The 57671-nt window shown below is 35.3% G+C and carries 48 protein-coding genes and 4 pseudogenes; 16 read left to right on the top strand and 36 right to left on the bottom strand.

Annotated features, from left to right (window positions below; translation table 11 throughout):
* Positions 1–470: 470 nt before the first annotated feature.
* The 4 genes from MKX49_RS27725 to MKX49_RS27710 are packed head-to-tail and all read right to left on the bottom strand — an operon-like array spanning position 471 to position 3517.
* The gene (locus tag MKX49_RS27725) at positions 471–1229 is read right to left on the bottom strand and encodes a hypothetical protein (protein WP_340878394.1); all 759 of its coding nucleotides are present in this window, start codon (positions 1227–1229) and stop codon (positions 471–473) included.
* Entirely contained in the window at positions 1223–2023 is an 801-nt protein-coding gene (locus tag MKX49_RS27720; RefSeq protein ID WP_340878393.1) for a YndJ family protein, read from the bottom strand. The genes MKX49_RS27725 and MKX49_RS27720 overlap by 7 nt, the downstream gene beginning before the upstream one ends.
* Entirely contained in the window at positions 1992–2603 is a 612-nt protein-coding gene (locus tag MKX49_RS27715) for a DUF4166 domain-containing protein (protein ID WP_340878391.1), read from the bottom strand. Before MKX49_RS27715 ends, MKX49_RS27720 begins: the two co-directional genes overlap by 32 nt.
* Positions 2603–3517: a DoxX-like family protein gene (locus MKX49_RS27710; RefSeq protein WP_340878390.1), complete on the bottom strand. Its 915-nt coding sequence runs from the start codon at positions 3515–3517 to the stop codon at positions 2603–2605. Before MKX49_RS27710 ends, MKX49_RS27715 begins: the two co-directional genes overlap by 1 nt.
* Positions 3518–3982: 465 nt before the next feature.
* On the opposite strand from MKX49_RS27710, the gene MKX49_RS27705 reads away from it, so the two are divergent.
* Together MKX49_RS27705 and MKX49_RS27700 are read left to right on the top strand one after the other, a co-directional pair.
* Positions 3983–4930 (top strand): IS110 family transposase, encoded by a 948-nt coding sequence (locus tag MKX49_RS27705; RefSeq protein WP_231892157.1) that lies wholly within the window; start codon positions 3983–3985, stop codon positions 4928–4930.
* Positions 4931–5022: 92 nt separating this feature from the next.
* Complete coding sequence (locus MKX49_RS27700) at positions 5023–5214, top strand: hypothetical protein (protein WP_101226107.1); 192 nt, start codon at positions 5023–5025, stop codon at positions 5212–5214.
* Positions 5215–5543: 329 nt separating this feature from the next.
* Here the strand turns inward: MKX49_RS27700 and MKX49_RS27695 are convergent, their stop codons facing one another.
* The 4 genes from MKX49_RS27695 to MKX49_RS27680 form a co-directional block, all read right to left on the bottom strand.
* Positions 5544–5984 (bottom strand): CoxG family protein, encoded by a 441-nt coding sequence (locus MKX49_RS27695; RefSeq protein ID WP_048687801.1) that lies wholly within the window; start codon positions 5982–5984, stop codon positions 5544–5546.
* A gap of 291 nt (positions 5985–6275) precedes the next feature.
* Positions 6276–6818 carry a GNAT family N-acetyltransferase gene (locus MKX49_RS27690; RefSeq protein ID WP_340878388.1) on the bottom strand — a complete coding sequence of 181 codons (543 nt, stop codon included), beginning with the start codon at positions 6816–6818 and terminating at the stop codon, positions 6276–6278.
* Positions 6819–7599: 781 nt separating this feature from the next.
* Entirely contained in the window at positions 7600–8097 is a 498-nt protein-coding gene (locus MKX49_RS27685) for an LURP-one-related/scramblase family protein (protein WP_340878387.1), read from the bottom strand.
* 260 nt (positions 8098–8357) lie between these two features.
* Positions 8358–8804, bottom strand: coding sequence for a GyrI-like domain-containing protein (locus MKX49_RS27680; RefSeq protein ID WP_323599170.1), 447 nt, complete (start codon positions 8802–8804; stop codon positions 8358–8360).
* A 583-nt stretch (positions 8805–9387) separates the two neighbouring features.
* Between MKX49_RS27680 and MKX49_RS27675 the strand changes: the two are divergent.
* From MKX49_RS27675 to MKX49_RS27660, 4 genes and pseudogenes are all read left to right on the top strand, one after another.
* Positions 9388–9477: pseudogene (locus MKX49_RS27675) on the top strand (carboxypeptidase); the annotation flags it as partial.
* A gap of 88 nt (positions 9478–9565) precedes the next feature.
* Complete coding sequence (locus tag MKX49_RS27670) at positions 9566–10105, top strand: VanZ family protein (RefSeq protein ID WP_340878386.1); 540 nt, start codon at positions 9566–9568, stop codon at positions 10103–10105.
* A gap of 502 nt (positions 10106–10607) precedes the next feature.
* Positions 10608–11555 carry an IS110 family transposase gene (locus tag MKX49_RS27665; protein ID WP_231892157.1) on the top strand — a complete coding sequence of 316 codons (948 nt, stop codon included), beginning with the start codon at positions 10608–10610 and terminating at the stop codon, positions 11553–11555.
* A gap of 92 nt (positions 11556–11647) precedes the next feature.
* Positions 11648–11839, top strand: coding sequence for a hypothetical protein (locus tag MKX49_RS27660; RefSeq protein ID WP_101226107.1), 192 nt, complete (start codon positions 11648–11650; stop codon positions 11837–11839).
* Between the two features lie 131 nt (positions 11840–11970).
* Here MKX49_RS27660 and MKX49_RS27655 read toward each other — a convergent pair whose 3' ends face one another.
* The 7 genes from MKX49_RS27655 to nikA form a co-directional block, all read right to left on the bottom strand.
* Positions 11971–12195, bottom strand: a complete 225-nt coding sequence (locus tag MKX49_RS27655) for a helix-turn-helix domain-containing protein (protein ID WP_340878385.1) — start codon at positions 12193–12195, stop codon at positions 11971–11973.
* A gap of 10 nt (positions 12196–12205) precedes the next feature.
* Positions 12206–12697 carry a DUF2975 domain-containing protein gene (locus MKX49_RS27650; RefSeq protein ID WP_323599168.1) on the bottom strand — a complete coding sequence of 164 codons (492 nt, stop codon included), beginning with the start codon at positions 12695–12697 and terminating at the stop codon, positions 12206–12208.
* Positions 12698–13062: 365 nt separating this feature from the next.
* Positions 13063–13884, bottom strand: coding sequence for a nickel import ATP-binding protein NikE (gene nikE, locus MKX49_RS27645; protein WP_340878384.1), 822 nt, complete (start codon positions 13882–13884; stop codon positions 13063–13065).
* A gap of 33 nt (positions 13885–13917) precedes the next feature.
* Complete coding sequence (gene nikD / locus MKX49_RS27640) at positions 13918–14745, bottom strand: nickel import ATP-binding protein NikD (RefSeq protein WP_323599167.1); 828 nt, start codon at positions 14743–14745, stop codon at positions 13918–13920.
* Positions 14746–14763: 18 nt separating this feature from the next.
* Positions 14764–15594 carry a nickel ABC transporter permease subunit NikC gene (nikC, locus tag MKX49_RS27635; protein ID WP_340878383.1) on the bottom strand — a complete coding sequence of 277 codons (831 nt, stop codon included), beginning with the start codon at positions 15592–15594 and terminating at the stop codon, positions 14764–14766.
* Positions 15591–16535 carry a nickel ABC transporter permease subunit NikB gene (gene nikB, locus MKX49_RS27630; RefSeq protein ID WP_340878382.1) on the bottom strand — a complete coding sequence of 315 codons (945 nt, stop codon included), beginning with the start codon at positions 16533–16535 and terminating at the stop codon, positions 15591–15593. The genes nikC and nikB overlap by 4 nt, the downstream gene beginning before the upstream one ends.
* A 17-nt stretch (positions 16536–16552) precedes the next feature.
* The gene (gene nikA / locus MKX49_RS27625; RefSeq protein WP_340878381.1) at positions 16553–18178 is read right to left on the bottom strand and encodes a nickel ABC transporter substrate-binding protein; all 1626 of its coding nucleotides are present in this window, start codon (positions 18176–18178) and stop codon (positions 16553–16555) included.
* Positions 18179–19122: 944 nt separating this feature from the next.
* On the opposite strand from nikA, the gene MKX49_RS27620 reads away from it, so the two are divergent.
* Positions 19123–19722 carry a polysaccharide pyruvyl transferase family protein gene (locus MKX49_RS27620; RefSeq protein WP_340878623.1) on the top strand — a complete coding sequence of 200 codons (600 nt, stop codon included), beginning with the start codon at positions 19123–19125 and terminating at the stop codon, positions 19720–19722.
* Between the two features lie 2824 nt (positions 19723–22546).
* On the opposite strand, the gene MKX49_RS27615 is transcribed toward MKX49_RS27620, so the two are convergent.
* From MKX49_RS27615 to MKX49_RS27590, 6 genes are all read right to left on the bottom strand, one after another.
* Positions 22547–23254 carry a hypothetical protein gene (locus MKX49_RS27615; RefSeq protein WP_323599163.1) on the bottom strand — a complete coding sequence of 236 codons (708 nt, stop codon included), beginning with the start codon at positions 23252–23254 and terminating at the stop codon, positions 22547–22549.
* A gap of 75 nt (positions 23255–23329) precedes the next feature.
* On the bottom strand, positions 23330–23482 hold the full coding sequence (locus tag MKX49_RS27610; protein ID WP_340878380.1) for a hypothetical protein: 153 nt from the start codon (positions 23480–23482) through the stop codon (positions 23330–23332).
* A 581-nt stretch (positions 23483–24063) separates the two neighbouring features.
* Positions 24064–25395 (bottom strand): peptide MFS transporter, encoded by a 1332-nt coding sequence (locus MKX49_RS27605; protein WP_340878379.1) that lies wholly within the window; start codon positions 25393–25395, stop codon positions 24064–24066.
* A 386-nt stretch (positions 25396–25781) separates the two neighbouring features.
* On the bottom strand, positions 25782–26417 hold the full coding sequence (locus tag MKX49_RS27600) for a response regulator (protein ID WP_048680388.1): 636 nt from the start codon (positions 26415–26417) through the stop codon (positions 25782–25784).
* A complete protein-coding gene (locus tag MKX49_RS27595; RefSeq protein WP_082162812.1) occupies positions 26414–27754 on the bottom strand; it encodes a sensor histidine kinase in 1341 nt (446 codons plus the stop codon). Before MKX49_RS27595 ends, MKX49_RS27600 begins: the two co-directional genes overlap by 4 nt.
* Positions 27755–28129: 375 nt before the next feature.
* A complete protein-coding gene (locus tag MKX49_RS27590) occupies positions 28130–28504 on the bottom strand; it encodes a DUF1878 family protein (protein WP_340878376.1) in 375 nt (124 codons plus the stop codon).
* Positions 28505–29990: 1486 nt separating this feature from the next.
* Between MKX49_RS27590 and MKX49_RS27585 the strand changes: the two genes are divergently transcribed.
* Entirely contained in the window at positions 29991–30137 is a 147-nt protein-coding gene (locus tag MKX49_RS27585) for a BH0509 family protein (protein ID WP_127777491.1), read from the top strand.
* Here the strand turns inward: MKX49_RS27585 and MKX49_RS27580 are convergent.
* The 5 genes and pseudogenes from MKX49_RS27580 to MKX49_RS27560 all read right to left on the bottom strand — a co-directional run bounded on the left by MKX49_RS27580 (position 30128) and on the right by MKX49_RS27560 (position 38133).
* Entirely contained in the window at positions 30128–30505 is a 378-nt protein-coding gene (locus tag MKX49_RS27580) for a hypothetical protein (RefSeq protein WP_340878372.1), read from the bottom strand. The two genes, MKX49_RS27585 and MKX49_RS27580, sit on opposite strands and share 10 nt — an antisense overlap.
* A 393-nt stretch (positions 30506–30898) precedes the next feature.
* A pseudogene (locus MKX49_RS27575) lies at positions 30899–31500 on the bottom strand (cation:proton antiporter domain-containing protein); the annotation flags it as partial.
* Between the two features lie 407 nt (positions 31501–31907).
* A complete protein-coding gene (locus MKX49_RS27570) occupies positions 31908–34019 on the bottom strand; it encodes a DUF6270 domain-containing protein (protein ID WP_340878371.1) in 2112 nt (703 codons plus the stop codon).
* Between the two features lie 36 nt (positions 34020–34055).
* Entirely contained in the window at positions 34056–35249 is a 1194-nt protein-coding gene (locus MKX49_RS27565; protein ID WP_340878370.1) for a glycosyltransferase family 4 protein, read from the bottom strand.
* Positions 35250–35265: 16 nt separating this feature from the next.
* Positions 35266–38133, bottom strand: a complete 2868-nt coding sequence (locus MKX49_RS27560; RefSeq protein ID WP_340878369.1) for a CDP-glycerol glycerophosphotransferase family protein — start codon at positions 38131–38133, stop codon at positions 35266–35268.
* A gap of 538 nt (positions 38134–38671) precedes the next feature.
* Here MKX49_RS27560 and MKX49_RS27555 point away from each other — a divergent pair.
* A complete protein-coding gene (locus MKX49_RS27555) occupies positions 38672–40219 on the top strand; it encodes a right-handed parallel beta-helix repeat-containing protein (protein WP_340878368.1) in 1548 nt (515 codons plus the stop codon).
* Between the two features lie 427 nt (positions 40220–40646).
* Positions 40647–41531: a UTP--glucose-1-phosphate uridylyltransferase GalU gene (gene galU / locus MKX49_RS27550; RefSeq protein ID WP_340878366.1), complete on the top strand. Its 885-nt coding sequence runs from the start codon at positions 40647–40649 to the stop codon at positions 41529–41531.
* Between the two features lie 15 nt (positions 41532–41546).
* Here galU and MKX49_RS27545 read toward each other — a convergent pair.
* Positions 41547–42061 (bottom strand): annotated as a pseudogene (locus MKX49_RS27545) (transposase); the annotation flags it as partial.
* On the opposite strand from MKX49_RS27545, the pseudogene MKX49_RS28515 reads away from it, so the two are divergent.
* From MKX49_RS28515 to MKX49_RS27525, 5 genes and pseudogenes are all read left to right on the top strand, one after another.
* A pseudogene (locus MKX49_RS28515) lies at positions 42055–42168 on the top strand (integrase); the annotation flags it as partial. The pseudogenes MKX49_RS27545 and MKX49_RS28515 sit on opposite strands and share 7 nt — an antisense overlap.
* A 350-nt stretch (positions 42169–42518) precedes the next feature.
* The gene (locus MKX49_RS27540; RefSeq protein ID WP_201249566.1) at positions 42519–42698 is read left to right on the top strand and encodes a hypothetical protein; all 180 of its coding nucleotides are present in this window, start codon (positions 42519–42521) and stop codon (positions 42696–42698) included.
* A gap of 22 nt (positions 42699–42720) precedes the next feature.
* Complete coding sequence (locus tag MKX49_RS27535; RefSeq protein WP_340878364.1) at positions 42721–43143, top strand: hypothetical protein; 423 nt, start codon at positions 42721–42723, stop codon at positions 43141–43143.
* Between the two features lie 19 nt (positions 43144–43162).
* Complete coding sequence (locus tag MKX49_RS27530) at positions 43163–45043, top strand: pLS20_p028 family conjugation system transmembrane protein (RefSeq protein WP_340878363.1); 1881 nt, start codon at positions 43163–43165, stop codon at positions 45041–45043.
* Between the two features lie 356 nt (positions 45044–45399).
* The gene (locus MKX49_RS27525; protein ID WP_340878362.1) at positions 45400–45648 is read left to right on the top strand and encodes a hypothetical protein; all 249 of its coding nucleotides are present in this window, start codon (positions 45400–45402) and stop codon (positions 45646–45648) included.
* Positions 45649–45966: 318 nt separating this feature from the next.
* On the opposite strand, the gene MKX49_RS27520 is transcribed toward MKX49_RS27525, so the two are convergent.
* From MKX49_RS27520 to MKX49_RS27510, 3 genes are all read right to left on the bottom strand, one after another.
* Positions 45967–46527, bottom strand: a complete 561-nt coding sequence (locus MKX49_RS27520; protein WP_340878361.1) for a hypothetical protein — start codon at positions 46525–46527, stop codon at positions 45967–45969.
* A 138-nt stretch (positions 46528–46665) separates the two neighbouring features.
* Positions 46666–46932, bottom strand: coding sequence for a hypothetical protein (locus tag MKX49_RS27515; protein ID WP_230162310.1), 267 nt, complete (start codon positions 46930–46932; stop codon positions 46666–46668).
* A gap of 56 nt (positions 46933–46988) precedes the next feature.
* Entirely contained in the window at positions 46989–47333 is a 345-nt protein-coding gene (locus MKX49_RS27510; RefSeq protein ID WP_230162308.1) for a YolD-like family protein, read from the bottom strand.
* A gap of 663 nt (positions 47334–47996) precedes the next feature.
* On the opposite strand from MKX49_RS27510, the gene MKX49_RS27505 reads away from it, so the two are divergent.
* Positions 47997–49232, top strand: a complete 1236-nt coding sequence (locus MKX49_RS27505; RefSeq protein WP_098866719.1) for an IS110 family transposase — start codon at positions 47997–47999, stop codon at positions 49230–49232.
* Between the two features lie 245 nt (positions 49233–49477).
* Here the strand turns inward: MKX49_RS27505 and MKX49_RS27500 are convergent, their stop codons facing one another.
* From MKX49_RS27500 to MKX49_RS27475, 6 genes are all read right to left on the bottom strand, one after another.
* Positions 49478–51697: an MMPL family transporter gene (locus MKX49_RS27500; protein WP_340878360.1), complete on the bottom strand. Its 2220-nt coding sequence runs from the start codon at positions 51695–51697 to the stop codon at positions 49478–49480.
* Positions 51698–51830: 133 nt separating this feature from the next.
* Positions 51831–52475 carry a response regulator transcription factor gene (locus tag MKX49_RS27495; protein WP_340878358.1) on the bottom strand — a complete coding sequence of 215 codons (645 nt, stop codon included), beginning with the start codon at positions 52473–52475 and terminating at the stop codon, positions 51831–51833.
* On the bottom strand, positions 52472–53569 hold the full coding sequence (locus tag MKX49_RS27490; protein WP_340878357.1) for a sensor histidine kinase: 1098 nt from the start codon (positions 53567–53569) through the stop codon (positions 52472–52474). The genes MKX49_RS27495 and MKX49_RS27490 overlap by 4 nt, the downstream gene beginning before the upstream one ends.
* Positions 53570–54350: 781 nt before the next feature.
* Positions 54351–55664, bottom strand: coding sequence for a hypothetical protein (locus MKX49_RS27485; RefSeq protein ID WP_340878356.1), 1314 nt, complete (start codon positions 55662–55664; stop codon positions 54351–54353).
* 264 nt (positions 55665–55928) lie between these two features.
* Positions 55929–56498: a recombinase family protein gene (locus tag MKX49_RS27480; RefSeq protein WP_230162292.1), complete on the bottom strand. Its 570-nt coding sequence runs from the start codon at positions 56496–56498 to the stop codon at positions 55929–55931.
* 208 nt (positions 56499–56706) lie between these two features.
* Positions 56707–57300 carry a hypothetical protein gene (locus tag MKX49_RS27475; RefSeq protein ID WP_230162290.1) on the bottom strand — a complete coding sequence of 198 codons (594 nt, stop codon included), beginning with the start codon at positions 57298–57300 and terminating at the stop codon, positions 56707–56709.
* Positions 57301–57671: the final 371 nt, after the last annotated feature.

The raw sequence follows: 57671 nt of genomic DNA, 5'->3' as shown, positions 1-57671 counted from the left end.
TTGCTTTTCCTTTGCTAGAATAAAGTAAATCCCAAGAATAAAAGTAATTATTAAAATGACACAAATTACCCAATACATCAAAGGATATTGATATAGTACTGTTGCTGTTGTAACTCCTGAATTCATATCTGTTGTTGTTATTTTATTCTCAACAGGATCATAAAGCATGTCCACAATTAAGTATGTAAAGAAGAAAGAGTAAGAAATATTCCTATCGCACGTTTCATCATTTTCACCTCCTAAAACCGTTAAACTGTATACAGTTTAACGTAAAAACAAAATCCTTCTTCAACTAGCCTGCCCTGTTAGTTCATTAAAAAAAGCGATCCTTTTTAAAGAATCGCGCCCTTTAATGGAATAAGTCGTATCAATGATTGTATAAATAATTAGAAAAACTATTATCCTCCAATTCATCTTATTGAATTTTCCCTCTTTAAATCCCTCCAAATAAGCATTAATACCCTACACCATCATTTTTGATTAATGGTGTAATCAATATGTAAGAAAGGAATGCCAAAGATTCGCATTTTATGATGTGCTGTGAGTATTCCTGCAATTGTTTCATTAATTAAAAAGTGCTCGGATAATGGAAGCTTGAAAAGCACTTTGCCAGCTGCTAAATAAATACCAGAGTCACTTTCTCCCTCGCTCGAAAGAATAAGAGAGCCATCGATAGCGTCAAGCTGTAAAATACCAATCATTGACGAATAAGGAAGAGGAAGTGCTATATTCATATACGTCCTGGCCTCCGTTTTATGCTGAGAATAAATGGCCACAAATACTGTATTCTCCTTCACCTGGCGAATCCATGCGCGTGGATTTTCCCTCCCATCTAGCGTTTGATCAACAGCACGTATTTTATATGTCATTTCAGTACGTTTACTTGAGATGGGCAGGTTCAATTGCTGTAGTTTTGTACTTATCAATTTATAGCACACCGCAAACGGTTTAAACCAAGTTGCCCATTTTACAGAAGCAAATAACCGATACTGATCGGTGTTCTCATAAAAATGGACGATTGTTTTTGGTAAAGTTTTGGTATCAACAAAATCACTTAGTTCATCCACTAGTCCTGGGTGTTGCTTGCCTGCTCCTTTTAACGCACCTCGAATTCGGCTCACTGGGAAATTCCAGACATCCTGCTTCGTTTCAGGAGGCACAAGCACCCAACCGAGTACGCCTAACATGCCAAAAATTAAACAGTTAAATAAGCCATGAAATTTTAGCATAAAATCAATACTAACAAACCAAAGTCCAAACGAATATTTGTCGCATAAAGCACTGAAAATAAGATTGTGATGCCTAGTGCACTGAATGAAAGCCGTATCAATATCGTCTGCAAGTTGGAAAGGAAGCGTGTTCGGTATGCAAGTACGATTAAGGTGTAAATGGCAAATATGTAAAGCAACACAGAGATGAATTCCAGTAACGGCGAAAATGAAATGCCAATGGCGACGAGCATGGGACCTGCTAATATAATTGGCACAATTAATCGATACCATGTTGAATCGTGTAAGCGTCCAAAAAAACCAAGAGATATGGACAATAAAAAGGCAGAGTAATGAAAATGAATAGCTGTTAACCATGTGATTAGTGGACTAAACCCTGTATCAATTCCCGCAATATAAGCAAAGAACCATAGTCCGCCTACAAATAAATACATCATCCCGATATCAATCGATATTTCTGCCCAATTTGTAAAACCACGCTGAAAAAACCGCTTTAGCCCATAACACGCCACAAAAAAGGTTAAAATCATATAAATGAAAGCGAGTACCATCTGTCCTGTACTTGATGGGACAACTTGCAATAATAAGATGGAGAGCATAGCAATCCAATTGAAAATAATATGTTTCACCTTTGTTTCTAATAGTAGCTGGAGCATAAGTGGCACGAAAATCAACTGTGCAGCTGTCAGCATTAACAAATAGGGTTCAGATGTCAAAATGCTGCTTACTATGAAAAAGAACACACCTGCAATGGTGATTGAACTAAACAGTCTGCTCCTTAAATTCGCCTTCATAAGCCATCAACCTTCCTACGATTCGGTTTCGTATATCGACTTGAATCGTAAATACTTCTCGGGTATCATCGTACCCTTCCTCAACGTTCACAACTCCTTCCAATAACCGAAGAATTGGAAACTCTAGGTTACCTATAACGATACGTTGAGGACCAGAGCGAATGTGAATGCGCCCTTCAGGTGTCACCGCAAATTTTAAATCCGAATAAAATAAGCTCGGCTCCCCTAAATAATCCTTCACAACTCTACGCTTTGCATCAACCGTCATAAACGCATTAAAATGCCGAGTAATCTCTTCAAAATAAAAAGTACGCTCCCAATATATTTCTGCCTCACCAGTCGGCAATGATCTACAGGTATTTTTGATCGAAAACGGTACATCCTTCCCGTTTTCGGGAAAAAGAAATTTCCAGCGTGTTGCTAATTTTAAAAAGGGTTTTAGCCAGAAAGCCCCCGTTTCAATCTTTGACATCGTTCCGCCCCCATTAAACGGTTTATCAATTGGTAGGGCATAACGCTCTTGTAGCTTAGGATGAAGTCTTTGAAAATCCTCACCTAAGAGGTCTTGGTAGATTGTCATTATGATTCACCCTTTCTCGTACGCTTGCAACTTGTTGCCGATGGCAAATCAGTTGCGAGTAAGAAGCTAATAATGGAAAGAACCCACAGACTAGCATTAAATGTAATAGGGTTAAACGGGTGTAATGAGAATGAAGGACTGGCGATCAAGGCACTAATGGTCAATACCGGAAAAGCAATCATCTGCAGAACAAGTAAATGTCTTTTCTTACGATAAAGAAGCCAAACCACTGCAAATAAAATCTCGAGAACGCCTATTATCCCTACACCCTTTATAGCAGCAGTCCCCTCCAAGGAAGTTAAACTAGATAGCATCGATACTTCCTCAGGATGTTTGGCAATCATCTTCGGTATTAGCCCATGATAAAGCCAAACAAAGAAAAAGAGCATTGTTACTATAGCGTTAATAATGAAACGTACATACTGTGATCGTGGCGATTCCCCCTTTTCAATCCAGCGTTTTAGCACATCAAAGCTTAGAGCTGTTGCCCACCCCATGATTGGCCGAAAAAAGAGGTCTAAAAACCGTCCAAATAAACCATAACGTACATCATAGTCATATTGGGTGAGAAATGTGGTTCCGTTATCTTTCGGTATATATTGCCAATATCCTTTTCCTTCACAAATTGGCGAAATTTTTTGATCGGTACCAAAGTGAAGAGAAGATGTTTTTGGACCATCCTTCTTATTATGCGTACCGATACTTTTACCCCAGCCAGCGACTTTTACACCACATCCCAATTTCGTTTCATATAAGAAAGATTGCGGATCATCTTCTGATTTTTTCGGTAAATAGGTAATAGAAGAAAAACGCAAATCCCATTGTTCATGTAGTTCAGGCTTTTGAGTCATACGCCATACCTCGTCTATAGTTGCCTGAATTGGAATTTCCACATAGATTGGTTTGTTTTTCATAAATGTCACCTCCATTAATAAAGTAACATAAGTTTCAATACATAATGTTAGAATTTATGAAATCGCTGTAAGAGTGATAGAGTTTGAAAGACAATCTAATAACTTATTTTATTGCTCATTATCTGGCCCATTTGCTGAACAGAGGTCAAACAGCACTCTTCAACTATCCTGCCCCTTTAATTCCATAAGAAACTCCTATGGCGGCGCTCCTCGCCGCCACCATCTACTACGAAAATCTAAACTCAAAATAGAGTCTAACCCATTAACCCCTTGACAATAATGGAAAATAACAATACAACCAGGCTGAACTTTTTTTGGTGGATCTTAAGGAAGATACCCTGTATAAGAAACTGGTTGTGACAGTATGGAAGAACCATTTAGTGTACTACTAGTACGTATACAAAAATTTTTGTAACAAATCTCCTGTCATATGTATTGTTAATTTTTTTTGAGGTGATTTCTCCTATGGAAGCAATGATTGAACGGTGTGCTGGCCTAGATGTACACCAAGAAACAGTAGTAGCCTGTGTATTATTTGGTCCATTAGATAAAAAGCCAAAGACCTCTATTGAAACTTTTTCAACTACAACAACGGGACTCTTGGCTTTAAGTGATTGGCTCGCTACCCTGCAGGTATCCGATGTTGTGATGGAAAGTACCGGAGTCTACTGGAAACCAATATGGAATATACTCGAAGGTTCTTTTCACCTTGTTCTTGCCAATGCCAGACATGTCAAAAATGTTCCAGGGCGTAAAACTGATGTGAAAGATGCCGAATGGCTTGCCAAGCTTCTAAGATGCGGACTTATTGAAAACAATTTTGTCCCACCAGAGGATATTCGTGATTTACGAGATCTTACTCGTTATCGAAAAAAATTGATTCATCATCGCACATCAGAGCAGAATCGCATTCACAAAATCCTTCAAGATGCTAATATCAAGCTAACATCCGTTCTATCAGACATTTTTGGTTTATCGGGACGTCGTATCCTTGAAGCGATTCTAAATGGTGAAAAAATAGAGACCGATGGTCTTCGAAAAATGGTGGATTGGCGAACAAAAGCAAGTATAACTGACATTGCAAGTGCAATTAATGGTCGTATTCGCCGTCATCATCGTGATATGTTGCGTTACCATTGGGATCATATGGGTTATTTAGAACAAACCATAGAAGAATTGGAAAAACAAATCGATCAACTCCTGTCCCCCTATCGTAAGGAAGTAGAATTATTGGATGGTATACCTGGTGTGAACAAAGCTGCCGCAGCCACTTTTATTGCGGAGATGGGTGTTGATATGTCCGTATTTAAGTCAGCTAAACATCTTGCCTCTTGGGCTGGTGTGAGTCCTGGAAATTACGAAAGTGCTGGTAAAAAAAAACGAGTAAAACCACACAAGGAAATAAAGCTTTAAAAACAATGGCCGTAGAATGTGTATTAGCAACATCAAGGCAAAATAATAGAATTGCTTCACATCGAAAAAGGATTACTAAACGACAGGGGAAAATGAAGGGACGAATCGCTTCTGCCCATTTACTATTAACGATTACTTACAACATCTTAAAAACAGGAGAACCTTATCATGAACTAGGCTCAAATTACCTTGAAGAAAAACAAAATAACAAAGAATTAAAAATGATCGAATACCTAAAAAAGAAAGGCTATACAATCGCTCCATCTGAACAACAAACTGCATAACCAGTTAAATAACGACATAGTACATTTACCCCCATCAAAAAAATGAGAATATGGAGGGTTTATTTTAGCATGGCTTTTTACTATTGTGTTTTCATACAAAAAAGCTGCCTTAAAGACAGCTCCGTTCTTCAGCTAACGCATCCGTTAGCTCATTAAGAAAAGCGATTCTGGAATATTAAAAAAGAGGCCATCCTTTTGGACAGCCCCCTTTCCGCTATTATAAAATTTCTAGTAGCGCTCGATATCATTATATTGGTTACTTCGGAATGTTACCATCCATAATTCAGAGAAGGCATCTCCAAAATGAATTGGCTTTCAATCTTTGAAAACTATGAGAATACTGCAATTTTACGTGCGATAGATTCTGTTAAACGAGATGCTACTTTTGGAACAGCCCATTTAATAATTGGTGTTAACACCGCACCAGATAATCCGCCTGCATGGATTTCCACCGTACAAGTCATTATTGTTTTACCATTAACATCTTCTGCAGTAAAGTGACCGCTTCCTGTAAAATTATCTGATAAACCTTTTAGTTCAAACTTAATATTTGAAGGTTCATTCCATTCGGTAATATCTACCTGAGCTTGGATTGTTTTCTTTATACCTTTCACACTACCTTCAAATGTCCAAATAGATTGCTTGTCATTTATGATTTCATGTTCTTTATAGGCTGGTACTGTCGTTGCCCATTTTTCGAGATCACTGACATAATCCCAAACTGCCTGTACATCTGCTGGAACTACTACAGTATGCGTTCCCGTTGCCATTATGATCCCCACCTTCACTATGTATGAATTGCAACTTTACATTTCTACAAAATAATTATTACATAAAAAGCATGAACTTACATCTATTTGTAGAATTAAAATTTTCCAATCCTCCTCAATCCGGCCCTTTAATGGAATAACAGGACTGACGCTTTTAACCGACTATAATGTCACTTAATAGTATTCCTTATGGAATTGTCCTGCCCCGATAGTTGCATAAAGAAAAAGCTGCCTTATAGACGGCTCCGATCTTCAGCTAACGCACCCATTAGTTCTTTAAGGTATGAATTACTACTTATTCCAATCCTTAGCTAACATACCGTAAACAATATGGTCAACATAATGGTCATACAACCATTCTGCTTGTCTAATACAACCTTCATTAACAAAACCCAATCTTTCAGGAATTCCTCTACTTTTCTTATTCTCCACAGCAACCCTAATTTCAACTTTATCTAGTTTCAATTCATTAAATGCATAATCAGTCAATGCCTTAGCTACTCTTGTCATAACTCCATTTCCTTGATATTTTTCTCCGAGCCAATAACCAATATATGCAGTTTTATTTGACCAATTTATTTGGTTATAACCTGCTACACCAACAATTTGTCCCTTATACATAATAACTGTATTGACACTCTTGTTTTCAGCAATACCTTTTAAAGACATATTAATGAACCCTTTTGTATCTTCAAGTGTTGTTGTATTATCCAGCCAAGGAAGCCATTCTCGTAGATATTCTCTGGATTGATTTGTTATTTCGAAAACTCTTTCTGCATCCTTTAATTCTAACAGTTTCAATGATAACTCCTCATCAATCTTATGTAAGAACATACTCATCCCCCTAATTTTTCTATTGGTTTATTTTGTATATTAACATATATGATTAATGGATAAATCACTTGTTTATTATGGAGCTAATCTGCCCCGTCTCTTCAATAAGCCCCTGCTACAGAATTAACTGTAAACAGGGGCTTGTCGGTACTGATCCTGAAATTGCATCTATATAAATCGCATCTGACCTACCAGGGCAGACTTATGTTTATTTAACTATGTATTACATTACCCATGGCTTTGCCATTGTCTTTACTACGTTTGACAACAATCTTTAAAACATGTCATATGTTATATGCAATAAACTGATGCGAAAAATTTTTAGTCCTTCCAGAACCATTTACGAATCCATTTGGCAGGAATGGCAACCAATACAGCAATTACAATAAGAACTACTTTAAGTATAAAGAATCGTTCATCTAAAGGTATCAAAATATTTCTTCCACATGTATGACGTATTTTTTATTTTGTGCAGAATGTAATTCAGTTTGCATTTCGTATATTTCCAACCCTCCCATAGTCATCCCCCTCATTATCCTTTTCCTATTAATTTTACCATAAAAAACCATTGTCTTTATTCAACTATCCTGCCCCCTAGTGCCATAAGAAAAGAGCTGCCTTAAAGACAGCTCCGATCTTCAGCTAACGCACCTGTTCGTTCAACAAGATTTTACCTTTATCCACCACATGGTCTAGTCATTTAATTAGGATACAATTCACCGTACCAGTTCAAGCTGTGATTTTACAAAAACTGTCAGCCTTTTAATTTTACACTTCTATTTTAAATCGACGCTGATGAGGAAGCAGCTGCTTGATCAGCCTTCACACAATCAATTGCAACAACAAGTGCAATAATAATCGTTTCCATCTCTTCATCAATTATTTGAACCTTGTAGCTATCGCCCCAAGTGAACCACTCCTTGCCCACTTTACCTACGATTTTACCATGCTGTAAAACTTGAAAATCCATATCCCACCAATTACCATGTACTTCAATGCCTGCCGCATCAATTGTATATCGTGCTTTTAAGAAGGAAAATTCCTTCTTTATTGTTAATACCTCTCGACCATTCACCTCAACCAAAAACTTTGGTAAAAAGCTGAACACCTTTTTCGTTATGAGTGCTACTTCATCTCTTGCTGTATTCATAATGGAGAAGGTCTTCGGAACTTGCATAAAACTTCCCTCCACGTAATATATATCCTTCTCCTGCTGATCCTTTACTGTAAATTTCCCGCTTAGACTGAATACCTTCTGTTTAATATAAAGCTGCCTCATACTAATGCCTCCCAACCTTAAGTCTTTACATTACTTACGTTTTAAATGGGCATTGGTTCCAATCTTATTCATTAAATTCCAAATAATAACTCCACTCAAAAGTGCCTTCTTTTCGGTTCACCACTATTTATCCTTACCTAATTTACCTTTTGTAAAGGCAGCAATCCTTCCTTCGCAATCTGACCCAATTGTTCAATAACTCCTTATGTACTCTTGAACTATCCTGCCCCGTTTGTTGAAGAAGATTTTTGATTTGTCTTTTAAGCCTGAATTGGTAAATAAATCTGTACTTCTTCATTGCATTCCCCCATAAGGTGATATGTCTCGATAATATAAGAATCGAGATCTCTTTGATAACCTTGTTCTTCTGCCCAATTCAATAAATTCAAATGAAGTTCTCCCAAATTAGATATATTCCCTCTTGTAGTTATGAAACTTTTATTTATTTCAATATAATCCATACCTGTTGGTACTTCATATAATTTCTCACTCACAATTAACCCTACATAATAATGACCTATCCTATGCTCCTCATCCTTTTTAGGCTCAAATAATGCAATTTCGTTCTCTGTTGGATTTAGTATTTCGTTTAAGCGACTTAATAGTTGCTTTGCACGCAAGGGTACTTCATTACCAAAGTTAACAAACTCCCCACTACCCTTTAATCCAACCAGCTTAAATTCTTTTTTAACCATCATAAACGACATATTACCCTCTCCTATTCACACGAAAATTCCATAATATTCTATTTTTATTTATTCAACAAAAAAATCCTTACATCCTGCATTGAAGTAAGGATTTCATACTGAGTTCTGCAACTGTTATTCAACTAACCTGCCCCGTTCGTTCATTAAGAAAAGCGATTCTTATCGGAACAACTTTATCGACTTGATTACAATTTCTCTGCAGGTATGTCAAAATCCATCAATTATTGGTGTTGGTTTTGAATAAAGTTTGATTAAAAGTTTTCTGTAAACCCCAAGCAATAAAAGGAATCAAAATGGTTTCCTTTCTTTTTGAATGTACTCTCCGTTTTCAAAAAGTTTAGCCAAAACTCATTTAGAAATCTTTGATTGAAAAGATAAAGTATCACAACTTTATACAAAACTTCTCATCTATCTTCAAACATCGCAATTTTATTTTAAATACACAATTACCAATGGCGAATTCCTAAGAAGATTAATAATAAAATCCAAGTAAAAATTTAAGAAAAATTTAATGTTTACCCCACTATTTATTTTAAAAGTTTTTCCTATCCTAAAACATGTTACTTCATGGAGGAGACTAGAAATGAAAAAGTGGGAATTTTATTGGTTTTTTGCATTAGCTTTTATTTTTAAGATATTACCGATATCCCAAGATAAAGTAGAGGATCAAATCTGAAAAATTTTCGGAGATGATAGCATAGTGTAAAGTAGGATAAAGCATAGATTATAAATTTGAAAAGAATTAGGAAATGAGGATTTATATGGAAAACTCAAAAAACAATCAAAAAAAAATAACTGCTGGCTTGTTGGCCGTATATTTATTTGCATTAACATGGATTATAGTCTTTAAAATGCAATTTTCATTCCAAAGCTTGCCGGATTTTAGGGAAATCAACTTAATCCCTTTTGCTGGTTCAGCTAATGTTAATAATCAAATAGATTTTAATGAAATAATCTATAATGTACTTGCATTTATCCCATTGGGAATTTATATTAGTATGCTAAAACCAAATTGGTCTTTCTTGAGAAAGATCGCAGTAATAGCAGGAGTTAGTTTGTTATTTGAAGGATTGCAATTCATCTTTGCTATAGGTGCAAGCGATATAACTGACTTTATGGGGAATACATTAGGTGGAATTACTGGAGTTGGAGTTAATATTGTATTTTGTAAGCTGTTCAGTACAAAATCAAATAAAATCCTTAATGTTTTAGCTTCAATCGGAACGATATGCATTGTTGCGCTATTACTGTTATTAATATACCCCAGGATTAGTGGTGTTATTATTTATAAAGTTTCCTAAGTAATTGGAGAATTGCTGTTCATGAAAATTACCAGAGGGTATGCCAGCAGATTCTTTATTTATAAAACAAGAATGACAAATATCACAAGCCACCTATTTTGAGGATGGCTTATTTAAATTCTATTTCTCTAAAAACAGAAAATATCCTTCTTCAACAAACTGGCCCAATAGTTGAAGAAAAGCCAAAGAGCACTTTTCAACTATCCCACCCCGTCTGTTCCATAAGAAACTCCTATGGCGGCGCTCCTCGCCGCCACCATCTACTACGAAAATCTAAACTCAAAATAGAGTCTAACCCATTAACCCCTTGACAATAATGGAAAATAACAATACAACCAGGCTGAACTTTTTTTGGTGGATCTTAAGGAAGATACCCTGTATAAGAAACTGGTTGTGACAGTATGGAAGAACCATTTAGTGTACTACTAGTACGTATACAAAAATTTTTGTAACAAATCTCCTGTCATATGTATTGTTAATTTTTTTTGAGGTGATTTCTCCTATGGAAGCAATGATTGAACGGTGTGCTGGCCTAGATGTACACCAAGAAACAGTAGTAGCCTGTGTATTATTTGGTCCATTAGATAAAAAGCCAAAGACCTCTATTGAAACTTTTTCAACTACAACAACGGGACTCTTGGCTTTAAGTGATTGGCTCGCTACCCTGCAGGTATCCGATGTTGTGATGGAAAGTACCGGAGTCTACTGGAAACCAATATGGAATATACTCGAAGGTTCTTTTCACCTTGTTCTTGCCAATGCCAGACATGTCAAAAATGTTCCAGGGCGTAAAACTGATGTGAAAGATGCCGAATGGCTTGCCAAGCTTCTAAGATGCGGACTTATTGAAAACAATTTTGTCCCACCAGAGGATATTCGTGATTTACGAGATCTTACTCGTTATCGAAAAAAATTGATTCATCATCGCACATCAGAGCAGAATCGCATTCACAAAATCCTTCAAGATGCTAATATCAAGCTAACATCCGTTCTATCAGACATTTTTGGTTTATCGGGACGTCGTATCCTTGAAGCGATTCTAAATGGTGAAAAAATAGAGACCGATGGTCTTCGAAAAATGGTGGATTGGCGAACAAAAGCAAGTATAACTGACATTGCAAGTGCAATTAATGGTCGTATTCGCCGTCATCATCGTGATATGTTGCGTTACCATTGGGATCATATGGGTTATTTAGAACAAACCATAGAAGAATTGGAAAAACAAATCGATCAACTCCTGTCCCCCTATCGTAAGGAAGTAGAATTATTGGATGGTATACCTGGTGTGAACAAAGCTGCCGCAGCCACTTTTATTGCGGAGATGGGTGTTGATATGTCCGTATTTAAGTCAGCTAAACATCTTGCCTCTTGGGCTGGTGTGAGTCCTGGAAATTACGAAAGTGCTGGTAAAAAAAAACGAGTAAAACCACACAAGGAAATAAAGCTTTAAAAACAATGGCCGTAGAATGTGTATTAGCAACATCAAGGCAAAATAATAGAATTGCTTCACATCGAAAAAGGATTACTAAACGACAGGGGAAAATGAAGGGACGAATCGCTTCTGCCCATTTACTATTAACGATTACTTACAACATCTTAAAAACAGGAGAACCTTATCATGAACTAGGCTCAAATTACCTTGAAGAAAAACAAAATAACAAAGAATTAAAAATGATCGAATACCTAAAAAAGAAAGGCTATACAATCGCTCCATCTGAACAACAAACTGCATAACCAGTTAAATAACGACATAGTACATTTACCCCCATCAAAAAAATGAGAATATGGAGGGTTTATTTTAGCATGGCTTTTTACTATTGTGTTTTCATACAAAAAAAGCTGCCGCAGCAGCCTACCTAAATGATCTATTGTCCTTGAGTGCCCTCTTCACTTTTGTATTCCAAAAGATCCCCCGGCTGACAGTCCAAAGCCTTACAAATCGCTTCTAACGTGGATAGTCGAATCGCTTTTGCTTTTCCATTTTTCAATATAGAAAGGTTAGCCATCGTTATTCCAATCCTTTCCGAAAGTTCTGTTACGCTCATTTTCCTTTTAGCCAGCATTACATCAATATTGATTATTATTGCCATGTTATTCACCTCAGACTATTAAGTCATTCTCTGATTTTATATCGATGGCTTCTTGTAAAAGTCTTTGAAGGACAGCCGCAAAGACAGCAATCACCATGGGGGCAAAAACCATGACCATTCCGATTAGTACGAGACCCGGTGCGTCATCTACTTCCGCCATGATATAGACGAATGGCAGGGCCACCACATACAAGCCAGTGATAATGATGGCACATTTTTTGATTTTCTTTAGAGCTCTTACTGATAATTCCGAGAAAGCTTTATTCTTGTCAATATAGCTTAATAGGTTAAACGATTGATACAAAGCGAAGTAAAATGGGATTGCCGACACATACATAACCATTAATAGGCCATATACCACATAAGCCAAATCTGAACCTCTTTCTGCTGCTTCATTTGCTTCATTCGCTATCTGAGGCAACAAAAATAGACACAAAGCAAGAACCGGAATGCCGATAAAAATAACAGCTACCTTTAAAAAGAGTGTTGAACTTCGTTTCATGAAAAGCACCTCATTTAATTATTGTCAATTTGAATTTAACACGTATTTTATTGTTTTACAATAAAATATTATTGAATTTAATTACATTATTACTGTTTATGCATTTATAAGACAAAAATAAAAAGCATTCCCCCTTACAGCGAAACGCTCGATAGCTTGTGAAACCAACTTCCCCTTTAGTTGCAAAAACAAAAGAAGCTGCCAGATGGCTGCCGGATATTCAACATAAAAACGAAAGCCCGCATCGCTAAATCATAAAAAACGATAACGGGTATAAAGTATGCTATTGCAACTCCTCAAATATGAGATAAACAAGGGCCTCGATTTTCAAACGGAAATCGAGGCCTTCAAATATATATTCTAAACTAGGGCTTGTTAATCTTCATTGGAAGAGAACGAAAACGCGGATGCTCAGCGAGTATAGAACTTCTCATCTGTTTAACGACAGGATGTTCTGACGAAAAAAACTGATCTTTAGAATTGTAATGCTCGATTAATTCTCCTTTTTCCAGTACACCCAAAGTATCAGAGATTGAATAAGCCGCTTTAATATCATGTGTAATAAAAAGATAAGATAAGCCGAAGTCTTTTTTCAACTCACTTAATAATTCTAAAATCAATGTTTGATTAACCATATCCAGACTGCTTACGGATTCATCCAAGACGATTAACAGTGGCTTAAGAGAGATTGCTCTAGCAATATTAATTCTTTGCAATTGTCCACCGCTAAATTGGTGTGGGTATTTTTTTAAATCCTTTTCACTTAGGCCCACTCTTTCCAATAACTCAATAACCGTTCTTTTTTGTTCGGCTACGGTTAGTTTTTCATAGTTTTCCAATGGCTCGCCTATAATACCTTCGGCGGTCATTCGTGGATTGACAGCTGAATATGAATCCTGAAAGACGACTTGTAGATCCCGGCGTATCTTTTGTCGGGTAAGCTTATCAGCGGTATAGATATCATGCCCTTGAAACAGAACCTGTCCTTGCTGTGGACGTTCTAAACCAAGGATCACTTTTCCTAATGTACTTTTTCCAGCTCCACTCGTGCCAAGCAGCCCTAAACATGTTCCTTCGTCAATGGAGAGGGAAATGTCAGTGAGTACTTTTTTAGAAGGCTCTTTCCATTTTAAAAACGTATGAGAATTATAGCTATGAGTTACTGCTTTTACTTGTAATAAACTCATTTGTTCACCCCTCCAAAAAATGCAGTCCATATATCACGACATATGGGTGATAGGCTCTTCATGTTTAATGCTAAGGCGGGCATTTAGCAGTTTCTTTGTGTATTCATGCTGCGGATTATCAAATAGTTCAAACACATTTGCTGTTTCTACAATTCTGCCATGTTGCATAACGACTACATCATCTGCCATTTCAGAAATGACGCCAAGATCATGAGAAATGAGTAAAATGGATGTTCCATATTCAGAACGGATTTTATCCAAGTGGCGAAGTACCTGTAATTGGTTATGTACGTCGAGTGCAGTCGTCGGCTCATCAGCAATAATAACGGAAGGCTGTAAACATGCGGCCATCGCAATCATCACCCGTTGAAGCATACCTCCACTCAGTTGAAAAGGATAGCTTTTTAATAGTTTCGCGGGATTTGGCAGGTTTACATTTTGCATCGCCTCGATGGCAAGCTCTTTTGCTTGTTTTTTATTCAATGCGGTATGAGACCTAATCGTTTCGACAAATTGATTGCCAATTGTAAAAACAGGCGTAAATGAATTCATCGGATTTTGCATAATAAAGGCAATATCCTTGCCGCGAATACCACGTATTTCTTTATCGTCCAAACCATTTAATTCTCGTCCTTGAAGGGTAATGCTCCCTTTAATTGTCGTTGTTTTCCGATCAAGAAGCTGTAGAATGGACATACTCGTAACGGTTTTACCACTCCCACTTTCCCCAACAAGACCCAATACCTTCCCTTTTTCCAGTTCAAAATTAATATCCTGAACGAGGGTGGAAGCACCATCCTTTGTTTGTACTTGTACATGTAGATCGCTCACTGTTAATACATTCGACCGTTCTGTTCTCAATCTTCTCATTCCTTTTTATTAACGACGTTTGACTCCAAAACGTTCTGATAGCGCTTCGCCTAATAAATTGAAGGTGACGACAACAAGCATAATCATCAAACCTGGATATAGCATTAATTCTGGATTCGTCCGAATATAGGATTTCCCTTCATGAATCATTGCTCCCCATTCTGGTGTAGGGGGTTGCACGCCCAAACCTAGAAACGACATGGCCGATATATCCATGATGGCCCAACCCATTTCTAATGTACCCATAACAGCGAGCGGAGGAAGAACATTTGGAACAATATGTTTCTTTATTATCTTCCATTGAGAAGAACCGCTTATTTTAGCCGCCGCTATATAGTTTTGTTCTTTTAGACTAAGTACCATTCCTCGGAAAATTCTCGCATAATATACCCATTGTACAAGCATCAATGCTATGATGACCTGTTTAAGGCCAGGTCCCAATATACCAACAAGTCCAAGAATGAGCAAAAGGTTCGGAAATGCCATAACACCATCACACAGTCTCATTAGCACCTGGTCCACCCATCCACCTTTATAACCAGCAAGGGTTCCGACAATCAAACCGATGCCTAAAGATGAAATAAAGATTAATGTAGCAAATCCTAACGAAATGCGAGCTCCATATAAGATGCGTGATAACGTACATCTTCCTAAATGATCCGTTCCCATTGGATACTCAAAAGAAGATGGCTGTAGTTTATTAGCTAAATTGACAGCAATAGGATCATTAGGTGCAATCCAAGGAGCCAAGATGGTGATGATAAATAGGAAGCTTAATATTATTGAACAAAGGACAATCACTTTCTGACTTCTCATCATAATACGAAGACTTGTTATCATTGACGTTGCCCTCCTTTTCTGGAGATGCGTGGGTCGATACACATTTGGATTAGGTCAACAATCAAGTTGCTAAAAATGAAAAGTCCCGCAGCTAAAAGCACATAGCATTGAATGACAGGAACATCCCGATTAAAAATAGCTTCAATGAAATAACGACCGAATCCTGGCCAGGAAAAAACCGCTTCGACGATAATGGTTCCAGTCAGCAGCTTTCCTAAATTCATCCCCAGTCCAGTAATCATGGGGGATATGGCTATTCTCAATACATGTTTTCCCATAATGACTTTTTCATGAATCCCTCTTGTGCGAGCAAAAAGGACATAAGGTTCCTGTATATTTTCAAGAACGCTAGCACGTAATAGTCGAGTATACAAAGCTATTAATGGCAAAGCTAAAGTAACGGAAGGAAGAACCAGATGTTGCCAAGTCCCGATTCCTTCGACAGGAAATAGGTCGAGTTTAACAGAAAAGAAAAAAATTAATAAATAACCAAGCCAAAAAGAAGGGATGGACGCCCCGAAAAAAGAGAGAAGGCGACTAAAATGGTCAATACCACTGTTTTTCTTAATGCCTGCCAAAAATCCTAGAGGGACACTGACCAGGATAGCTAATAGGATGCTACCTAAAGCTAACTGAATGGTCGCTGGCATTCGATAGGTAACCTCTTCCCAAACAGGTTTATTCGAAAGATAAGATATGCCAAAATCAAATTGGCATATCTTAATAATAGAATTTACATATTGAACATGGAGGGGTTGATCTAAGCCAAACTCATGTCTTTTCTGAGCCAATATCTCATCTGTAGATTGGATATGTGCTGCAGATAAATATGCCTCAGCTGGGTCCACAGGTGAAAGGTGAATCATTCCAAACGTTAGAAGAGTGGCCAAAAGAAAGATGGGAATAATGGCCATAATTCGTTTCAAGATATATGTGCCCATGATAACCCTCCTGTAACTTACTTCTCGATGCTAATTCCTGTGAATGGATGTTCATCCCGGTTAGCAGGGAATGTAAAATTAGATACATCTTTTTGGTAAACAGCTATTTTCTTAATATAAGAAATAGGCACAATCGCTCCTTGGTCTTGCAGTGATTCCAAAATGGTTGAGTAAAGTTCTTGACGTTCTTTTTCATCTGTTGTTCCAGGAACATCTGCAATTTGTTTTAACAACTCAGCTCTGTTCGGATAAGATGAAATGGCTTCGTTAAAACCAAATCCTTCCGAACCAACGACATTTACGAAAGTATGTGGATCATATGGAGCGCCATAGTTACTAAAGAAATTCAATTCAAAATCATTAGCTTTGAATCTTTCAATTTGTACCGTAAGCTCAACTCCAACGATATTCAATTTAACACCCAGTGCCGCCCACTCGGATTGTAATGTTTCGGCCATTGCTTTTTGAATCGATTCTGCAGAGTCGTACATTAACTCGATTTCAAGCGGCTTTCCGTCTTTCTCACGAACGTTTTTTCCTTTTGGAAGCTTCCATCCTGCTTCATCTAATAAAGCTTTTGCTTTTTCGACATTATAATCAATCGCTGTTACATCAATGTCTGAAGTATACGGGAAGTTTGTCGGTAAAATGAAATCTGCCTTCTCTTCCAACCCAGAAGTAACTCCGTCAACCATTGCTTTTTTATTAAATCCATATTGTAACGCTTGACGAACACGTAAATCAGAAAGTTGTTCTTTCTTCGTATTCATAACTAGTTGTCTTGTCGCAACCGGATCAGAAATACTAGTCTCATAGTTACCTGTTGTTTCTAATTGTTTAAAAGCATCCAGACTGATAGCACCTTCACCATAAATTAGGTCCAGGTCACCTTTTTCGAAAGCAAGAACACGGGTTTCCGCATCAGGAATGATCTTGACTTTGATTTTCTTAACTTTAGGGAGTTCACCCCAATAATTTTCATTGCGTTTGAAAATAGCATATTCATCTGCTTTATGTTCTTCCAAAATCCACGGCCCTGTACCGACTGGTTTTGTAACACCTTTAGAAGTGTCACCATCTTTAGGGAATCCAGCATCACCTAAGAATCGGACTGGACGAACAACGGCTAACTCTTGAATAGTAGGATAATATGGCTCCTTTAATGTTAGTTTAAATGTGTTTTGGTCGATTACTTCCGTTCGATCCACTTTCGTAATAAAGCCCAACCAACTATGTAAATCAACATTTTTCAATATAGTATCAAAGTTCTTTTTCACAATTTCAGCATTAAAGCTCGTACCGTCAGAAAATTTCACATCTTGACGGAGGTTGAACGTATATTCCTTCCCATCCTTGGAAATTTCCCAAGATTCAGCTAAATGCGGTTTCAGCTTACCTCCATCTTGGTAGCTGACCAAAGGTTCATATATCATTGATGTAGCGAATAATTGAGAAGGATTATAGACATGCGGATTCATTTCACCTATATCCCTCGGCCAAGCCAAAGTAAGCATGTCCTTACTGTCTTTGTTTGAAGTTGAATTTTCTTTTGATTCATTTGTACATCCAAGTAAAAGCGTTGATAAAATTAAAACGATTGCCGATATTAATAACACTTGTTTGCTGTTTCTTCGTTTTGACATCACATTGGTGCCCCCTGTATCATATTGAGAATTATTTTCAATTGTAATGAGTAACTATATTATTGTCAATATAATGTCGAAACTCTCGAAAAATATAAATATGTTTATAAGAAATCATATGTAGATACGTAGAACCCCAATATCCTTTTCAGCCATAAATGATGATGCTGCTCCGAATATTCACACGTTCGCCCCCTTTTAAAACCGGTATTGTTCGTGAAAGTAAGGAACTTGACCAAAACATTCCGTCGTGAAGAAATAATCATCATTCACCTGTTTTTTGATAACACAATCATCAGTTGCAATCCTCTTAACCTTATAAGAGTATAAAGCCGATAATATTATTCTAGAATAATTATTTATACGTAGAAGACATCGGAAGGTGGACATTTAATCGTTGTATAGATTTGTGAATGTCCCAAACGCTCTTGCTGAGAATGCCGAAACATATATGGTATGGATTTCGTTTTTTCTTTAAATTCTTGAATGATTATTATGATATTCCCTCACGTCCCTGGACTTTCGCCAGCAGTTTAATAAAAACAAAGTTATGACCCTGATTATATTCATCAATCACTTCATACAAATAGTCATCGTATAAAGCGTTAATTCCTGGGAACCGTCCATATTCCTTTTCCCTGTTCTAGATATGGAATTTTAAAGCCCTACTATAGTTCCCATTACGAAGAACATAAAAATATCAAAGAAAAGACCTCCCATAAGTTCAGTGAACTTACGAAAGGTCTCCACTATGGTGAAATAAGTGTGATTCAAAACTGAAAGTTAGCATTTCACTAATCTCCACCTTACAAACCCCTATTTTACGGATTCAAGCGATGATTACTTCATGCCATCCATTCAACTTAATAGGAAGTAACAAGGTATTAAATGTGTCTCCAGTAATGGAAAACGGAGTACAGCTGTAAACAGTCCACACTCCACTTCTGATTGGAGATCCCGGGATCTTGCTTAACCCGCCCACAGTGATTAGGAAAAAGGAAAAAATAGCAGCAATAAACTGGGTTACAACATTCAACCGATTGTACGGCCAGGATGAAGCTGCTATTGAAAATGCGCTACTACAAGTATCCAAAAAATTAATAAAGTCGGGTTATAAAATTTTATTGTACGTGTTCTGGGGCAGTGACCGGGAAGCCTCCAAACGACTTTACGATAACTTGAATGACCCCTTGAATGTGACTTATGATCCATCATTATACTCAGAGGAAGAGCTTATTGAAAAACTCTCTGTCTGCAGTTTGAGCATTAACTTTAAACTTCACGCCAATATCCTTTCCTTAGCAGGAAATGTCCCCTGTATCGCCCTCGGTTACAGATTTAAAGTATTTGATTTGTTTCAGTCCCTTGGGCTGGAGAATTTAGTCGTTTCAACCGATTCCGATACACTAGCTCTCGATATTATGGAAGGGATCCAGGAAATTGAACTAAATAATGAAAAGATAATCGAACAATACAAAAAGAAGAAGGAACATTTCAGTCCCTTAATCATTGAACCTATAAAAAATAATTTCACAGTAGACTAAGTTTTAGATTTAAATATCCAACTTCCAAAAGCTTCAAATACATTTTCTAAATCCGTAAAATTCACCTCCAGACATCAAGTTTCGGGGGTGAGTTTTTTTCTGAGGTTAACTCCAACTGTTTTTAATTACTCCTAATACATCTACAACGATGGGTTTCATATCAAACTCATGCAAAATAACCGAAGCAATAGATGCAAGTAAAGGGAAAGCCGCCTTAGGGTCATTCATTTTAATCTAAATTTTAACAAACCCTTTTACTTAGAATGATTCTAGGAATTGATGTTCTCCTCCTTCCCCCAGAAAATTTGTATTTCTTTTTTCAAACCCAAGGACAAAGAAAACGATTAAGTTATTGCTTGTCCACTTCGAAAAAAGCTTCAAAATTGGGCAATTGTTTCTGTTACTTTGACCCAACAAGGTTTAGATAGCTTTAGTATGTAGATTTTAGTGAATTATCAGATAGTTATTACTCTGAAATTGTATAACAAGAAGGCACTCCTTTTAAAAGGAGTGTTTATTAAGTATGCACATAAAAAAGCACCTGTTTAAGGTGCTAAGCTTGACGTTTTTTATAGTTGATTTTCTAGACCAATTAGAGATTGCATAGTACTTGTAACTAGCATAGGTTGCTACTCGAGGGGATCTAGCTGCCTTCCTTAATTTACTTAGACGGCTCTTATTTCCCTATAAAACGCTATCATTGTTTGGCCTGCGTGGTCTTGGCTTCGCTACAAGACATAAGTATCCCTGGCCTTGGGACTCCTTTTGTCTTCGGCCTTCCTTGTTTTCTTTGACTCGTTTCTAGGTCTTGTTGTGATGTACGAGTCATCACAGGTCGCTACTCGCGGCAATTTAGCTGCCTTCAGTACTATCGTAGGTTGTCCCTCATTCACCCCTTTATATTTCTTTAGTCCTGAAAGGTGTGTTCTTCTCCAACACATACGCTTTCATTCAAAAGAGATATAGTTCGTCTACTTCCCCATGCTCAATACCCATAAACGTTTTCAATCAAGTTTTTAACCCAATCAACCACGCTTCCTATCTGAATTCCTTGTTAAAAAACTCAATTGGTCATAATTTTCACCAATGTTTTACTACATCTTTTAGAACCTTCTAATTTTGTCGATATCTACTCAGAATTTGTAGTTATTTCTCGGGAAATTGTTGAAATTTGAAAATAGTGATTCTGAATAGTTGGAACAAAGGAATTTCTACTATTGGTTTGATTACCTCGGTTTAATTGTTATTAACATCTCAATATAGTCAAAGAGACTAAAAAAAAGTAATGAAACCTTTTTCTTATTGAAGTAATGTTTCTTAATGGTTTTTTTGTTGTTCAGTTTTAAGCTATGACATATCGTTTGTCAGTTAAATGTTCATTTCACGCGTAGCTGCGAGTTTATTGGTTGAAAATTAAGCTCTCTTTTAATTGAATGAGAACATGGACTAAATTGTCATATGTATCGGGTATCGCTATCTCTGTCTCATTGGTGCCTTCTAATCTTACTTTTTCTTGTTACAAGGGTCTTTAGCTATATCGTTTAGGGGGCTGCCCGTATCGTGTAACACTTTAAGCGTTTTGATATCGGATTGAACGAAGGTGTGCGTTTTTACATATCTTCACAATCACTTTCCGTTTCGCTCTAAGTTTTAAACATACTTTCGAACAATGATTTTGCATCTCCACGTATTTACCACTTTCTTGGAATACGATGCTCATTCAATCGGATGTATATCCTGTCGCATATCGGACCTTCCTTTCTATTAAAGATGAAGGTTCATTGAATATTTTCATGTTATATCGCACACCGATACGAAACAAGCCCCTTTCTTGAGGAATACTATTGAGGACATAGATCTTGCTGGAGCTGGGAAACCGTTGTTTTAAGCTGAGCCATATCGTTTGTCAGTGGATTGTTCATTTCAGGCGTAGCTGCGAGTTGTTCATTGGTTAAAACATTTAAAATCTCATTTATTTGTTTGGAATTATGGGTTAAGTTGTCATTATACCGGGTATCGCTATCTCTGTTTCATCGGTTCCTTCTAATCTATCTTTTTGTACATAAGATCTTTAGCTGTACCCTCCAGGGATTTGCCCTTATCGCGTATCGTATAACGCTATGTGCGCTTCGATGTCAGATTGAATAAAGATAGGCAACCACATCTAAAAAACTCATATCCGTTTCGTTCTAAGTTTTCCATACTTTTGAACAGTGGGTGTGTGCTTCCCACTTCTTCTTCCACTCCCTAAGAAAAGAATACTCGTTCATTCGGATGTATATCATGTTTCCATCAAACGTCACTTTTCTATTAAACCTAAAGATTCGAATTTATTTGCAAGCTATATCGCCCAGCGATACGCAACACAGAAAAAAAGAGCCGATCAATCCCTGTCTAGAGCACCTCTATTAAGGATGACTTTTGTTTTTGAATGCATGTTTTCAACCTCCTCAGCCCCCTTTTTATCAAACATGCCTTTATTTCTTGCTTCAAATTGTGTATTTTGTTTTAGATGCATATCGCTTAAACAAATCTCCAATGAATTTCAATTGAGCCTTCGCTTGCCTTTGGTTGAACGTCCGATACATTGGAATCGCCGAGCTCTTACATAACAGATTCCAAATCCTGTAAATTTTAAATATTCTTTCTTCATTCTGTTTTTCAGCTACGCGAATCATATATGGTACGATGAATTTTTTAATGTTTTGTGGATTCGCATCTCAATGCTTTTATCCATCATTATTTATTTAAAAAATACTTATCAAATGTTTCTTCATCAATAACAAATCAATACACAGCTAGGCAAAAAACCTTAACAGTCACCTTATTTTCTGAATATGGAGAAAAGCCCCCGCCATTTTTCGGTACGTTTTTGTAGAGCCTCTTCTAAACGTTTATTAAAGTCATTTTGTGAACTCCATTCTTTTTTCTGTTCTTCCCGCATATTTTGTATTTCTTTTTGTAAGAGTTCACTTTTTTGTTTTTCTTGTTCCAGCAATGTTTCGTAATGGGTATTTTGTTGTTCAGTTAATTGTTCAATTTTAGAATTAGTTCTTTGCGCTGAATTTCCAATACTAGAACTTATAACATGATGATCTTGCTGGAGCCGGGAAACCTTTGTTTTAAGCTGTGACATATCGTTTGTCAGTTGGACATTCATTTCACGTGTGGCTGCGAGTTCATTGACTAAAAACATTAAGACCTCGTTTAATTGATTGGGGTCGTGGGGTGAATTTTCATATGTATCGGGTATCGCTATGTGTGTTTCATTGGATCCTTCTAATCTTTCTTTTTGTTGATATACAAGGTCTTTAGCTGTATCGTCTAGGGGCTTGTCCGTATCGCGTAGCGCTATAAGCGCTCCGATGTCAGATTTAACAAAGATACGTCGATCTCCATCTTTCAAAAACTCATATCCATTCCGTTCTAAGATTTGACCATACTTTCGAACAGTGGGAGTTGCAATCCCCACTTCTTCTGCCACTTCCTTGGAAGAGAAAGCTCGTTCATTCAGTTGTATATCGCGTCGCATATCGGACCTCTTTTCTATAACTAGTTGTATCTGTAGTCTACCTGACCTTAAATTTTCTGTCTAGATAAGTATAGCCTATCTAGAAGTCGTTAGGGATAGCGATATGATTTCCTTTTCCTTTCTTCTGTTTCCATATAGGATTAGATCATCTATTTGCTTACCTGCCTTCTCTTGCATGGCCTCTATCTCCCCAGCCTTATCCTCAAGATTCCCCCTTTTTTGTTGCAAGTTACACACTCACATTAAATTTCGTATTATCACTTTAGTTAGATTGAACCCTCTTATAATTGTCATTCTTGATAGATTGTAATTTATAGGTGTATACTCTAGCTCTATTATAGTCAGCACCCACTAATATGGCCCGTAACGTTCGATGATTTCCAACACTAAATACATGATATTCTATCAACGCAGGCTTTCTAGAATAACTTTGTTCATATTTTCTTTCGAAGTGGTCAATAAAGAGTAGAATCCCATCCTAAATTCATAGGCTCTTTTACATAACCAGCTCTGAGTCCTTTTCTACTAAAAGTGGATGGCAGATTATTGAAACCAAGTCCATTAATCCACCTAAGTGTTTATTATCACTTCTCATATTAGCATTCCGTACCATTCAAATTGATGAAAGACTCGTGAAAATGCGAAACACAACAAGATTAAGCAAAAAGAAATAAAACTTCAGAGAATCGTTCCATTCTGGTTTGGGTCGTTGTGGAGATTCCTTCTCTCACCAGCTTATTTTTTCACACTATAAAAAGCTCGACCCAAATGGCCAATTATATGCCTTTTGGGTCGAGCTCCATTTCTCATTATTTCATCAGCTTTGCTACTGGCTTCGAAAGAAACAACAATACAATACCTAAACCAATTGTTACGAAACCAATCACACTGAAGATTTCCAGGTAACCTAAAGACTGCGTATATGCAGCTAATTGACCGGCTACCATATTGGCCACCGCGGAACTTGCCAGCCATACTCCCATTAGAAGAGAGGCTAGCTTGATTGGAGCAATTTTGCTTACCATTGACAAACCAACTGGTGAAATCATTAGTTCGGCTAATGTATGAAGGAAATACGTAACAATCATGAACAGGATGTTCACTTTCAGCGCTGTATCGTTTCCTGTGTACATAACGGCAGGAAGCAGTACTAAGAAACCTAAACCAACAGTGACTAAACCAAGAGCCATCTTCGTTGGGGTTTTTAAGTCACCGCGTTTTGAGCTGCCAAGCTTGTACCATAAAGCAGACATAATTGGCGCTAAAATCACGTTGAATAATGGGTTCAATGATTGGAACCAGGCAGTTGGAACCTCAAAACCGAATACATTCCGATCAATTTGGTCATTAGCATACAATGTCAATGAACTTCCTGCCTGCTCGAAAGCGGCCCAGAACGCAATGACGAAGACCGCCAAAATAACGATTGCCGTTGTACGTTTTTGTTCTCTTTTCGTTAACGGTGCAGCTGATTTTTTACCAGCTGTGACATCCGGTTTGCCAGTAGGTTCTTTACCGATATCACCTAAATAGCGATTGCCTAATAAGTTGAAAACTAACTGTCCTACAATCATGCCAATTGCTGCTGTCAAGAACCCATATTTATAGCTCATAAGCCCGACTACTAACGGTGCGAAGAAAGCCCCAACGTTAATACCCATATAGAAGATGGTAAAAGCCCCATCACGACGCGGATCATTGTCTTCATAAAGATCACCAACAATTGTCGAGATGTTTGGCTTGAAGAAACCATTACCGATAATCAGTAAACCAAGACCAATGTAAAGCGCTGTCAAACTCTGACTTGCGAATAGCGAAAAGTTACCAAGCGCCATTAAAATACCGCCTATCGTGATCGCCAATCTTCTTCCTATGAAACGGTCAGTCAAGTATCCGCCAATCATTGGCGTAATATAAACGGCACCAGTAAAAAATCCGTATATGCCCATAGCCGCAGATTTGTCGACTCCAAGCCCTCCGTTTACAACCGTTGCTGTTAAGTAAAGAACAAGGATTGCCCTCATTCCGTAATAGCTGAAGCGCTCCCATGCCTCAGTAGCGAACAGCATATACAGTCCTGGAGGATGCTTTTTCCTGGACTGGTTTGGCTGCTGAACTTCTTCTTTTAATAGTGCTTGCATAATAAAGTCCTCCTCAATATGGTTAACCACCAATCGTTACATTCACAAAATAATTGCATGGTCTTTATTTTAATAGAACAATTGATTGGTACAATGATGGCCACTCATGCCATCCAACTCACCATCAGTAAGCGTTTACATTTTTAATCTTTACTCTGGTGCAAAAAGAATCTGATAGCAAAATCTACATGAGCATTAACTTATAAAGACATTCAATGAAGGCATTTATATTTTAAAGAATCTTTAGTGTTGTAAAATAATTTTATATTATCAGAAAATATAAAAATACAGAAAAAAAAGAAAAAAAGTCTTGTTGCATTAACGGTCTGTGCAGCAACGGAGCCCCCCCATCATAATAAAAAACTGCCTTGTATTAAGGCAGTTTCTTAGTCAACAATCCATTGATATAAATTTTTGGGTCTTCCTATTTTTTGATAACTCACAATAGTTTCCACTTTCCCTTCATCAAGTAAATGCATAATATAGCGATAAACGGTCGGATAAGCCAATCCAACTTCTTTAGAAATTGTATCAACAGAAAAAGGCTCGCGATTAGAATGTAGAAAATCACTAACGTGACGAAGTGTTCTCTTACTAATTCCCTTTGTTACAAATACATCCTTTTCTTCACTGGATTTTTGCTGCGGAGCTGATTGGGTTAATTTTGCTAGGCGGGCATGCAGTTGAATTCTTGAAATCAAATCAGGTGCTTTTACAGGCTTTAAGGCAAAATCCGTTGCGCCTGCTTCAAGAAAGCGATCAGCAATTTCCTGTCGTTCATCGACTGTTAATACAAGAATCGGAACATCGGCATTAAGTTTACGAAGCTCACCCACTGTTTTTATTCCGTCCATTTCCGGCATATGATAATCAACTAAAACAACATCTGCTCCTTTTTCTGCAAATACATTTAACCCTTCTTTTCCGTTGTTAGCCGTATCTACATTCCAGCCGGCAAATTCACAAATTTCACTTAGCATATATTGAATTGATGTATCATCATCTATGACTAAAATGTTCATCTTGACACACTCCCCTCAGCTAGTTTAATCCAAAATATTGTCCCGTGCCCAAGCTTGCTATCAATTTCCACCGATGCACCATGTCCTTCAGCAACTTGTCGTACGAAAGCTAATCCCATGCCTGGATGCGATTTTGTACTGAACCCAGCTTTCCATATTTTCTCCTGCTCTTTAGGTGAAATCCCTTTCCCATTATCTGATACGCCCAACCAAAGTTCATTTTCATAGGTTTTTACCTTAAGCAAAATCTTTCCATCTTCTATTCCATTCACTGCATCATAAGCATTGTCAATTAAATTCACTAATGCCCTTGTCATTCGGATTTTATTAATGAAAATTTTAATTTCAGGATCTGTTTGAAAGTCTACCTTCAGATTAAGATTTGTCCCGCTCAGTCTGCTTGCTTCGACATATTCAACTAAATCTTTTATACGGCACCAATGTTTTTTATCATCATATAAAATCTCGGAAATCATGTCGCTAACGGAAAGAATCGATGCTGAAATCCTTTGGCAATATTCTTTAATTTTAGAATCGTCCACTTTCATACTAATTAAAGAATTTAGCCCCTCAATTGTTGTAAGAGGCGTTTTTAAATCATGGACCAGATATAGTGCTTCCCGTCCTGATCTTGACTGCATTGCTTCTAACTGCGCATAATGAAGCTCTTGCTTTATCCGCCACTTTTGTTCAGCCAATGAAAAGTACACAGCTAAAATAACAGCATTAATAACGAAAATTAAACACAAAGTTAAACTGTACAATGTTAAAGATTGCTCGAATCCAATTTGAACCGCTATACCTGTTAATTCCTTTGAAATCGACCCTTGGCCAAATCCATATTGGGATAAAGAAGGAATCTCATTCAGCCATTCAATCCCAAAGATTAATTGAGAACAAATAATCGTTTTAATAATTGGCTTTAGCCTATCCTTTTCAAAGGCTTGCAATAATAAGATGGCTAACAACAATAACAAAGCATATGCGCTAAATGAGTATGTTAAAGAATAATAAGCATTTATCACGATATAATCGAGAGGAATAACAATAAGAGGAATGATGATTTTTAACCATGGACGGTTTAAACGAGCAGCGATTTCGTCACCCAACAGTAGTGCACCAATATAATGAAACAAAGCTAAAACTGTATTTAAAGACACTAGCAAAAAAACCGCAAGCATTAACTGATTTCCTGTTTCTTCACCTTCTCTTAATGAAATAAGCAAATCAGTAAGACCAATTTCGTCAGGACCCAACCACGATAGTAAGAATACCCCGAATAAAATCACTCCAATTTTCATCCATATTGTCCAAGACTTCATAAGACTAGCTATCATAATCATTTCACCTTTGATAGATTATTTGCTTATAGAATAGAATGATAACCATTCTTTCAATTCGTATTGATTTAAATGTATGTATACCCTTCCATAACCTCATTATACGCAATTCATCATTATTATGAAAATTATAAAAAAATGGGTACGTGGATGAGCCACCCTCTATGGATAAAAAGCTACCCTATACAAAAAAATTATTATAACGTCAAATCCTTTTAGAATTATTTAACTACATTGCATTTTTTCCCATAGAAAAAACACCTTCACATTGATTGGCTGATATTCAATACCTACTTTTCAACGAAAAGTGTTTTACTTTTCTCATTTTTAGGTCAGTGCAACTATAGGAAAAGGGGTTGAAAATATCATACTTTATTGTTCCAAGAGGTAATTACATAAATCAACTTGAAGATATTGATTTCTCAAGGATTTAATTAGATAAATAGGGTTCACATCAATATTCACATGTAACAATGCCTTTTCAAAGATATCCATGGATACTGAAGGATTATCTCCTAATAATGAAGTAATGACTGCTTCATATTTACCCTTTTTGTAAGTCCCTTCCTTTATATCTTCTAAAGCATGAAGTATTTCAAAAATTACCTTTGAATCCTTTTCACTCAGATCATTATTCAAAATGAAATGAAAAAAAGTATATTGTTCAGGATCTTTATCCAAAGCAATTGTAAGTAATAACTTTTGATGATATTTCATCTTTTTAAATTCATCTACTAACTCTTCCATTAAATTCATCTCCTACTATTATAATACCCAAAGTGCAATTGCAACTTCTCTAACTCTAATAATTTCAATTGTGGTCAAACTCCTTTTAACAATGGGGTTAGGGTAAGTGTTTCCGTACTTCTAACTTTATACTAATATATTTAGTAAATCCTCTCGTCCCAAAAGTGAAACGATATAATTTACATTTCATAATTCCCGTATTTTTAGCGATGCTTCCCTGGTAGAAATCTTGTATTCCCTATACCGGTTCAAGAATCAACGATCATTCCCCTTAAAATGGGCAACTTTTAACACCAAAAACAAAGGGTTCTTTACATACGATTAAGATTGATGAAGCCCTGTTAACATGTCATAGAAGCACCGAATAGTTGATACCCAGCTTAAACGGCTTCCGAAAAAAAGCAGGAATGGAAAAGAACATTACTCCACACTTACTTAGGCATACCTACACTTCACTATTGATTGAAGCTGTAGTAGGAATTAAAAAATCAACAACCATTAGGAAATAACGAATTCATATATAAAGAAAAGGCCTCCCACAGTAAACTGTGGGAGGCCTTCAACTTTAAAAATATTCACATGTTTGGTGAGCACTCATGACTGAATCTCCCGTTAAACCCCTATATTAAGGGATTTAGCGATGCATCATGCCCGCCCATTCAATTAATAATTTAATAGGAAGTAACAAGGTAATAATATCAACACTTTTAGTTAAAGCCATCTAAGATAACTTCACAAAGTGTCATAATATTTCAATGTCAGGTGAGCAAATAGGTGAGCATTTTCAATTAAATTCTTATAAATAACTGGTATGAAGAACCTGAAAAAGCCCCCCCTATTACAAGAGGAAGCCTAAACCTAATCCTATATTATATCGGAAGGAGAAAAGATTATCATGAAAATGAAAAAATCCTTACATTGAATTCAAACTGCATTATAAGGAAATTGAACGTGTAACTAAAGTAAAAAACATTGATTTAAATATTTATCATGCTAAAGAAGATACTTCAAAACTTGGCCTAAAACAAAATTCGTTAACATTTGCTTTTTATCAAGATGGTGAAGTAAAAAAGAAACTAGATTTTATCGATCTCTCAGAAGATGATATTCAGATAGTAAGCCCGAGATGCGTTTTCAGGCAGTATTGGCTGCATTACCTGGAATTGGTTCTTTGACATTTTTCCTTATTTAAAAGTGAAAACCAAAAATCATCGGAGTTATTTCCCGCAAAAGGAAGTAACTCCCTTTTCCAGAAACTTGGGCTTGATATTTTAACAAAACTCAGGCTTTGGGAATTCGACCTTGCCTCTTTAACTGCTTCAAAGTAAATAGATAAATAACATTTCTATATTATTTCCTTAAAAATCATCTATATTTGATATTTGTTTAATCTGACATTGAGATATATAATAAAAACAAGAAAAAAAGAAAGCGTTTTCAATATTTAAATACTTCGTTACTTCTCATACTATAAGGAGGATTTAAGATGAGCCAAGTAGAAAGAAAATCCAAAGTGCAGAAATTAATTGAGCAACAAAAATTCAATGAGAAAGACATTTCCAAGATGACAGATTCACAGATTGAATATTATCACTGGCTCTATTTTGATGACTCTGTTTATGATTATATGTAACTCAAATATAAAATGATAAAAAGCGGGAAAACCATTGATAATTCATGGTTTCCCGCTTTTACTTTTATACTTTCGGAAATAACCTCTTGCAAACCCACTATTTTGTAACAAGTGAGTTTCAGTTGCTTTTTGACCTTGCTGGCTTTCAGCTTCCTTCCTTTTCCCTCCATTCCTGACACTGAAGACATATTAACGATAACTTCCATTGCATAATGAATGTTGTTTTCTTCAACCTGGTATTCATCAAGAATAGGTTTTTTATTTAAGAAATAATCGTCCTTATCCTTTTTTTTATTTAATGCTTTATGTTCTGGTAACATCAATGCTGCTTGCCATTTAATGATTCCTCTATCACGAATTGTACCCATTAGAAAGATCCCTCCCTTTCATTCATTATATACGAACTGGTGTTCTTCTTATACCTAAATTAATTTTTGCTACCAAAGAAAATTCCATAAGACTTCAAATTTTGAGTTTATTCTTAAATCATCGAAAAAACGCCATAACTAAAACCCATTTAAAACCCTTTATAATCAACTAAAAACACTTATGCGTAATCTAGTATTAATTTCACATTTAGAAGCCATTAAAACCTATTTTCATGCGTTTAAAGGCTATATTGACGACCGATATTCTAACGATTACAATAGGTTTGCTGGTGTCGACAACCAATCATTTATTGGGAGGAAAACCATATTGGAGTTTATTTTTTATTTAGTTTTAATTTTATTTTTCACAAAAATTGCTGGAGATATATCAGTACATATTACAAGTGCAATGGACATTGTGGGTTCTGTAACCTTTAATTTAGATAGCCAGCTTAGAATCCTCGGTACGACTAACCATCCTGCAAGTATAGCCACTAGGAAAAATATTAACTTTTTACCTATTAATAAACCTAATGATATTTCCTCACCAGTTCCTAAAAAGCTTAGCATCACTGCTAATATTATTACTACAAGAACGTCGTCAACAACTGCTGCACCCAGAATGGTACTTCCTTCACGAGAGTTTAGTTTGTTCATATCCTTTAGAACTTGTACAGTAATACTCACTGAAGTTGCACTTAGAAGAACACCTATAAAAAGGGAATACTCCATACTTAAACCAAACAATTCACCAACACCAAAGCCTCCAAGGAAAGGTAAAAGAATACCGAGAACCGCAACTGCAAAGGCAGATTTCCAGTTTTTCTTTAATTGTTCTAGGTCTGTTTCTAGACCTGCTATAAACATAAGTAATAAAACACCGATCCCTGAAAAATAATGAATAAACTCATTATTATTCAACCAGCCCAAAACAGCAGGACCCAAAATGATTCCGATTATTAGCTTTCCAATACCGATGGTTGACCTAAACGAATTAAACTGATCCTTAGTAAGAAGCTATTGACTTATTTCACAAACGCGCCCGATCTTATTATAAGTTCAGCTTTAACCAAGTGAACCAAAACCTTCCAAACGTAGTATTTGGAAGGTTATTTGGCATACTCATTTTTAGTATATCCGTAAGTTTTAAATCTTTTGTTGAAAAATGTTGACAACTATAGGCTGGTTTTGCTGAATAATATACTCCTTATTTTTTCATAATTAATAATAATTTTATTCAAGTTAGAATATTTTATCATGATGAACCATTGAACGTTTACGCCGTATCCAGAAAAATTAAATAGCCTGAGTCCTTATGAATTCAGGACTCAGGCTGAATAAATTGTTGCCCTTTCAATACTTTCCCATTGAAAGGGTTCACTCCACAAAAACGATAGCTGTATTACACCAATAGTTCCTTTCCTTGTTGGTGTCTCTCGCTTTGTATATCTTTCATTACAAGCTTATTCAATCTATTCATGAACTCTTTGTAATAACCTGACTGATAGTGGGAGAACGTGTTCCCGAATGGATGATCATGTTGTCCTATATACTTTGTATCTTTTAAGCTAATTACCTTACAGCCCGGGATGCATTGTAAGAACCAAGAATTAAGCTTATCCCAGAAATAATTGTTTCTTTGAATGATATGCGCCCGTGGGAACTTCTTGATGGATCCATCTGCATCAAAATATTGGGAAGTGAAACCTCCAACATTAAGGATGATTCGATCTTCAGGAAGGTATTCCTTAATCCTTTCTGCAAATTGAATCATGGCTTCCTTCCATAAGGCAAAGTAGGCTTCATTATTGGCATGTGTAACGACTTCATAATTCATGAATTCCTTAAAGTACTTGCTTTGTCTTAAAGCAAGACTTGCACTAACATATGTGTCATCATTTATTTTAATTAGGTCTCGTGCAGCATCTGCGTATAAATCGATGATCAAGTAATCAGGCTTCAATTCGCTTACCTGATCAAAGAAGTTCTTCTCAAAGTCATTTTGAATAAAATACTTGTTGTATGCCGTTACATCATCCATCTTATCAATATCTATTTCCCTAGGGGTAGAAACCATGCTAACAATAGATGAATGGAATTGCGTCAACACGCAACTGTAATTCTTCTTATAACTTGGATTAAAATAACTTGTCGAATTGAAAGGATTTCGACTAAAACATGAGCCTAATACCGCAACTTTCACTGCATCATGCTGATGTTTATTAGAGTCTATAAAATAGAAAGAGAAATGACCTTGTCCGTTTACATACGGTTTAAACTTAAAGGATGGATTCGTACTCATGATTTCGTACGAATATTTCTCTTTTTTAAGTTCTTCTGAAGGGTTTACAACTATATCCGTAATTCTACCATCCAACGTAGTTAAACGTACAAGCATATCCCATACATCTCCATGACGGATCACTTCTTCGTGTAGAAGTTCTGACATTGATAATTCTGCTTGAAAATGGGCGTTTAACAAGGGGATTTCAATTACTTTTTCTGTATAGTACACATTTTCTTTCCCAACCGTATACCGCTTTTTGAAAACTATATATGATTCGAATTCATTGAAATTCCATATATCATATTCATGAGAAGAAACTGTCCCAGTAAGCTGTACACTATTGTTTTCAAATTTGAGCTGCGAAAGGTTTATTTTTAGTTCGTTTGATCTTATAAACAGGGAAATGGAATTCTTACCAGTAACATATGGCTTGATTCTATATAAATCATTATGGGCAAACTTAAAATAATTGAAATTAAAAAGTCCTTTATTTCCGCTTGAGCACATCAATGGAGATTCAACTATTAACCCATCTTTACTTCTTAATTCGATAAATAGGTCCCATATAAGATTCTTATTCAAGTTATAGTTCTCAAATATATCATTAATATTTAGAGAGAAATCTAATGGATTTACTTCTGAAAGAGAGTCAAACACCATAGATTCGTAATACTCGAAAAGGTGTTCTTGCTCTCTTTTTTTAATCTTTAATCGAATGGAATAGCGATTCCAATCCTTATAATCCGAAATGGCTGAATTGCTCAACTGAACTGATAAATTGAAGACACCCTCATTAAAAGTGGCATGACCAATAGTTGCTGTAATCTCATTTTTCAATATATATAATGATACGCCGTTTTCCCCAGTAATGTATGGTTTTAATTTAAAAAGCTTATTATCTAAGCTTACGTAGTCACTTCTGTCTAATGTTAGTGAAGTATTTGCTTCCAGTTTGAAATAATTATCCCCAGACAATAAAAACAAGTCCCAAATCATTCCGTTATCTAGGTAAATTCCTTGCAGTAAATCGTTCATGTCTTTATGAAAACCAAATTCACTACCGTTAATCATGAGTGGAAATGTATATTCTTCTGGATATTCTAATCCATGTTCTATTTCCCTTCTTCTAATACAAAGGAAATAGTTATCTTCTAATGCAGCTTCTGCTTTACCATTCAGGGATAATACCCCATTGCTGTATCCCAAATTAGTTACTAAAACACTCATATTATCCTCCTTAATAATAGAATAAGAATACTTTGTTTAAACTAAGGAATTTACTGGTTGATTATTCGTGTTGTATAAATTTTCGTTGATTGTTTCTTCCCATATTTTCCCGATGTTCTCTATTTCGTAACGCTTAACATTATTAATGCCGTTTTTTGCGAAATATTTCCTTTTGTCTGCATTACCCATTAGTTCCATTAAGGACTCTGCAAATTTCTCTACATTTCCATCTTCTACGAGTACCCCATCTTCATTTTGAGCAATGATTTCACTCGGTCCCTTCGGACAATCAAAGCTCACTACTGGCACACCACATTGCATAGCCTCTACTATGACCATTCCAAATCCTTCAAACCTGGAGCTTAATGCATAAATAGAAGCTTTAGACAGTTCTATATCAATATGCTGGGTTGATCCCATTAAAATAACATGATTATAAAGTTTATACTTTGTAATTAGATCTTGAAGGTTGTTTTTCTCACGGCCATCTCCAAAAATTTTCAGCTTCCAATCTGGATATTGTTGATTTACAATTTTGAATGCCTCAATTAATAGATCGAATCCTTTTTGTGGCACTAAACGACCAGCTGCAATGATAGTCTTGGAATCCAAAGGAGATATCACACCTTGTAAATTTGGAATAGAGTTGGTGATTTTCTTTACTTTCACTTTTCCACCTTTTAGAAGTTGTGTGTAGTCCATTGTATCCTCATCTGTTAATGTGGCCAAATAATCCAGCTTACCATAATGTTTTAAAATGGATTTCTTCATGTTTTCAGGATAGATGGAGAAATTTAAATGCTCTTGTCCAATAATACGAACCTCTTTATTCGCATATTTACTAGCAAAGATGTTGAAGCTTGGCCTTGTGGTGACTAAAATCCCTGAACTAATCGTTTTTAGAAAGTTATACAACTTTATATCTGTCAGTAACGAAAAGAAATGATACCCCTCGTCATCAGGATGAATAAGTCTGCTTTTCATTTTAGTTAACTTATTAGCTGTTTTTGTTTTTAAGCTTGTATCATCTTTTCTTCTGCTTGCTACATCGTGAAGGACAATAATTTTGATTCTGGGATCAATTTCAAAAAAGGGTACTTTACGATATCGAAAGACACTAATGATTTCTACATCGTAACCAGATTGAGCTAAATAGTTCGTCACATTTAGAACAGTCCGTACTGTGCCACCCATTCCATAAATATCAAACACTAAGAATCGAATTTTCACAACGGTCACCCCAATTCTATTCATTTTTAAATAAAGTTTCTATTGTTCTTTTAGAGGCTTTTCCGTCTTCTAAATGGCAGAATTTCTCTCTGAAACTTTTGTATCTCTGATTATATAATTTCTCTACTTTGTTAACATTTTCAATTGCATGAAAGAGCTGCTGTTCATTAAGGACTATCGGTCCTGGAGCTTCCGTCTGAAAGTCCATATAGAAACCACGAACCTGAGAACCGTAACGTGATAAATCATAGGTGAAGAAAATGATCGGTCTGTTTATATTTGCAAAATCGAACATGACAGATGAATAATCTGTAATTAACAAGTCAGAAATTAAGTACAATTCTTGAATATCGTCATAACTTGAAACATTGTAGATAAAGTCTTCAAATCCTTCAATCTTAATACGGGTAGCATCCCGGTAATGTAATCGAAGCAGTAAGACATATTCTTCTCCGAAATGTTCTTTGAAACTATTTAAGTTGAATTTAAATTCATATGGCTTATGTTGATTTCCGTTATGAAAATCATAGTCTCTCCATGTAGGAGCATACAGGATAACCTTTTTGTTTGTTGGAATATTAAGTCTTTCCTTAATTTGCACTGCTTTCCCTTCAAGGTTTGGTTTATAGAAAATATCATTACGAGGGTATCCAACATCTAACATCTGCTTTTCGAATTTGAACGCTCTCTTTAATATGGTTGATGTGTACTCATTTGGTCCTATTAGATAATCCCACCTTGCATTTCGTCTGCATATCTGAGGGGATGTATTTTCTGCATAGGATGGAGAGTTAGGGTCGATATCAAATCCGAGCTTTTTCAATGGTGTACCATGCCATGTTTGAAGATGTACTGTCTTTTCTCTTTTTTCATAAAAGTCAGGGAAGTTTCCGTTATTTACGAAATATTTAGAAGTAGCCATATAATAATAATATTTGAGGGAATGTGGTCGTACTAGAATTGGATTCCCAGGCACTTCTTGTTTAAGATTATTTAAGACCCATATAGGTTTGATATTCCGTTTTTGCTCAAGCATTTCTTCGTAGATGGCTTTTGGACTACAAGAATAGCTTTTTCCATGAAAACTTTGGAAGACGACATTCTTCTTTTTAATAGGAAGAATTTTATTACAAGCCTTATAAAAGCGAAGGCCCCATTTAGTCAGTAGTCCTTTATACTTACTTGATTGTCTTAAACGATCCTCTAAGGTTACGATTACCTTAGCTGGATCAATATTCATGGTAAATGGGATGATACCTAATTCGTGAAAAATTTCACACTGAATTAGGTCAAAGTTTATATCCTTGAGCAAGGAATCGCTTAATTCCGTAAGTCCTTGGTTAACTAAATCTACGGATGCTATAAATTGGAACTCAAGATTAGTTTTTCCCGTCTTTTCTGTTTGCCATGTAGCTGGGAAATCGTAGGTTTTACCAAATTTCCCTTTAATCGTTAGTTTACCTATGTTAGTTGTAGGGAAGTCGAGATTAGGCGGTTGGATATTTAGCTTTCCAACTATAGAAAGAATCCCTTTTTCTATTGCAACTTTTTCAATTGACTTTACGGCAAGAGAGTCTCTAGAAAATATAGACACTTCTTCATGAAGGGTATAATACGGCTTTATAGATAGGATTTTCCCTTCTTTATTAGAGAACATCTGTTGGGGTATTGAGACTAACTTTTGTTTATTCATAATGCCATCCAAACGGGTCACTAAACGATACATTTGTCCTTCTATCAAAAGGTATAAATCCCAAACTCCGGCTGTGAAAATGCCCTTTTCTAAAAGTTCTTTTACTTTGAATGTGTGAGTAAAACAAGACTGATAGATTTCAACACCGAAGTGGTATTCTTCACCAGACTGACGTTCCTTCACAACAATATCGGTGTTGTTATGGGAAACTCTCTTGGCCTTATCACGTGAAATGACACTGCCTAACAAGGTGATTTCTCCATTTTCGGAATATATTGCGTCAACTTCAGCCTGTAAGTTTTCTTTAGTCACTAATAAAGCAATTCTATGACTCTCTTCATCTATATTAATGTAAATATTCTTAATCCCGTCAGAAGACTGGAAAACGGCTGTTTTATTGAAATCTATTGTCGGTGAAATCACAATCGGTAGAATCATCTCTTGATTCTTAAAGGTCATTTTAATATGGAGGTCTGTTGATTTTTCATCTAATAACTCATAAGAATTTTTGGAGAAGTCAAGATGAATATCGAACCCTGTCCAATCATACTTATTGTCTGTTCGTCCGAAAAATGTTGAAACATCCTGACGCGCCACATTATGAATATCCATATTTAGTTCATTATTCCCTGAACGAAGAATAAGCTGCTTCCTTACATCTTTAGCCTTCTCTACACTCCATGAGGGAACTAAAAAATATCCACTTAACATTAAACTACCGTTTTCTTCAAGGGCAAAATTTTCTATCTTGAGGATAGCTTTACTTTCCTCGCATTTAAAAGATAAATTCCCTTTAATGGTGGAATAAGGAACTAACGAAATATTTGAGTTTGTTAAATAAAAAGGGGGTAATTCAATGGATTCTGTAAGTTTATTTTTGACCCGAAATTTACTTATAGTTCCTTCTTTTTCATTTTGTAGATAAGCATCCCAGATTCCCGTTGTAAGGTAGTTAATATAATTATCTATAGAAATATCTATACTTAAAATATCGGTTTCTCCGTACTCGTTTACTGGAAACTTCAAAACCTGTTGTGATGATCTCTCGATTAATGTGAAAGACACTGTTCCTTCTTTTACCATTTCATCTGTTTTCAATGTGATGTTTAATATTTCACCTTGGTACTTGATATCAAACAAAGAACACTCTGACTGTTCCTTTGGAAGCCATAATAATTCTAAAACCTTCATGTTGCACCTCTCAAATCAAAAAATATAATGAGTTTTTAACTCACAAGGTTCTGTTGTTTGTGAAAAAAACTTTTAACAGTCACGGATCATGAGTGTTAATAGAATTCCTAGTCTCCAAACTTATTAAGTTTTGATAAAATCCGTAAGAAAATCATATCTTTTGGGAAGTATTCATTTGTAAAAAGAGGAGTTTGTTTTTTGCATGAACCAATTCCCAATTGTATAATGTATTTTGCGATAATTTTACATAAAATTCATATATTTTTTACAATAACCTAATATTTTAAACAAAATTGAGTATATCATACCATCTAGTTACAAACCATAAGGATTTTTTGTTTGTAATTACGTAAGGATAGGGAATATAGTTGAAAGATGAAATTAGAACCATATACATCCGTTTATTACATTGAACCACAGAAGCTTAATTTATACTTATCTCAAAATGGTAAACTATTCGAAATAAAGATTGTTAAAAAATAAGTGTTTTAGCTGATATGTTACTATCAAACTACTGACAAAAGGAATTATCTTTCAAATGAACAAAAAACAACGTGTAATAAACAAACCAATAAAAGTAACTTTTATCATCATCTGTTTTATTTTTGCCTTTTTTATTATTCTCGAAGGCATCGAATCATTGAAAGACAATGAGTCGTCTAAATCTGTCTTCAATGTACAAGCTTTGGGTGCAAAAGGGGATCGTATTCATAACGATACGAAAGTAATTCAAGAAACCTTAGACTTGGCTAAGACAAGCAATACGCCGATCAAGATTTTCATTCCAAAAGGAACATATAAACTTACAAATACGTTACGTATATATAAAAATACTCATTTAGTTCTAGAAGACGGTGCTGTGCTATTGCGTAGTCATGACAATACAATTATGGTCAATGGTGACGCTGGGGCTATGTACACGGATTATAATGGACATGGCAATATTACTATAGAGGGTGGAATCTGGGATGGCAATATCACAAACTACCCAGACCCGTTCAATGCTATTGGAATTGCAAGAGGTAAAAATATTACCATAAGAAATATAGAAGTTAGAGATATAGCCAGTGGTCATGCTATTGATTTAAACGCTTCCAAAAATGTCGTAATAGAAAATAGCGAATTTTTGGGATTTAAGGACACAACACCTGACCACTCCCGCTTTTATTCAGAAGCTATCCAAGTTTCTGAGCATACTAAATTGGGTTTTAGTCAATATGGAGAGTATGATGGAACACCTTCCAAAAATGTCACAATTCGCAACTGTTACTTTGGTGCTAGTGGAACGAAGGGCACAATTGCTTGGCCAGTAGGAATTGGAAACCATGGTTCTGTCCACAACAAATTCAGCACGGATATTAAGATACACGATAACATATTTAGAGGAATTACCTTCGTAGCGATTCGTAACTTTAAATGGAAAGATACTACCATCCAAAACAATACTTTTTTAGATGGTAACAGAGGGATAGCCCTTTCTAACCCTAATGGAAAAGGGGAATCTTCGAAAACGTCTGATGGTATTCAAACTGGACTACCACAATCAGGTAGTCATACGACGATATCGAAAAACACATTTGAAAATACTCGTAGAGAGAATATATATGGTGAGGGTTGGCCTAACCATTCAACTATTGCAAAAATAGAGTCCGTTATTATATCTGATAACGTCTTTAATCATCAACTTGGTGGTAATCAAAGGCCTAACATTTATCTCAACTGGGTAGATGATGTATATATTTCAAACAATAGGATCTCCAATGCCTATCTCGGAATATATTTGGGATTTGCTAGTAATGTAACGATCAGTAAAAATACGTTGGAAAATATTGTGACTGATGGATTATTAGTAGACGAACCTGATAAAAACTATCAACATAAAGGATATACAAATAATATTGAAGTAACGCAAAATAATCTCTCGAATTTTGGTAAAATGGGGCTGTTTATTCAATATACAAAAGGATTTACTATCAAAGAAAATAAAATTATAACTAGCCCTGAGAAAAACAGTATTCAGGTGGACAATTTGTCCAGCAATGGTGAAATTTTAGAAAACACGATTATTACAGATGTGAATCAATAAAAATAATAATGAAAAAGACAACTTAGTGTATGGAATGAGAAAGAAATAGAGAATAGAGGAAAAAGACTAGCTGAAGGGCGTAAATGTCGCACAAGAAGGAACCACTAAATATCTAGTGCTAAAGGAAAAAACGGATCTTCTTGAAAGGTCTCAATATATTCAAAATCATTTTTACTTTAAGACAGTAAGCCTATATATGAATGGATGACATCCCTGTTTCCAGCAAAGGTATATAAAATGAAGAATCCCATGTTAAAAACGTTACAAAAATGTTAATTGATTATGACATAAAAATTACATATTATAGTATAGTAGGTAAAATGGATCAATAAACGGATATCTAATAAAGGAACTCATAAATTCATGTGTTTTTTTATTAGATTTTTGTTGTGTTCTTAGATAAATAAAATAATCGGGGGAATTAAATTTGAAAAAAGTAAAAAAAGCAATAATTCCAGCAGCAGGGTTAGGTACTAGATTTTTACCAGCTACGAAAGCTATGCCAAAGGAAATGTTACCAATTGTAGATAAACCAACAATTCAATACATTATTGAAGAAGCGGTGGCATCAGGAATCGAAGATATTATTATTGTTACGGGTAAAGGGAAGCGCGCAATAGAAGACCACTTCGATAATGCTCCAGAACTCGAACGGAACTTACTAGAAAAAGGAAAATTAGACGTTCTAGATAAAGTACGTTATCCTTCAGATCTTGCGAATATTCACTATATACGACAAAAAGAGCCAAAAGGACTAGGACATGCTGTTTGGTGTGCACGTAATTTCATTGGAGACGAACCATTTGCCGTGCTTTTAGGTGATGATATTGTTCAAAGTGATACTCCATGTGTACGTCAATTGATTAATCAATATGAACAAACAGGCTCTTCTATTATAGGAGTACAAAAAGTACCACACAATGAGACACATCGTTATGGAGTTATTGATCCTTCTACTATAGAAGGTAGACGTTATCAAGTGAGTAATTTTGTTGAAAAGCCAATGCAAGGGACTGCACCATCTAATTTAGCAATAATGGGACGTTATGTCTTAACACCTGAAATATTTGAGTTCTTGGAAAACCAAGAAACAGGTGCCGGTGGGGAAATCCAATTGACAGACGCTATTCAAAAGTTGAATGAGATGCAAAGGGTCTACGCTTATGATTTCTACGGAAATAGGTTTGATGTTGGTGAGAAATTAGGGTTTGTAAAAACTACAATTGAGTTTGCATTGCAACACGAAGAATTACGTAGTGACGTCCTTAAAATTATGGAAGAATTGCTTAAGAAAGAAATGATTCATAATTAAACCGAGATATTGAACTTACAATATTTTCGAAAAGGTTTTGTTTATTAAAAGTGCATAAATCCAATGTAAGAGTTTGTTTGCACAAGCTTATCACAGCTACTCTAAAAGGTTTTCCTTCTTCTCATTTCTTATCATAAAACTCTCGTAATCTCTTATTATGAGGAAGGGTTTCATCGTTGTTTTCTATTTGCGACAGTCAAGATAGAACATATATCAGCCATATACAAAGCTTGTCGTAATCTGCTAGAGCCTCTTTTGATAATTCGATTGTAAGTACCTTTGAATTTGCCAGATTCAAATACACTTGGATCAAGACCGGCAAATGCGACTAGTTTCTTAGGGTGATTAAACCTTTCAATTCCCCCAATTTCAGAAATAATCGTGGTTGCGATTTTTTCACCGATACCGGGAATTGATCGGATAATCTTAGATTCTTCAATACTTTTTGCTAAAGCATCTATCTCATTTCCAAGCATGGATAGATGTTTTTTGTGTTCAAAGAGCTAATTAATATACATATCTAAGATTAGGGCATTCAGACATCAACACGACGATGAACATTTACGCTCATATGACAAAAAATATCGAAGAAAAGACCTCCCATAAGTTCAGTGAACTTACGAAAGGTCTCCTCTAATTGGTGAAGTAAATTTGTTTCAAAAACTGAAAGTTAGCAAAAAGTTAGCATTTCACTAATCTCCACCTTACAAACCCCTATATATCAAGGGTTCTAGGCGATGATTACATCATGCCGCCCATTCAATTCATAATTTAATAGCCAGTAATAAAGTAATAATATCAACACATTTGGTCAAAGCCACCTAAAATAACTTCACTTAGTGTCATGATATTTCAATGTCAGGTGAGCAAATAGGTGAGCATTTTCAATTATATTATAACTGATATGAAGAACCTGAAAAAGCCCCCCCTATTACAAGAGGAAGCATAAACCTAATCCTATATTTACCGGAAGGAGAAAAAATTATCATGAAAATGAAAAAATCCTTAAATCGAATTCAAACTGCATTATTAAAGAAACATATAAATGAGTTTGAAGAAAAAGATGGCATTTTAACTGAGGCTTTCATTTTAGAAGGAACAGAAGATATGATTTTCTATGTCTATAAATCTCCCTGCAAAACTGTGAAAGGTGCAATTTTATTATAAAAATTGAGAGGAGATTTTATAAATGAACTTTCAAAAGATTCTTAATGGGTGTCTTGTTTTATTCCTTGTATTGAATGTTTCAGCTTGTGGGAGTGATGGTGTAAAAGGAAATGGTAAAACAACTGAATTGAGTCTAGAGGAAGCTAAGAAGTTTAAAACAGGCTTTTTATATGTAAGGTCACCATTTGAGAGTAGAAAAGAAGAAGAAGATTTTAAAATTAAGGAAATTGAACGTGTAGCTAAAGCAAAAAACATTGATTTAAATATTTATTATGCTAAGGAAGATACTTCAAAACTTGGCCTAAAACAAAATTCGTTAACATTTGCTTTTTATCAAGATGGTGAAGTAAAAAAGAAACTAGATTTTATCGATCTCTCAGAAGATGATATTTATTTGGAAGTAGCAACATTTGTTCAAAGTGTGCAGCAGGAATATTTGAAATAGGTAACTAGGGGGAGATTGCATGGATGAAGAAGTAGCAAAGATACTTGATAAATTCTCTGATTTTCTCGAAGTAACCAATCCGATCAGTTATATGCTCCGTTGGATAGGATGGGTCATTATTAAGGGGCTTGCATGGCTTGTTGATTCCCTATCGAACATAACGGATTCAATCCTGGGATTAAAAATGTTTTACGACAGTGTTGAAATTACCACTTTTGTAGAATTTCTTATTCCCCTTTCTGTGATATTGATGGGGTTTTCGCTTCTCTACACAGGATATCAGCTCATTTTTCAAAAAAAGTTGGATCGTGAAGCCATTATAGTGAATGTGTTTATGATAATGTTTTTTTTCGCTTTGATACAAGAAGGTATGGATAAGGCAAATCAATTCACAGATAAAGCTATTGATGCTCTTGATGTTGTTGAAGAAGGTTCAATTAGTCAAAAAGTTATTAAAGAAAATATGACTGACCTTGCTCAATTTGACGTAACGGGTTGGAATACAACTGAACTTAAACATCCAAACCGAATTCCAAAAGATCGAATTTTCAAAATTAATATCACACAATCTATTGATAAAGATTTTGAACTTGCAGGGGAAAAAATGACAGATACAGGGCGTGAGGTTTACTCTCATCGTTTGGAGTATGACGATCTTGGAAATGCCAAGAAAGTTAAATTAGATAATGGTTTCTTTACTACCTTTAAAGAAAAATATTACCGTTGGGACTGGAACTTTTGGACAATTGCAATCACTTTAGGTATAACAGCTTTTACGATGCTGACAATCGCTATAAAACTAGCAAAACTGTTCTTTGAATTAACATTCAATTATATATTAGCAATCATTATAGCCCCTGCTGATATTCATTCAGGGCAAAAGACAAAGCAAATCCTTCAAAGTATCCTAAATACTTTTCTAGTGACAATTATGATTTTCCTTTCAATGAAGATTTATCTGATTGGTACAGAGTTTATTACCGATAAATTGGATGGTGTCGCCTATTTAATTGCTTTATTTGCTTTCTCTCTTGCTGTAATTGACGGTCCCAATATCGTTGAACGGTTATTTGGAATTGATGGAGGACTGAAATCTAGCTGGGGAGCCGTAGCCGGTGGTTATGCTGTTGCAAAAGGCGTAACCGGAGCAACAAAAGGAACTGCAAATACTCTGAAAGGATTATCAAGTGAAGGTAAATCAGCCGCATTGAAGGGTGTAAGTGGTATTGCAGGAGTTGCTGGAATGGCACAAGGCTTAAGAGCAAAAGGAACTGACCTTCCCACACAACCGGTTTCGAATGGTTCTAAAAGTGGTCATTCTGTAGATTTAAAGGCACAAGATCAAAATCAAGAAAAACAAAGTCCAAATGGTTCGGAAGATCCCAGAGAAATTGAAACTGGGACGCAAGAAGTAGCTTCCTCAATTGAACAAGAAATGGCACAACAACAACAAGAAAAAGGACAAACAGGAAAAGGGAAAGTAATAGGGTTGCATGATCAAATGGCTCTAAATGGTATCTCCAGTAATGGAAAACGGAGTGCAGCTGTAAACAGTCCACACTTCATCTCATCTGAATCACCAAGCCAAATGAACAATGGCGATGTACAAAAAAACGAGAAAATATCAAGTGACTATGACAGTCCCAGTCCATCATCACCTTCCTTTTCACAATCAAATTTTCCTTCGGTTTCATCTGAAATGCAAGCAGAGCCTAATAAGGAAACACCACTACAAGAAAAAGGAACTGACCGAGAAACTCGTCATGTTGGAAGCCTAATTGCTGATAATGTGCAAAACAGTCAATCAGTAAAAAGGGTTAAACGGACCTATCAAATTGGTCAAAATACAGGAGAAAGTGTAAGAAACAACATCGCTAAGTATCGTCGAAAAAAACAGTAAAAAAGGAAAATTAAAGAGAAGGTTCCCTTCTCTTTTTTTAAATAACAACCAACAAAAGGGGGACTTGAAGGGGACATTGGTCGAAAATAAGGGGACTTAAAGGGGACATTGATTAGCATTTAGTGATATCACTAAATACTTGCTTTTTTAATAATAATGTAAGACCCATGTCAGCCCACCTATATTATTCATGAGCCCCACGTCAGCCCACCTGAAAGAGATTAACGATATCATATAAAACACTAGGCTTTGCCTAGGATATCACCCTTGGTGATATCAGTTTTTCCTTATGCTCTTTCTCACTCAATAGCCTTAAAATTCGAATTTTGTATTCTACTCAAAAGGAGAGTTGACCAATGGATATTTTTTTAAGAAACATAGACCCAATTGCAGTAAAAAAATTTGATGAAATGGCAAAGAAAAAATCTATTTCGAGACAAGAACTTTTAAAAGCTGTCATTGAAAAATCAGCATATGAAAAGGAACAAAATGAAAAAGACATACGAAATGAAATGATTATTTCAAAAAACATTATAGTCATGGAAAAAATGACAGAAGCTGTTGAAAGGCTTGAGAATTTAATGTACGAACTCATGGAGGAATAAACAAACCATTTGATATATTTTCTTGAAGAATTTTTGTTAAATTCAAAATGGAAAAGAGCAAATAAATTCAAGGAATAATAAATAGAATATTGAAATTCGTAATTAAAAAGGAAGGATTTTCCCTCCTCCTTTTTTCTTCTAAGTGCTAATCGATATTAAAATGTAATCTTTTAAAAAATAACGTCTTCTTTTTAGTTTTATTTTCTACTCCATTTTCATCATAAATCATAAGAGACGTTTTCCAAGTATTCCAGTCTTCGGTTGCAGGGATTAAAAACATGCACAGATAATTTTGGTCTTTTATTACCCCCCCCCTAATTAATAAAAATCTTGTATTTTATATTTCTTTTCCACGTTTCTCAGGTATTGAGTAGTATTCTTGTTAAATTCTTTTATCAATTTGTTACAATACTCCAAATCATCAATAAGAGGTTTAAATTTTTTAAGATTGCTAGGTTCCTCCATGAGTACATCATATCCAACAATGACCGAGTTGATGGCACTTGTGATTGTGAAGTACCTGCTTGTAAAGTCATAAGGGATATTTGCTCTCTCTTTTTCTAAAAATGAATGACTTTTTTCGAAAAAACCTTTGCTATCTGTAAGAAGGTTTAAAAGTTCTTCGCCTATTTCTTCGTATGCGAGCACGCTTCTTAAAACCTCCACTGTCATATCTTCCGCCTCAGATAGTTGAATCAATCGATCATTAATAACTTTCATTGTACCGTAGCAACGAAAATTAAATTCCTTGTTTTTTTGCCAGTTGTTGTAAATCAATATTCCTACTGCTACCGAACCTGATATAAATGAACCGATTAATGAACCATAAAAACTGGGTGGTAACCCTGTACTTTGAACTGCTGCTCCTATTAAGAACATATCTTCCCCCGAAAATTAGCTTTTTTTCTTTATTATCGCATGTAAAAAAAACAATGGAAATGAATACAAACAAATAAAAAAGCCCTCTTAATTCTTTGGTTTAAGAGTTGTCCAGTCCAAAATATTAGTTGATTAATTTTAAAAAGGTAAATCATCTTTTATTATAGGGCGTACCTTTCTTACTAAATCCGTAATGGCATTTTCTCCGTTGTAAACAACACTAACAATTTGAAAGTCGCCTGGATAGCGAACAGAGCTTTTTATCTTTTGTATCCACTCATAAGCTGATACAGCAGCAGTCCATTCCGGTTCTTTTTTAAAGTCAGTTGTTATTACTGAACAACTACCAGACTGTAAGAACTTAGCACCGTTCGCAAACAATTGAACCTCAATCTGAATTTCCATTTGTATACTCCTAGATCTCTGTGGCTTTTCCTTCCTGAATTTAAAATGGACTTTTTTTAATCCTCAACGATCACACTAATAATTTCATTAAATTTAATTTTCTCGAAGGAACTATCTTTCTTCTGAATACTTAACTCTTTCGTGACAGGATCAATATACACACAGTATCCATGCAGTTCAATTGGATTTCCCTCGTTATGCAATCTAAAGCTTATCGGTAAATGATATTCCATTGCATAATGAATGTTGTTTTCAAACTCTTCAACCTGGTATTCATCAAGGATAGGTTTTTTATTTAAGAAATAATCGTCCTTATCCTTTTTTTTATTTAATGCTTTATGTTCTGGTAACATCAATGCTGCTTGCCATTTAATGATTCCTCTATCACGAATTGTACCCATTAGAAAGATACCTCCTTTTCATTTATTATATACGAACTAGTGTTCTTATGGGAGGTAGAAAAAAATGGCTATTCCACCCTAGAGTATTTAATGATTACATAACACAATTGTACAATTACACAAATTCGAAATGTAATGTACGAAGACACAAAGATAAGTACATTGGGGACATGAATTTGAGTACATAGAGTTATTAATCCACTCAAAACCGCACCAATTCAATCACTAAACTGTTTTGAGATACAAAATCGAGTACATTATAAACAATACAGTCATAAAAATTTATCTGTAAACACAAAGGGGAAGGCAATATCTACTCCCTCCCCTTTTTCGAACAACATATATTTTTAATCTTCTTGATTACTTTATAAAAAGATTGATTATTTTTGTGATCCTTAATGAACTAACGCACCTGTTCGTATTATAAGGTCATCCAGAAAATATTTCTGGTTGACCATTTTTTATATCGATATATGATAACCGTAGCCGGGGTAGAACGTCCGCACCCGTGGGATTTGATCCCGTCAACTAAACAGTTCGCCCCCTACTTGTAGAAACATGATTGAGGCTGGTTGGGACTATGATCTCGTATAACAAGCGAAGCTATGATACTACAAGAAGGAAATGGGGTACCGGTGACTTTATATGAGGAGGAGATAATTTATGAATCCAGTTGTTGGTCTGGATGTGGCAAAAGGGGAAAGTCAGGTTCAAGCTTTCTTGGATAAGAAGCAGCCTTACAAAAAAAGCTTTAAAGTAGCACATACTCTTGAAGGGTTAGCTAGTCTTCTAGACTTTATTAGAGAAGTAGAAAATGTATCCGGGGGACGGCCCCCCATTGTATTAGAATCCACTGGACATTATCATACACCAGTTGTCCAGTTTTTCGAGGATATAGGGTACTTATTGATTATCGTAAATCCACTCATATCGTATCGAGCTAAGAGTTCTAGTTTACGTAAGGTAAAGACAGATGTTATTGACGCTCGTCATCTCTGCGAGCTGTATTATAAAGAGGACTTAGAGCCGTATAAACAGCGAGGAATCCAACTCTTAAACTTACGTAACCTTACAAGACAACACGAAAATATTACAGGCCTGTTTGTACAAACTAAATTACAATTTCAAGCAATTCTGGATCAAATGTTTCCTGAATACCGTGGGGTTTTTGGTGACTTACATTCATATGTTTCTTTACTAACCTTACAAACATTTCCTACATCACAAAAAATCCTGGATACTGGTGAAGAGACAGTCGCCAAAAAAATAAAGGAATTATGTAAAAGTCGTTCGCAAAAATGGGCAGACAGTCAGGCAGAAAAATTGATGGCCGCCGCAGCTCAAAATCCATTTCAGAAAAACTTATATCATAGTCTGACCTTAAGCCTGGATATGTATATTACTATGCTTCTTGAATACAAAAAGCATCTATCCAAGCTTGAAGATGAGATAGATGCTTTAGCAAAAGGTATTGAAGAGTGTAAGATTATCCAATCGATCCCTGGTATCGGTGAAAAAATCGCTGCCACGATAATTTCTGAAATTGGGGAAATTGATCGGTTTAATCACCCTAAGAAACTGGTTGCATTTGCAGGAATCGACCCAAGTGTTTTTGAATCTGGTACATTCAAAGGTACTTTAAATCGGATTACCAAAAGAGGTTCTAGTAGGCTACGGCACGCCTTGTATATGGCTGTAAAATGTGCCATTCGTGATTGTCGCAAAAAGAAAACGACAGATGAAATTATTCCTCGTAACAAGAGATTACGAGAGTTTTATGATAAGAAACGTGAGGAAGGAAAGCCCTTTAAAGTAGCTGTGATAGCATGTGCCAATAAATTCTTACATTGGATTTATGCACTTTTAAAAAGCAAATCAACTTTCCAAGATCTAGCCTAGTTTCAAAGTATAACTAAACAGTCCAAAACTTTCCAAACAGAGAACCTTGGAAGGTTATTTGGCATACGCAAATTTAGTATAACATGAAACATTTTAAGTGTTTATTGAAAAATGTTGACAAACTATTGGCTGGTTTAGTTTAAGTGAATATATTTACAAATGTTAACCAGACAATGTGCTTGAATTTTTAGTCCCTAATATATCGATCGAAGTTATTTTCTCTAATTATGTTCTAGAGTTAATAATTAATTGTCTTCCACCAATTTAGGTTTTTTATAATGTTTTTTCTCTCTTTGCATATCTTTTATGACTGATTCTCCTTCAATATCTATATTGGGTAAGATTTTATCCAACCACTTTGGCAAATACCAAGCTGAATTCCCTAATAATGTCATAACGGCAGGAACTATAGCCATTCTCACAATAAAAGCGTCAAAGAGAACACCAAATGTAAGGGCTAACCCCATTGACTTTAAGATTGGATCTGGAGCCAGCATAAATCCAGCAAATACAGCCATCATTATTAGACCCGCAGCCGTAACTACTTTACCACTTTCTTTTATACCTACCAATATCGCTTTGCGAGCATCCCCAGTATGTGTAAACTCTTCACGTATTCTACTTACTAAGAAAACTTCATAATCCATTGCTAGTCCAAACAGTATTCCTACAACAATAACCGGTAAAAAATTCAAGACAGGACTTGCTGTAGGGAATCCAAATAAATTGATTAGGTTTCCATCTTGAATAACGAATACAACAAAGCCTAATGTGGCACCTAGAGAAAGGATAAACCCTAATACAGCCTTTAGAGGTACAAGGAGCGATCTGAACACAAGAACTAAAAGTATATACGCAAATCCTACAATTATTAAGGAAAATTTCAGAACTGCATCGTTTAATTTTTGCGAAATGTCTATGTTAACCGCTGTTGAACCTGTTACTAACAATTCTATATGATTTTCTTTTTTCATTTCTTTTGATTTATCTCTAATTTTTTGAACTAAGTTCTTTGTCTTAGAATCGTTAGGTCCGGTTTTTGGGGTGATGGAAATCATGTATACTTTACCAGACGGACTTGAGATTGCTGGACCCACACTTTTAACATTGGATATATGACTTATCTCCTCTGTTGCCTCAATTATGGCTTTTTCATGATCCTTCGATTGCTTATCCACTTTAGCTACGACTACCAACGATGCATGATATCCTGGGCCGTAAGCTTCAGTCAGCAAATCATAGGCTCTTCTTTCGGTTGTTTCATCTGATTTTGTACTGTTGTCAGGCAATCCAAGTTCCATATGAAAAAAAGGAATACTTATAATTGAAAGCAAAACCACTCCAAATATAGTAACCAATATAGGACGTTTTGTAACAAACTCTCCCCACTTGTTAGATCCTTTTTGTTTTTTATCGCTTGATGATATTCTACTTAAAAATTGGTTTTTTCGAGAAGAACTAATTTTTGGTCCAATAATGCCTAATATAGCTGGTACTAAGATTATTGCGATAAGAATTGCAATTAATACACAGACCGCGGCTGAAACACCCATCATTGTTAAAAATGGAATGCCTGCAACGGATAACCCTAAAAGCCCTATAATGACAGTTATACCCGCAAATACAACAGCACTACCTGCGGTTGCAGTGGCTAGTGCAATCGATTCTTGAATAGAATGATTTTTTTCTACTTCCTGCCTAAATCTTACAATAATGAATAAAGCGTAATCGATTCCTACTGCAAGTCCTAGCATCGCTGCTAAAGAAAGCGATACAGAAGTAATATCAAAAAAGCTTGTTCCAAAAATTATAGTCATTAATCCAATACCGATTCCTATTGCAGCTGTCATTATTGGCATTCCAGCAGCTAAGAACGAGGTAAGTGTAAGAGCCAATACCAAAAAGGCTATAATTACACCAATTACTTCTGTAACTCCACCAATTTCCATTTCTGAAAAAGCAACATTCCCAGCTAGTTCTGTCTGGAGATCTGCTTCACGTGTTTTTTCTATTTGTTCCAATATTTTCTCTTTCGAAGCTTCTGTGACTTTATCTGCAGCTACTTTGTACGTTACTGTAGCATATCCTATTTTTTTATTCTCACTTAAATTACCTAACTCATTTGGAGTTACTGTAGTTGCCACAGCATCGTCCTTCTTTATTTCATTTAGAGTTTCAGTAATTATCAGGTTTATTTTATCAGACTCTAATGTTTCATTTTTTGGAGCCTTAAATACCAATTGTACCTGTCCTCCTGCGGTATTTTCAGATGATTGAAATTCTTTATCAAGCAGTTCTCCAGCGTTAGCAGATTGTGTATTAGGTATAGACATATCTTCACTAAAAGATGGCCCCATTCTTAAAGCTATGATAGCTATCACTAAAAGAAATCCTATTGTACCACCTAATACTTTTTTTCTATTTTCTGCTGCCCAGTTGCCTAATTTATAAAGAAACTTTGCCATTTTTTTATCTCCTTCCGATTCTTAATAGAGCTTTTGTAAAGCAACTCACTAGATACAAACTTTATTTTAGACGAAAAAAGATAAAAAAAAATCGTACGGATGGGCAAGCTCCAATGTACGAAAGGGCATAATTCTATATATTGATTAATCCTTGATTTAAAGCAACAGTTACTGCTTCCATTCTATTAGATACATTAAGCTTATTAAAAATATTAGTTAAATGGGCCTTAACTGTTCTTTCTGCAATCCCCAAATCAAAAGCTATATCTTTATTTCGAAATCCTTTGGCTGCTGCTTGTAATATAAATAGCTCCTTTTCTGTTAAATTTGTTTTATAGGGAGTAACTTCAAGTTCTTTATTTTCTTTTTTGTTTATTATTTTCATCATAATCTCTGGTTGTATTAACGTTTCGCCTCTGATTGCTGAATCTATAGTGCGAAATAAGACTTCCCTGCTAGTATCCTTTAATAAGTATCCTTTTGCACCTAGCTCTATTCCTTTTAACATCAATTCATCTTCATTATAAGTAGTCAAGATAATGATAGGAATGGAAATTTTCTGATCATTAATCGCCTTAATTGTATCTAAACCACTCATAATTGGCATATTCAAATCCATCAAAATAACATCTGGACGTTGATTTTCAATAATCTGAAGAGCAATTTGACCATTTTCGGCTTCACCTAGAACATGGTATAAATCGTTTGTTTCTAAAATTAATTTCAATCCTTCCCTAACCACCATATGATCATCCACAATCAACACATTATATTTCATGAATATCCCTTTCCATTTAAAGGTACTTTCACATAAATGTTTGTACCCTCGTCATGATTACTCTGAATATTTATATGACCTCCAATTAGGCGAACACGTTCATGTAAGCCAAGTAAGCCATATTTACCAGGTTGTTTACCTATTAATTTATCCGAAAATCCTATTCCGTTATCTTCCATTGCTATATACAATAATTTATTTCCCTCATTTAGTGTAATTTTTGCTTTTGTAGCTTTTGAATGCTTAGCTATATTAGTTAAACCTTCACTTATGATATAAAGACTATGTTCGCGTATTAAATTATTTAATTTATAAATAGCCTGAATGTCATATTCTACTGGAATGGAAGTTGCTTCTGAAAATTTATTTATCTCATCAATTACTGCTTCTCTAAAATCTTTTTCGCCTAAAGATTTTAATCTTAAATTGTCAATAGCTACCCTTGAATCACGCAATGTCTTACGGGCATGTTCCATAGACATAAGAATGATTTCTTGAGATCGCACAGCATTCCCTTTATGTAAATGTGACTCCACCGCCTCTAGTTGCATAATTAAACCTGCTAAACCTTGTGCTAATGTATCATGTAAATCTCTTGCCATCCTCTGCCGTTCATTTGACAAAGTTAGCTCTTCTACTTTTTTGTGTGCGAATTCCAATTGATTCAAATAGTATTGCATACGAATTCTAGCATTAACCTGCCTATTGTAAATAATTGAGTAAAAACTCACAATTATCAGTATAAAAAAGAATATGGGGATAAACTTAGGCAATTCACTAAGATCATAATTAATGATAATAGCTATGCAATATAGAATATAGAAAAGAGAAAAAACAAAAACGACTTTAAATGTTTGATGAAATATAGTTATGCTTTGAGCTATCAAAATTGGGAGCAAACCTACTAATAGTACAATTGATCCTTTTGGTAATATGAAAGATGCAATAAAAATAAGCAAGCCTTGTATTATAAAATAATAAGTGTGCTTATTTTTAGTTAATGTATCTGAAAACCAATAAAGTAAAATATGAATGGCAATAATTATCGTAACTATAAAAAAAGGCATGAAAAGTGGCTTACTAATATATTGCAACACTATTGCACCTATATACACTAATGTTATCCATAATAGAATAGGGATCTTATTTACTATTAATGAATCCGATATTGTATAAGAAAAATGCTTTTGATCGCTAAAATTATTCAGTTTATTCACCACATTTATTATTATTGGTATAGCAATTCTCATGAGTTGAAATTTTTATACATATTTATTATTAATTGTAGAGGAAAACAAGTAAAAAGAAAATGTACAATGGGGCAACCGTATATGTACGATTGGGCAAAAACCCCTCACTTTTCTGTATTGCGAATAATATGTATAATTCTTGAATTACGGCACCTTACAAATTTCACCTAATTTACTACCTCAAAAAATGCCTTCCTCATTATATAGGGGGAAAATCCTTAAGGAACTAACCTGCCCCGTTAGTTGAAGAAGTAAAAATCCACACTAGAGTCAATTAATGTTTTTATAACACAATGTTACAATAACACAAATGTATAGTGTAAATTTTGAGTACACTTTAAATGGACAAACATAAAACCTTATAGTTAAACTGTTTTTCATGTAAATTTTAAGTTGTATAATAAATAAAAATGAGAATTTTAGTTCCATAAGAAAAAGAGCTGCCAAAGCAATGGCGATACGGCTGGACCCCTAAAAGTAAAAAAGCCCAGCCCATTACAGGCTAAGCAGGTTTACCGCAAGGTTAATCATAGCAGCACTAGTCCGACACCCTTACTTGAAATCTTGATTCGTAAAGACATCTTAATTTCCAGTTTCATTTGCTACCACCCTTTAGCCCCCCTATTCAGTCACGTAATCCAATTAATATTTTCGGAACACTTAAAGAATTTTTTTCACTGATTTCTATATGTAGCTCTAGCTGTTGTTGATTTTGTTTATAAAAATATGTTAATTCATCCCTTAGTTTGAAAGGAGGATTCGATGCTGTTAGCGCATTGTTTATAGCTGTTACAACAGTTTTATTCAAACCAAAATGATTTATATAATAAATGATTAATTCCTTGTTCCGATTTCCCCATTTAAAGTTGTATGCTATTTTTTCATTTTCAAAGGCTATCGTATTAAACCTAGTAAAAAATCCTTTTTCTATTAAAACTAATTTATCAAGGTCATTTATCCCGTCGTTCTCGTTCTCTTTAATTTGTAACCACCAAGCATCCTCATCAAAGAATTCTGTATCCAAGGTGTTAAACATATGATCGAATGCTTCACTCAGTTGCGACTTAGGAATTAGGTTATGTCTAAGCATTTCAATAAACGCTTTATAATCGTTAGATATTGAGAAATCCTTTTTCCATAACATTCTTATAAATGTTTCTTTATTATAGAAATATTGAACTATTTCAGGTTGACGTCTTATTACTTCCAAACAGAAAGAAAGTTCTTTCACCAAAAAGCCGACTATAATCTCACAGTAAGAATCCTGCAAACTAAATAATTGAAACCACATATTTGCAATGTTTCTATCAAATATCTTATAAACTGATTTCGATTGATGCTTTAATGAAAAGTCCTTAAGTTCAAGAAGAAAATCATTATAATCGATTTTTTCAATTGTAAATGGAATCTGCCTAATGATTGGTTCAACAGGTGTTCCAATAGGTGTACGGGCAGGATCAAAGTGATTCCCAATCTCTTGTAAAATAAATTTCATTCCACCATTAACAACAAACTTAGCTAAGTTAGACTGAATAAATAGCCAGAATCCTTCAACATGAGGATAACTAATTGTATTCCCTTTAGCATGTGCACAGTCATTCCTTCGATTTTTCCAGAACAAATATTGTTCTCTCAAATCCTCGGTTAAATTAAAGATGGGTTTCTTTTTACTTTGTATAGCTTCGATTATTAATTTGTCCCATTTGTCATCATTCAAGAGTTCTTTCTTTAATTGATTCCATTCTCCTTCGGGATAATCTTTTGCAGGTTTGGAATTAATGACTCTGTGCTTTATGATAGTTTGAAAACCAAGGAAAGAAAACAAGAGTGCAGCCCGATATGCAGAGGCTTTATAACAAATAATACTTTCCTTAAATAAATCATTTGCCTCAATATCTATTTCCTGCTCATCCAGCCATTCTTCAAATCTAATTCGCATAAGCTCCCCCCAACAATTTTAATTTATATTTGATATTAATCTAAATACTCAATAAAGGAACTATTCCATTTTGAATATGAATCTTAATATTATCAAGCCTTTTATCTATTCGAATAATTACTTAAACACTACTACCCTTTTCTCATGTAAAGGTAGCTGAGTTTTTAGTTGGATGTGCAAAATAACACTTAAAATAAAATAAGTGCAAATTATCGGGTAAATGACAGTACACTGCCCCTACAAGCAGCAAAAAAAGACGATTAGCTATTGCTTAGTCATCTCTTTAACTTTAGCGTAAATAGTGGAACGTGGGACACCCGTCATTTTGGCTATATCATTAACACTTAAACCATTAGATTCTCTTTCATCATACAGCTTTAAAGCCTTCTTAACGTCCTTCTCGTCCTTCCCTTTACGTCCCATATGAGTTCCTTTAGCTTTTGCCCTTTCACGTCCCTCAGTGGTTCTATCTTTGATTAAATCACGTTCAAACTCAGCAATAGCCCCCAGCATAGTAAACATTAGCTTTCCTGATGGTGTACTAAAATCAATCTGTTCTTTGATGAATACTAAAGCTATTCCACGTTCTTCTAAATCCTTAGCAATCTTTTGTAAATCAAATGTACTCCTAGCTAGTCTGTCTATTTTGTAAACAACCAGCTTGTCACCTTCCCTTAAATAGTCCAACGCCTTAATCAGTTCCTCACGATCACTTTTAGCACCACTTTGTTTCTCCATGAATATCTTCTCACAGCCATATTCCCTTAACTTCTCTTCCTGTAAATCTAATGATTGATCAATGGTGCTTACACGTCCGTATCCTATAATAGCCATTATGTATAACCTCTTTTCATTTGTCTAAAAGTTTATTAACTTCTGTAATTTTATTCTAGACTAACTTCCGGACATTTTGAAGGGTTATTTTTAGGGCGAATTGAAGGGTTTTTTCAAGTCTCTAGAACTTGTAACTTTTAGACACTAAAGAAAAGGTAAATAGACAAAAAAAAGACCGCTGTTAAACGGTCGCACTTCATAAAGCAACTTACTTAATTTCTTTATCGACAATATTCAGAAATTCAACAAAGTCATCTAAAAAAATGTTTCGATCGTACAATTCATATTTAAATTCAGGATTAGCATCATTAATCTTTTCATCAATGTCCTTAATATCTTCTTTAATCTTTTCAATCTGTTCTATATAGAAATTCGGGTCATCCTTTTGGTGGTCTTTAATTGCATTAAATTTAAGTTCATCATTGTGCAAATATCCTTGGAAATGCGAGGATTCATTTGAATCTCGCTCAATAATTGAAATCGTTTGATAATATTCACTTTCAGGAATTTTAAAATGTAAGGTTTTATCCTGACTAGCTTCCAAAGAAGCAAAGAAGCGACCTGAATTGATTTTATTAACTATGAGCGTTAAAGAATCGCCGTTCATTTCTTCTGTTATTGAGCAACCTTTTGTTTCAAAGTATTCTTTAAAATCATTTAATGCTTTTTGACAAGCTTCATCTTTCTTTGATACGTATTCGGTTGAAGATTCATATCGGTCATATTTGGTACGAAACTCAATACATAAATTTTTAAGATCATCTTTCAAAGACTGTACACTAAGAATATTATCAAATCCCATTTTAAAATCCCCTTAATTTTATTTATACCAACTAATAAAAATTCTATAAAAACAAAGAAACACCTTTTTCTAATAAAAAAAAGACCGCTGTTAAACGGTCGCACTTCAATCTGGCTAAAACCAATGATTCCATATTTTGCTTACACGGTCTGATAATGGCTGAATCGCTGATGCTACCACTCTTAAAATTGCGATAATAAACAATCCAACAATTCCCACACCACCGCAGGATAAGAAAATATAAAATGCTACTTCCCACCAAGACATAAAATCCCCTTTCGCACGTTTCAATACATTATAACTTTTATACACGTACCTTTTACGAACGTCCTGAACTATTTACCGAAACCGGTGTAACAAGAATGACTATC

This window comes from Peribacillus sp. FSL M8-0224, from assembly GCF_038003055.1.
Lineage (GTDB): Bacteria > Bacillota > Bacilli > Bacillales > DSM-1321 > Peribacillus > Peribacillus frigoritolerans.
Note: the sequence above shows the minus strand (reverse complement) of the source record. Positions and strands in the feature narration are given on the sequence as shown.

Bases quoted from the DNA above. Each gene is read 5' to 3' on its own strand.
- MKX49_RS27600 (WP_048680388.1), bottom strand. From the start codon at position 26,417: ATGAACATTTTAGTCATAGATGATGATACATCAATTCAATATATGCTA.
- MKX49_RS27510 (WP_230162308.1), bottom strand. From the start codon at position 47,333: ATGGGTACAATTCGTGATAGAGGAATCATTAAATGGCAAGCAGCATTG.
- MKX49_RS27500 (WP_340878360.1), bottom strand. From the start codon at position 51,697: ATGGCAAAGTTTCTTTATAAATTAGGCAACTGGGCAGCAGAAAATAGA.
- MKX49_RS27475 (WP_230162290.1), bottom strand. From the start codon at position 57,300: ATGGGATTTGATAATATTCTTAGTGTACAGTCTTTGAAAGATGATCTT.
- MKX49_RS27650 (WP_323599168.1), bottom strand. From the start codon at position 12,697: ATGAAACGAAGTTCAACACTCTTTTTAAAGGTAGCTGTTATTTTTATC.
- MKX49_RS27485 (WP_340878356.1), bottom strand. From the start codon at position 55,664: ATGCGAATTAGATTTGAAGAATGGCTGGATGAGCAGGAAATAGATATT.
- MKX49_RS27725 (WP_340878394.1), bottom strand. From the start codon at position 1,229: ATGCTAAAATTTCATGGCTTATTTAACTGTTTAATTTTTGGCATGTTA.
- MKX49_RS27605 (WP_340878379.1), bottom strand. From the start codon at position 25,395: ATGCAAGCACTATTAAAAGAAGAAGTTCAGCAGCCAAACCAGTCCAGG.
- MKX49_RS27520 (WP_340878361.1), bottom strand. From the start codon at position 46,527: ATGTTCTTAATAGGAGCAGCAGTTCAAAGTACAGGGTTACCACCCAGT.
- MKX49_RS27715 (WP_340878391.1), bottom strand. From the start codon at position 2,603: ATGACAATCTACCAAGACCTCTTAGGTGAGGATTTTCAAAGACTTCAT.
- MKX49_RS27505 (WP_098866719.1), top strand. From the start codon at position 47,997: ATGAATCCAGTTGTTGGTCTGGATGTGGCAAAAGGGGAAAGTCAGGTT.
- MKX49_RS27480 (WP_230162292.1), bottom strand. From the start codon at position 56,498: ATGGCTATTATAGGATACGGACGTGTAAGCACCATTGATCAATCATTA.
- MKX49_RS27660 (WP_101226107.1), top strand. From the start codon at position 11,648: ATGAAGGGACGAATCGCTTCTGCCCATTTACTATTAACGATTACTTAC.
- MKX49_RS27515 (WP_230162310.1), bottom strand. From the start codon at position 46,932: ATGGAAATTCAGATTGAGGTTCAATTGTTTGCGAACGGTGCTAAGTTC.
- MKX49_RS27590 (WP_340878376.1), bottom strand. From the start codon at position 28,504: ATGGAAGAGTTAGTAGATGAATTTAAAAAGATGAAATATCATCAAAAG.
- MKX49_RS27585 (WP_127777491.1), top strand. From the start codon at position 29,991: ATGAGCCAAGTAGAAAGAAAATCCAAAGTGCAGAAATTAATTGAGCAA.
- MKX49_RS27700 (WP_101226107.1), top strand. From the start codon at position 5,023: ATGAAGGGACGAATCGCTTCTGCCCATTTACTATTAACGATTACTTAC.
- MKX49_RS27705 (WP_231892157.1), top strand. From the start codon at position 3,983: ATGGAAGCAATGATTGAACGGTGTGCTGGCCTAGATGTACACCAAGAA.
- MKX49_RS27495 (WP_340878358.1), bottom strand. From the start codon at position 52,475: ATGAAATATAATGTGTTGATTGTGGATGATCATATGGTGGTTAGGGAA.
- MKX49_RS27540 (WP_201249566.1), top strand. From the start codon at position 42,519: ATGAAAATGAAAAAATCCTTAAATCGAATTCAAACTGCATTATTAAAG.
- MKX49_RS27535 (WP_340878364.1), top strand. From the start codon at position 42,721: ATGAACTTTCAAAAGATTCTTAATGGGTGTCTTGTTTTATTCCTTGTA.
- MKX49_RS27595 (WP_082162812.1), bottom strand. From the start codon at position 27,754: ATGATAGCTAGTCTTATGAAGTCTTGGACAATATGGATGAAAATTGGA.
- MKX49_RS27555 (WP_340878368.1), top strand. From the start codon at position 38,672: ATGAACAAAAAACAACGTGTAATAAACAAACCAATAAAAGTAACTTTT.
- MKX49_RS27580 (WP_340878372.1), bottom strand. From the start codon at position 30,505: ATGGGTACAATTCGTGATAGAGGAATCATTAAATGGCAAGCAGCATTG.
- MKX49_RS27685 (WP_340878387.1), bottom strand. From the start codon at position 8,097: ATGAGGCAGCTTTATATTAAACAGAAGGTATTCAGTCTAAGCGGGAAA.
- nikB (WP_340878382.1), bottom strand. From the start codon at position 16,535: ATGGGCACATATATCTTGAAACGAATTATGGCCATTATTCCCATCTTT.
- MKX49_RS27525 (WP_340878362.1), top strand. From the start codon at position 45,400: ATGGATATTTTTTTAAGAAACATAGACCCAATTGCAGTAAAAAAATTT.
- MKX49_RS27720 (WP_340878393.1), bottom strand. From the start codon at position 2,023: ATGAAGGCGAATTTAAGGAGCAGACTGTTTAGTTCAATCACCATTGCA.
- nikA (WP_340878381.1), bottom strand. From the start codon at position 18,178: ATGTCAAAACGAAGAAACAGCAAACAAGTGTTATTAATATCGGCAATC.
- MKX49_RS27710 (WP_340878390.1), bottom strand. From the start codon at position 3,517: ATGAAAAACAAACCAATCTATGTGGAAATTCCAATTCAGGCAACTATA.
- MKX49_RS27665 (WP_231892157.1), top strand. From the start codon at position 10,608: ATGGAAGCAATGATTGAACGGTGTGCTGGCCTAGATGTACACCAAGAA.
- MKX49_RS27680 (WP_323599170.1), bottom strand. From the start codon at position 8,804: ATGTCGTTTATGATGGTTAAAAAAGAATTTAAGCTGGTTGGATTAAAG.
- MKX49_RS27615 (WP_323599163.1), bottom strand. From the start codon at position 23,254: ATGCGACGCGATATACAACTGAATGAACGAGCTTTCTCTTCCAAGGAA.
- MKX49_RS27655 (WP_340878385.1), bottom strand. From the start codon at position 12,195: ATGGCAATAATAATCAATATTGATGTAATGCTGGCTAAAAGGAAAATG.
- MKX49_RS27570 (WP_340878371.1), bottom strand. From the start codon at position 34,019: ATGAGTGTTTTAGTAACTAATTTGGGATACAGCAATGGGGTATTATCC.
- MKX49_RS27530 (WP_340878363.1), top strand. From the start codon at position 43,163: ATGGATGAAGAAGTAGCAAAGATACTTGATAAATTCTCTGATTTTCTC.
- nikC (WP_340878383.1), bottom strand. From the start codon at position 15,594: ATGATAACAAGTCTTCGTATTATGATGAGAAGTCAGAAAGTGATTGTC.
- MKX49_RS27695 (WP_048687801.1), bottom strand. From the start codon at position 5,984: ATGGCAACGGGAACGCATACTGTAGTAGTTCCAGCAGATGTACAGGCA.
- MKX49_RS27670 (WP_340878386.1), top strand. From the start codon at position 9,566: ATGGAAAACTCAAAAAACAATCAAAAAAAAATAACTGCTGGCTTGTTG.
- MKX49_RS27560 (WP_340878369.1), bottom strand. From the start codon at position 38,133: ATGAAGGTTTTAGAATTATTATGGCTTCCAAAGGAACAGTCAGAGTGT.
- MKX49_RS27690 (WP_340878388.1), bottom strand. From the start codon at position 6,818: ATGTTCTTACATAAGATTGATGAGGAGTTATCATTGAAACTGTTAGAA.
- nikE (WP_340878384.1), bottom strand. From the start codon at position 13,884: ATGAGTTTATTACAAGTAAAAGCAGTAACTCATAGCTATAATTCTCAT.